The organism is Lacticaseibacillus zhaodongensis, assembly GCF_009687905.1.
GTDB classification, from domain to species: Bacteria; Bacillota; Bacilli; order Lactobacillales; family Lactobacillaceae; genus Lacticaseibacillus; species Lacticaseibacillus zhaodongensis.
Map to the genome: position 1 here is coordinate 287718 of NZ_BLBG01000002.1, position 41886 is coordinate 329603.

The following is a 41886-nucleotide window of genomic DNA, read 5'->3' on the forward strand; positions in this document are numbered from 1 at the left end:
ACCGATAGAATCCCGTCATTAGCTCCCATTACGCCCGCACGAATCAAGTTGATTTTCTCAGCAAGACTCATCGGACGGCGTTTTTGTTTCAACATCGTACTCCGCCACCTAATATTGTGAATTTTGTAGACCTCTCGCAATTAAGAAACCTATTAGAGAGTAGAATAACATTGTTTTAGATTAAAACACAACTTTTGTGGTAAGCAAAAAATGGTGCAGGGGCCGTCATGAAGGCCATTACACCACTATTTACTCGTTAGGACTAACTATCTGTTTTTATAAATTAAAACTCACATAACTGGCCTGGACAAAAGTGTCCGGACCGAGGCGATACCATTCGCTACCATCACTCACGAATACTTTTGCGGCAAGATTGACCAAGGTACCGTTAGCGATGTGGCGGGGGAGAATCGTCCCGTATGGTGCGGACCACAGACTGCAACCAGCGGCCGGGCCGACAATCCGCCCGCGATTGTTCAATAGCTTGATGTTTGTAGTTGTAAAGCGGACCTGGGCGTGCTGCAGGGCAATGGGCGCTGGCAAGTAAGGGTTGTTTTTGTGGGGTCTAGTGTTGCTGGAGGTGATCCATTGGCTGCCACCAAGATTTAACCAGACGTGCTTAGAGTCCTCTTCACGGACTAAGCCGAATACTTGCCAAATGCTCCCTTTAGGTAGGGGTGCGCGTAGTGTTTCTTTGCTCCGGACGTGGGGATGAACAGATTTGTCCTGCATAATTTCGACATACGCAGCGTCCGGCACTGTGCCGGTTTCCAGACCGGCAGGGTGGTAAGTAAAGCGTACCGTTTGCGCAGAAGTGGTGAAGACCCCTCGCTGCTCAGTTGCCCCCTGCACATCAGCTCGCCGGTCGGACAGGGCATTAACAACGTAGGCGAGGTCAACCGTCCCATAATGAATTTCAGGTGGTGCAAGTAATAATCCGTCAGTTCCACGGTGATAGACCGTGACGGGTGCGGCCATTATTTCTTGGTAGTATAGGTTAACGTCCTTGGCATTAGGAACAAAAACATCACTATAATTTTCGATGCGCGTGAAACGGCGACCGGGAAAACGACGCCAATCAATTTCAAAATGATCGCCGACCCGTCCGCTAATGATTGCAGCTGGGGCGAGTTGCTTGTCGGTGGCCTCGTCGCGGTAATAGACATGCAGCACAACTGGCTGTGCTTGTGGTGGGTTAGGGGCCACTGCACGTGTTGCTTCTACATGGGTAGTGGGTCGCGACTGCTCGGCCTGGTGGTGCTGTATCGCCGGCGGTGTGTGTGGCTGCTGACGCGGGCGGGTAGTGAATATTCTGCGAACAAAATCTAGCAGGCTCATGGCAGACCTCCCAATCGAGCGTTAAGGATTAACGACAACAAAACAGGCCGGCATGGCGCCGGCCCGCGATGGCTTACTTATTTGGGGTAAGCTCCGAAGTTCTCAGTGTGACTTCGGCAAGATGCTTCGAGCGTAACACTTGCGCGCCCTTAATCCCCTTGCCAGTGAGTTCACGCAGCGTGAAATCTATCTCGTTGTCCTTGATATTTCGGCGCTCGTTCGTGAAGAGCACTTCCTGATGGTGCGGTGACTCGGTAAAGACCACCGTTGTTTGCCCCAAGGAGTAAACTTGCACGAGCTGGGCGTTGGTGTTTGCTAACTGCTTAGAGACGAGGTGCGCGTATGAGTTGGTGACATCGATTAGCCGCATCGTGATCAGTCCTTTCAGTTCCTTATAGTCCTTATTATAAAGTAAGTAGGCGGCGGATACCACCATAATGTGAAAACGTTTCTAAAACGGCTCAGATGCTTGCGTAGTGCCATTCCCAGAGCCTAATGCGAGCAAAAGAGCAAAATAATTTCTAAATAAATAGTGTTTTTTATCCAGTTACAGTTTACACCACATTAGGAAGCACCGGATACACTTGTTAGACAAAATTCACTGTTTTAGTGAGTTTCGCGGAATGCATGATTAAAAATCAAAGTTCAGGTTTACCACCATGAGTGAATTATAACCCGGTTAGAAATCAGCAAGCCTAAGAAAACCATTCCCGAAGCTAATGACCGCAGTGTGAATGCGCATTCTGTTCCTAATCAGCAGTTTTGTCGGGCAGCATGATGCGGAGACAGGCGGCTATTACCAGCCCGTCTGAAAGGTAACTTGGCAGTTAACAAGCTGGCGCTGACCTCTTGCTGCAAAATTTGCGGTGAAATGCGTCAATAACTTTATCTGACAGGTTGCTTAGTTGCCTACGGAGAAATTGTAGTCTGAGACTTTTCTAATTAAGTGGCAAAGCACTAATTATCATAATGGCGGCGATTGTTGATCAATCGATGCATATGTGCCTATCTTTTTGCCCTACTTAAATCACTTGGCATCCATCAATAGGCCTGTGATGTTAGTTGAAAGTCTCAGTCATGGATCGATAGTTGATTCGTTTTTGCGATTCGGAGGGATGAGCTGGAGAGAGGTGCTTGGGCAACAAAAAACCGCAACAGGCAGCCCTAATGACCACCCGTTGCGGTGAAGTGTTACTATTTGTTACTTGTCAGTTTTATCGCTTGGATTTGTTGATTCCGGAGCTGAATCATTCGTAGCGGCAGTAGTTTCACCGTCACCGGTAATTACAATCTTACCATCGTTCATGCGTGCTTCCAGTTTGCTGGAGCCGGCGTGTTCAAGGTAGTAGTCCGCAACGCGGTCCTCGATCTGCTCCTGGATGACTCGGCGAAGTGGCCGTGCACCCATGGCAGGGTCGTAGCCCAGTTCCACAAGCTTATCCTTGACCGGCGCGGTAACGTGAATACTCAGGCCCTGATCCGCGATGTTGTTGTTTGTGTCCGTGAGCATCAGGTCAACAATCTTCAGCAGACTATCCTTACCCAATGACTTGAACTCAACAATGTCATCGAAGCGGTTCAGGAACTCTGGCTTGAAGTAGTTACCGAGCTGAGCTTTAATGCTGTGGGTTGTACCGTTGATGCTGGCACCAAAGCCAACGTTAGCCTCAGCATCTGTTGCCCCAGCATTACTGGTCATGATGATGATCGTGTCCTTGAAGGAAACCGTGCGCCCTTGGCTGTCGGTCAAGCGGCCGTCGTCAAGAATCTGCAGGAACATGTTCATGACGTCTGGGTGTGCCTTTTCAACTTCATCCAGCAAAATTAGGCTGTAAGGGTTGCGGCGGACTTTTTCGGTCAACTGACCGGCTTCTTCGTAGCCAACATAGCCAGGAGGGGAACCGATGAGCTTAGACACGCTGTGCTTCTCCATGTACTCCGACATGTCGAAGCGAATCATCGAATCCTCGGTGCCGAAGAGTTCCTTGGCGAGTTGCCGTGCAAGCTCAGTTTTACCGACCCCAGTTGGCCCAACGAAGAGAAAACTGCCGATTGGACGGCCAGTCTTATTGAAGCCGATCCGGTTGCGCCGAATTGAGCGTGCAACCTTATCTACGGCTTCGTCTTGACCGATAACGTGGGCTTTCAGGTCAGGCGCAAGGTTCTTCAATTGCTGTTGTTCCTGCGTCTTCAGTTCACCAACAGGAATGTTGGTCTTTTCTTGAACGATGTCTTCCATGTCCTTTTCGGTGACCTGGGGTTCGTCCTTGTCACCGAGCTTGGATTGGTCGGCCTTCATCTTGTTCAACTTGGTAACCTGATCGCGATAGAAGGCGGCTTTCTCGTAGTCTTCGCTCTTGAGGGCGCTTTGCTTTTGTGCCTCTGCGTCGTTAATTTTCTTTTCGATTTCTTTAGGATCAACCGTGTTAATGGTCAGATTCTTGCGGCTACCAGCTTCGTCCAGCAAGTCAATCGCCTTGTCAGGCAGGAAGCGGTCCTGAATGTAGCGAGCGGACAGGTTGACCGCGGCGTTGATTGCGTCGTCCGTGTAGTGGACGTGGTGGTAATCTTCGTAGCGCGACTGGATGCCCTTCAGAATCTTAACCGTTTCTTCAGTACTTGGTTCATTCACCGTCACCGGCTGCAAGCGCCGGGCCAACGCGGAATCTTTTTCAATCGTCCGGTACTCGTTGTTAGTGGTTGCCCCAACAAGTTGGAGTTCGCCACGAGCCAATGCTGGCTTAATGACGTTGCCGGCGTCCATGCCGCCTTCAGCATTACCCGCACCAACGATCTCGTGGATTTCGTCAATGAACAAAATAACCTCGGGGTGCTGCTTTACTTCATCTAGTAGCTGCTGCATGCGTTGCTCAAATTGGCCCCGCATACTTGTGCCCTGGACGAGTGAAACAACATCGAGCCGGATTACCTGCCGATCCTGTAGCTTCTGTGGAACATCGCCGTTAGCAATCTTCAGTGCGAGACCCTCAACGACCGCTGTTTTGCCGACCCCGGCTTCACCAATCAGAACAGGGTTGTTCTTCGTGCGCCGGTTCAGGATCTCGATGACCCGGGAAATCTCCTTGTCACGGCCAATCACTGGATCGATTTCACCGCGCTTAGCCTGATCGGTCATGTTAACGCCAAATTGCGCTAGCACGCCGCCACCCTTGCCCGAGGCACCACGGCCGCCACGTCCGGCTTGCGGACGCTGATGCTGGGAAGAGTTCTCGGGGTTCTGTTGACCGCCGTTACCCATGGCCCGGAAAATCTCATCTAAGCCGTTAAAGCCGAAGGGATCATTCGAGTTACTTGCGGCAGCCTGGGTGTTGTTTGACTGGTTCTTGAGCAACTGATAACAACTCTGACAGAGGTTGATTTCCTGCCTTTTACCATTAACGTTGGTATAGAGGTGAATCGTTGCTGGGTTCTGTTTGCAATTTTCACACAACACTGAATGTCACAACCTTTCTCAACTATTGTGGCGAAAACGATCTGAAGGTCAAAAAGTTCTTTGACCTTTCTTGACCATGACTAGAGTATAGCGCAATTTTTTTTGAATGCAAGCACTCTATGCCAGAGAGTGCTAAAATAATAATGCAACAGTTAGCATTGCGATGAAAACGATTGCGTGCTAAACTGAAAAACATCCTGTTAAAGGAGGCTAGGCAATGGCAACTGACTATAAGAGACTGCTGGACCAGTTGAAGAGCGGCGAGCTCAAAGAATTGCGGGTCAAACCGGATGACTTTATGGCTTTTCGTGAAGTATGGAACAACTATCCTGGTAGAACCGAAATCGTTGGCAGTGCACACCGCGGTGGGGACATTGTTTACCACTATGAGGCCCATTCGGCGTAAACGCATACTAAAATGGTCTTGTGCAGTTTTGACAAAAATGGTAACCTTTACAGGAATTGATTTTATCAAGCTTTTAAACAGCTAAAGGAGAGATTTTTCATGGAAACTCGTGAGTATAACGTAATTGCAGCTAGTGGTATCCACGCCCGTCCCGCAACACTTTTGGTACAGGCAGCAAGCAAGTTCACATCTGACGTTAACCTTGAATACAAGGGCAAGTCAGTTAACTTGAAGTCCATCATGGGCGTTATGAGCCTTGGTGTTGGCCAGGGTGCCGACGTTAAGATCACCGCTGAAGGTGACGACGAAGCAGATGCTATCGCTGCTATCGACGAAGCTATGAAGAAGGAAGGCTTGGCTGAATAATGAGCAAAGAACTCAAGGGGATTGCTGCGTCAGACGGTGTTGCGGTCGCTAAGGCATACATGCTCGTGGAGCCAGACCTGTCTTTTACAAAAAAGGCAATTGACGATACCGATACCGAAGTAAGTCGTTTTAAGAAGGCCGTTGCGGACTCAAACGATGATTTGCAGGTCGTTCGGGCCAAGGCCAAGGAATCACTTGGTGAAGAAGAGGCACAGGTTTTTGATGCCCACATGATGATCCTTGCAGACCCTGAGTTCACCGGCGCAATCGAGACCAAGATCAGTGATGAAAAGGTTAATGCTGAACAGGCATTGTCTGACGTTTCTCAGACCTTCATCGCTACATTCGAGGCTATGACCGATAACGCCTACATGCAGGAACGTGCGGGGGATGTTCGGGACGTTACGAAGCGCGTGATGAGTCACCTGCTTGGCAAGAAGCTTCCTAACCCAGCGTTGATCAACGAAGAAGTTGTCGTTGTTGCGCACGACTTGACACCTTCTGACACTGCTCAGCTCAACAAGAAGTTTGTTAAGGGCTTTGTCACCGATATTGGTGGCCGGACAGCTCACTCTGCAATCATGGCCCGGTCACTCGAAATCCCAGCTGTTGTTGGTACGGACAGTGTGACGACTTCCGTTAAGGATGGCCAGTTGATTGCTGTTGATGGTTTGACTGGTGAAGTCGTTGTTGATCCTAGTGAGGAACAGCAGGCTGACTTCAACAAGCAGGCTAAGACATTCGCGGACGAAAAGGCTGAATGGGCTAAGCTCAAGACATCACCATCCGTTACTGCTGACGGTAAGCACTTCACCGTTGCCGCTAACATCGGTACACCTAAGGACCTTGATGGGGTGTTGGACAATGGTGCCGAAGCCGTTGGTCTGTACCGGACCGAGTTCTTGTACATGGATTCTTCCGAGCTTCCTAGTGAGGACGACCAGTTTGAGGCTTACAAGAAGGTTCTCGAAACTATGAATCCAAAGCCAGTTGTTGTCCGGACCATGGACATTGGTGGTGACAAGAAGCTTCCTTACATGCCACTTCCAGAAGAAATGAACCCATTCCTTGGCTACCGTGCCATTCGGATCAGTCTGGACCGCCAGGAAATCTTCCGCACCCAGCTGCGCGCATTGCTGCGGGCATCCGAATTCGGTAAGTTGCGCATCATGTTCCCAATGATTGCTACAATTCAAGAATTCGAAGCTGCTAAGAAGGTCTTCACTGAAGAGAAGGACAAGCTTGTCGCTGACGGCGTTAAGGTTGCCGACGACATTCAGCTCGGGATCATGATTGAAATCCCAGCCGCCGCTGTTCTTGCAGACCAGTTTGCAAAGCACGTCGACTTCTTCTCAATCGGGACTAACGACTTGATTCAGTACTCAATGGCTGCTGACCGCGGGAACGACCGCGTTTCATACCTCTACCAGCCTTACAACCCATCCATCCTGCGCCTCGTCAAGCACACAATTGACTCCGCGCACAAGGAAGGCAAGTGGGTCGGCATGTGTGGTGAAGCCGCAGGGGACCCAATCATGGTGCCACTACTGCTTGGCCTCGGTCTTGATGAATACTCCATGAGTGCAACGAGCGTGCTGAAGGTACGTAGTCTCATGAAGAAGCTGTCAACTGCTGACATGCAGGTTATGGCTGAAAAGGCTGTTAACGAAAGCATCTCTAACGATGACAATAAAGCCCTCGTTGAGAAGACTGTTGGCAACAAGTAATTAACTGATTTAAGCAAAGTGAAAGCTCCCGCGATTGCGGGAGCTTTTTTTGTTGACTTTTGTGATTACAGATGTAAACTGTAACTAACGATTACAGATGTAAACAAGGAGGACGACGTGATGAGTGAGGAAAAGCAGCACATTAGTAAAGCCGAATGGGCGGTGATGCGAGTTGTGTGGACGTTGGGAAAGTGTGACGCAAAAACGGTTGCCAAAGCACTTGAGCAAACCCATGGCTGGGCTGAAGCAACGGTCAAGACATTGATCAACCGCTTACTGAAGAAAAACTATTTACGCGGTGAACGTGATGGGCGGCGTTACATCTACAGTGCGGCCGTTGCCGAACAAGCCACGATGGATACGGAACTTAGTACGTTGCTCGATTCCATGTGTGCGCACAAGCTTGGTGCTGCGGTCAATGACGCGCTTGAACGGCGTGAATTGAGCCAGACAGATATCCAGCAACTGATTGCTACTCTCAATGCAAAGTTAGCGACTGCACCAGACGCGGTGGCCTGCAACTGCGTACCAGCAGGGATGGATGATCAATGTGCCGCGGATGCGGACTGTAATTAAGCAATCTAGTGGGCGACTGCTACTGCACGGATCAGGCGAGAATGCCAAGGAGTCAACACAATGAAAATGGATCACATGACAATGGATATGGACAGTGACATGCAGGGGATGGATGGTCATGACGGCATGGCCATGATGCACCACCAGATGCCAGGAATGGACGACGACCCCGGGATGGCACATATGGGTAATCTATCCCGTAAATTCTGGATCAGTCTGATCCTGACGATTCCCATTCTGCTTCTAGAACCGATTATGGGCATCAATTTCCACTTGGGAGTCCTCAGCCTACCCCTGCGGTTTCCGGGGAGCGATTACCTGGCACTAATTATCGCTGCCATTTTGTACTTCTATGGGGGTATGCCCTTCCTGCGCGGCGGCATTGATGAATTGCGAGCGCGGCGTCCCGGGATGATGGCCCTAATTGCACTTGGAATCACAGTCGCGTTTGGCTATTCTGTTTACGCGGTACTTGCTGGCACATTTGGGAACAGCAGCCCGATGAATTTCTTCATGGAATTAGCGACGCTGATCGATGTAATGCTCCTTGGCCACTGGCTGGAAATGAACGCCGTGATGCGGGCGGGGGACGCACGTTCAGCACTGCAAGATTTGCTGCCGCACACGGCACACGTTTTGCAAGACGGTGAAGTACACGATGTTGATCAACACAGTCTACAGGTGGGGATGGTCGTCCGCGTGTTGGCTGGTGAAGCAGTTCCTGCAGATGGACGGATTGAAAATGGAACCAGCCAGATCAACGAAGCACTGCTGACGGGTGAATCAAAACCAGTTAGCAAAAAAGTCGGGAAAACGGTCATTGGTGGGACAACTAATGGTGATGGGGTGCTCGATGTGCAACTGACTGCCGTTGGGGATGACACTTTTCTCGGGCAAATTGCAACTTTGACCGCCGCTGCCCAAGGTAGCAAGAGTCACGCCGAGAACATGGCGGGAAGAGTTGCTTCATGGCTGTTCTACATCGCTCTGCTTGTTGCAATCATCGCCTTTGCAATCTGGACTCCAGTTTCTGGCGTTGGTGCAGCGATGATGATTGCGGTCACAGTTCTGGTTATTGCCTGCCCGCACGCGTTAGGACTGGCGTTACCATTAGTTTTAGCGCGGGCAACGGCTTTTGCTGCTAATGACGGTTTGCTTTTACGCAACCGGGATGCTTTTGAACGTAGTCGGCAAGCCCGCTATGTACTGCTCGACAAGACCGGTACCATCACGCAGGGGCAATTCAACCTGAATCAGGTTGTGGTCACTCCGGGAAATGATGCGGATGAGGTACTAACGGTTGCTGCAAGTCTCGAACAACAAAGTAACCACCCCCTGGCTGCGGGGATTCTACGTGCAGCCAAGCAACGGCAATTGCCACTACTGCCCCTAAAGCATGTCAATGCAATTGCTGGTGTGGGGATGCGTGGTGAAAATAATGGTCAGCAGCTTGCAATCGTTAATGCAGCTTACCTTGATCAAAAGAAAATTGCTTATAATCAGGCTGAATATGAGCGGGCTGCCCGGGCGGGAAATACCGTTTCCTTTGTGCTGCGGGACGATCAAGTTCTTGGCATGTTAGCGGTCGGTGATCAGGTCAAGACGGATGCTGCTGCTGCGATTGGCGGTTTCATTAGCTTGGGCTACACACCCGTGATGTTGACCGGTGACAATGAGTTTGCAGCCCGGGCAGTTGCCGGCAGTGTTGGCATTACGGATGTGCACGCAGCATTGATGCCTGCAGACAAAGTCAAGCTGGTCCAGCAATACCAAGAGCAGGGGGGTGTGATCATGGTCGGCGATGGGATCAACGATGCTCCAAGTCTGGCACAAGCGGACGTTGGGTTTGCGATTGGGTCAGGAACTAACGTGGCAATTGAATCCGCTGATGTAATTGTTGTGAAGAGTCAATTAACAGACGTGCTTGCCTTTCTTAAGTTGGCGCGCCGCACAAGTCGCAAAATGGTTCAAAACCTCTGGTGGGCGAGTGCCTACAACATCATTGCGATTCCACTGGCGGCGGGAGTGCTGGCACCCATTGGCATCACGCTAGCCCCTGCTGTTGGGGGATTGATCATGGCTGCATCTGCTATCATCGTTGCCCTGAATGCGCTGAGTCTGCGCGCTGAGTAATCCCAGTACAGACGGTTTGACAAAAAACGACCTCCAGCTAGGCTGGGGGTCATTTGCGTTGAACTCGTTAATCACGGTACTCGCTTGGGGCGAGAACTTTGTAGCCGGTTTCGTGGTAACCACCACTGCTTGCCGCGCGTGTGGTAAACTGACGCAGGGGTGTAAATGCTGGTGTTTCCTTCATCGTGAAGAAATCGGTGCTGTTCTCCCATGAGGAAAGCAAAAGGTACTGAATTTGGTCGTCAGCGGCTTTACCCAGGAACATGCCGCTCATGCCACTGTAAATATCCTTGGCTGCGAAAATTTTGTTCATCTGACTGGTGAACAGTTTCTCTTCATCGTGAGTGATGTAGAAGTACATGCAGTGCACGTAGTCGCCTTCACTAACCTTCCCGTGTTCACGAACTACGTTGAACTTGATTGGTGACGAATACTCACCACGTCCACTCATATCCAGGAGCATATTTGCCTGGTTCGTGGAGGATGGCTTTAATAAGTATGATGGCCGGGGACTTTTATCAATAATACCAGCCAGGAGCTCCTGACTGCCAAAAACGGTTTCGAATGATTGCGTCATGAATTAACACCTCCACTATTAGTATACCGCTTTCATCAGCGGCGGGTCGAATCAAGAAGGAGAGATTTTAGACGATGAAATTACAAATCTTAGGTTACCTTGGTGGTTATCCGGACCAGGGCATTGCGACGAGCTCTTATTTGCTTAGCAGTGGTGACTACCATTTACTCATGGACCTTGGCAGTGGGGCACTGCTCCAACTAGAAAAAGTGTTGGACCCATTACAACTGGATGCGGTTTTGCTAACGCACTACCACCACGATCATACTGCTGATGTTGGCACGTTGCAGTACTACTGGCAGTTACGGGCTGGCACCAAGAAAGAAGCGGTTTTGCCAATTTATGGACACACGAAGGACCCACTAAACTTCGGGGCGCTGACTTTTGGCAGCTTTACTAAGGGTTGTGGTTACGACGGTGCGAGTCAGTTGAACTTGGGACCGTTTAGTTTGACTTTCTTAGAAACTGAGCACCCAGTACCAGCATTCGCCGTGCGGATCGTGGAGCGCAGCAGTGGTAAGGTTGTTGTCAACACGAGTGACACGCGCTACTTTGCTGGGCTGGCCCCTTTTGCTAAGGGGGCAGACTTGCTCATGGCGGATACCAACTTTGCTAATGACAAGCCGCAGCCTCGCTGGCACCTAACTGCGGGTGAAGCCGGACAGATTGCTGCAGATGCCGGAGTGCGGAATTTATTGCTGACCCACCTGCCGCAAACCATTGATTTGGAGCTTCTACGGCGGGAAGCGTTGGCGACTGCCGGTAGCATTCCAGTGCAATTGGCCAGTGATCAGCAGGTTATTACTATTTAAATCTTTAGGCACAAGTGTTAGAATGTTGGTTCAAGAGTGCAAAAGGTTCAAGATGTACCTTTTGCGGCGACGGCCCCGCGTGGCGGCCGGCAATTACGGAAGTGAGGTAATGAGTTTGGAAATGGAGCGCATCAACGACGATACCATCCGGGTGTTCATGAACCTAGATGAATTGAACGACCGCGGTATCAAGATGCTTGACCTAGTTCAGGATCACAAGCGAGTTGAGGACTTCTTCTACTCAGTGCTTGATGAGGTGGACGCGCAGCACACCTTCATGAGCAAGGGGCCCGTCACATTTCAAGTAATGCCGAGTGGTACCGGGCTGGAGATTTACATTTCCCGCACAGACACCACTGATAACGGAAGCGATGCCGATGATTTCGACATTGCGGATGCTTTCCAACCGGACAACAGCGACAAGAAGGACGATGTTGGTGGTGGCAAGCCCGACCGGATGCAGCAGATTGCACAGGATTCGCTGCAGCCGTTTAAGGCCGAGAAAGACGAGGATGCAACTAAACTGGATGATGCTCCCGGTACCGATGGCGACTTTTTCCACGGGCATGGAGTCATTCATTTCTGTTTACACCTCCCGAACTTTGAAGCGTTGATCGGCTTGTCTAAAGACCTGTTCCTCAACGGTGGGCGTAGTGATTTATACAAGTATCAAAATGAGTATTACCTTGTACTGACTTTCGACAATGAGACCGTTGATGGCTATGAAGCTGAGGTCCAAGCCAACATTGCCCGTGAATACGGCGACCAGACTTCAGTTAACGCGGATGTGCTGAGTGAATATGGAAACCTCATTATGGGGGCTGCTGCACTTGAAACAACGCGCTTCTACTTCAAATAGTGCAAGCAATTAAAAAAACAGGCTCCGCGGTGATTACTTAACATCACTACGGAGTCTGTTTTGCTATCTACATCAATGCACGAATAACTGCTAATGTGAGGACACCAACAATTGCAATCACCAGCAGTGAGCGGGTGAGTACCGCGGCGAGCACACTGGGCACCGCTGCCAAAATGTTGGGCCAGTTCATTCCGGGCAGGTGGCCAATGTGGGGGATGAACATGTTATTAAAGACTAAGGCGCTCATGATCGCTACGGGTACGAAACTCAGAAAGTCGAGCATCCATTTTGGCATTGTGAACCGTTTGAGCAAGAAAAACGGTGTGACGCGGCATAACCAGGTCACAAAGCCGGTGCTAACGACCACGAGCATGATGTAACTAAAGCTTGGCATGATTACGGACCCCCATTCCGACTAGGCAAGCGATGATGGTTACGACCAGTGTTAAGATCCCGCTGGGAATGAAAATCATTCCCACGTAGGTGAGTACCAGTACGATCAGGATAATGCTGCCCTGCAGTGCCAGTTTAATGCTGCGGTCGCCAATCACCTGTAAGTAAAGAAGCCCAATGAACATGGCAACTAAAGCGTAGTCCAGTCCAAACTTTTCAGGGTCTTGAATCAAACTACCGAGCAGGTTTCCAGCCAATGACGCGGCTGCCCAGGCGGAATACGCGAAAATATTAGCTGCGTTCAACCATTCAAAGCTGAGGCGGTGGTCCGTGTAGTTTAATTTACTCATGGTCAGGGCGAAAGTTTCATCGGTGAGCAATGTGCCGAGAATGATGTTGCGCAGCATGCTTTCTTTTTTGTAATAGGGCGCAACGGTCATACTGGTGAGAATCATGCGGGCGGAGAGCATAAAGACTGAGAAAACAATCGAGACAAAGGGACTGCCTGCGGTAATCATACTGACGATTACGAATTGGGCGGCCCCACTATATGTAATCAATGCGGTTAACAAAGCTGCGAGGGCACTGAAGCCAGAGGAGCGGCTGACAATGCCAAACGCGAGGCCAATGCCAATATAGCCAAACACGGTTGGTAGTGTGTCCTTAAGACCCGCTCGAAAATCCAGCGTGTCATTCATTATTATCATCCCGTTTCTTATCAAATTTTTAATATCAAACCGGCAATTTGCGTGGCGAAAGCGGCACCAAACGCTAAAAAAATGGGGCTGAAGTTTAATCAGCCCTGTTGCAACCCGTGCAACTATTAAAGTGCCAGTGGTTTGTCATAGTCGACCAAGTGGGACAAAGTTTCTGCTTGTTTACGGATTTCCGCCGGTAAAGTTTGCGCAATCGTAAAGGTGGTTGTCATCTTGTGGGGATCGAAATCACTGGGTGCACTGATGATGGTGTAAAAAGTGTGGTCTTCATTCTCTGGAATTGAGGAGAGGGTATAAGCCGTCACAGCGGCTTCATCGTCCGGTAATTGGTTGAGAAAGTCGGCAAGCACTCTGTATGAGTAATACACCGTTTCAATATACGTCACTCCAGATGCGTACAGGTGGGGGATGTTGAGAAACTCAATGGTGTAACCATGATCAGTCTTAACGTTCTTCGCTACGAAGAAATAATGGCGCTCTTTTTTGCTTACTTTGCTCACGTCATCCCACCTCCTGTATGTTTATTATAACACGGTTAGAAAATACTGCCAAGGGGTATCCTCCCTCTAATTTTTATAGCCTAATTATTCTAACACTAAAGTTCAGCAGTTTCTATGTTTCACTTGGCAAATACGAGATCCACGTGCTATACTATTATTCGTTGTTATGATGCGGTCGTAGTTTAGTGGTAAAACTCCAGCTTCCCAAGCTGGTGTCGCGAGTTCGATTCTCGTCGACCGCTGCATACCCGATGATAAAGAGGAAGCGAAGCCGTCGTATTTTAGTGAGCTCACTACAGTGGGATGTGGGTATACGGCCTTCGGGGCGCGCTTTTGAGGGTGATATTTTATAGAGTGGGCGGTTACGCCAACAAGAGTGGTACCGCGGGCAAGGCTCGTCTCTTTCATTAATGTTAATGAAAGGGGCGGGCGCTTTTTTTGCACTATGGGTTCGCAATCCAACTCTGACGGCCTAAGCAGAAGTTGCTGGACTGTTCCGCTCCGGTTTTGACGTTCTACTTACAATAGAGGAGGAATCAACATGGATTTTAAGCAGCAAGTGGTCAGCGCACTGAGCAAGGTGCTCGCTGGCGAAGTTGAAGCAGACCAAATCACCAAGTTAATTGAAGTACCGAAGTCTCTTGATATGGGGGACTACGCATTTCCAACCTTCATTTTGGCGAAGTCGCGGCACATGGCGCCAGTCAAAATTGCAGCTGACCTGGCCGCACAAATCGATGCCGGTGACTTTGAAAAGGTTGTTGCGCAAGGTGCATACGTTAACTTCTTCTTGGAGAAAACAAGTTTTGCTAAGGATGTTCTGACCGCAATTGCTGAACAGGGTGAACACTATGGCGATTTGCAATTGGGTAGTGGCAATGTGCCGATTGACATGTCCAGTCCCAACATCGCTAAACCAATGTCCATGGGCCACTTGCGGTCAACTGTGATTGGAAACTCGATTGCCAAAATTCTGACGAAGGTTGGTTACTCACCAATCAAGATCAACCATCTCGGTGACTGGGGCACGCAGTTCGGTAAGTTGATCGTTGCCTACAAGAAGTGGGGTAGTGAGGCTGAAGTTAAAGCCGACCCGATCAAGCACCTGCTAGAATACTACGTTCGTTTCCATAAAGAAGCTGAAACACAGCCAGAGCTTGATGATGAAGCCCGGGCCTGGTTTAAAAAGCTCGAAGACGGTGATGAAGAGGCTCACAAGCTCTGGAGCTGGTTCCGGACAGTCAGTCTCAAGGAATTCAACCGGATTTACGACATTCTAGGGGTTCACTTTGACAGCTTCAAGGGTGAGGCCTTCTACAACGACAAGATGGACCGGGTAACCGATGCGCTTGAAGAAAAGCACTTGCTACAAGAAAGCCAGGGCGCGGAAATTGTTGACCTGTCTAAGTACAACCTGAACCCCGCATTAATTCGGAAGAGCGACGGCGCGACCCTCTACATGACGCGGGACCTTGCCGCTGCAATGTACCGGCACGACACATACAACTTCACCCAGAGCCTCTACGTTGTGGGAATGGAGCAAACTGAGCACTTCAAGCAGCTCAAGGCTGTTTTGAAGGAAATGGGCTACGACTGGGCCGATGACATTCACCACATTCCATTTGGCCTGATTACTGCTAACGGTAAGAAGCTGTCCACACGGAAGGGTAACGTCATTCTGCTGGAGAAGGTGCTCCACGAAGCCGTTGACCTCGCTAAACAGCAGATTGCTGAAAAGCACCCTGATTTAAAGAATGCGGATGCTGTCGCGCAAGATGTTGGTGTTGGCGCCGTAATTTTCCATGACCTGAAGAATGATCGCCTCGACAACTTCGATTTCAACCTTGAAGAAGTCGTGCGTTTCGAAGGTGAAACCGGTCCGTACGTGCAATACACGAATGCACGGGCAAATAGCATTTTGAGTAAGACCGACGTGCAGCCAGATGCAACGGTCGAATTGACCGGTGTTGATGCTTGGGCGGTTTTGAAGATGCTGTCCGAATTCCCGAACGTGGTTGCTCGGGCGGCACGTGATTTCGAACCGTCTGTTGTTGCTAAATACAGTTTGCGGCTTGCCAAGACATTCAATCAGTATTACGCTCACACCAAGGTCTTGGTCGATGATGCGGAACTGCCAGCACGGCTTGCGTTAGTGCAGAGCGTTTCAATGATCCTGACGACTTCATTAGGCCTGCTTGGTGTTAACGCACCTAAGGAAATGTAAGGAGGACTAGCCCCATGAAGAAAGCGGAGCGACAAAGCGCCCTTGCCGAGATTATCAGCAACTCGGTTGTGCAGACGCAGGAACAGTTGTTGCAGGAGCTCGATAAGGCTGGAATTTCGGCCACCCAAGCGACCGTTTCCCGAGACATTCGGGAAATGCGGATCGTTAAGTCGAAGGACGAAAATGGTGTAAGTCGGTACACGATTCTGCATAATGTCGGCGATGAAAAGCTGACCGACCGGTTGAATTCAACAGTTCAAGAAGTCGGGATCAGTATCACGCGGGTGATGTTCATGAACGTGATCAAGACGATGCCAAGCAACGGGAACCTGCTCGCAGCGTTGATTGACGATGCCAACTTCCCACAGGTTGTTGGCACTGTGGCCGGGCATGACACGATTGTCGTGATCAGCCCGGACGTAGAAGCGGCGGAATGGTTTTACGAACAGTACCACGATGCACTGCTGAAGAAACACCGCAGTTAATGCAAACAAACAGGTCCCCAAACCCATATGTTCGTCGGGTTTGGGGCCTGCTTTTGTATTCTCATCAAAATGCGGCCGGTGCGCTGATGTGCATTAACTTGTTAGTGAATGGGTGGGTGAATTCCATTGTGTCGGCGTGTAGATACAGCCGATTGCCCGCGATATTACCGTACAGCGGGTCACCGACGATTGGTGCGCCGATACTCGCTAGGTGGACACGAATCTGGTGAGTCCGCCCGGTCTCGAGCTGCAAGTGGACGCGTGTGTAGGTATCGCTTTGGCCAACGCAGCGGTAGTGGGTGATGGCCGCTAAACCGGTGGGGCTAACCATCCGCCGGCGCTCATCGTTAGGTGCGTGGGCAATTGGCGCCGTGATGGTACCGCTGCCGGTGATTATACCACCGCACAGGGCGGTGTACTCGCGGTGCATTCTCCTAGTGGCGAGCTGGCGGTTGATGATTGCCCCACTCATCGGGTCTTTGCAAACTAGGAGCAGGCCACTTGTCTCCATGTCCAGCCGGTGGGTGATGTAGACTGGTGCGTGCAAGTAGTTGCTGATGCGGTTCATAGCTGTATCCGTGTCGTACTCGCTGCTTGGATGGGTTTTGATTCCGGCTGGTTTGTTTACAATTAGCAGCTGGTCGTCCTCGTACACGACGGGGATGGGCTCATTGCTTGGTAAGTAGGATTGATTCGTGCCGGTGTAATGCAGCTCAATGGTCGCGTCCGCGGGAATAGTGGCGGAGATGGGGATGTAGGCGCCGTTGACGAGGATGCTGCGGTGCATCCGCAGGTAGCCTTGGTAATGCTGGGGGACCAGCCACTGCCGCAATTGTTCCCGGACTGATAGCAAGCCGGAAACGTGCGTTATTTTCTGTTCAAAATCAGCCAAAAGTCTCACTCCATTTCCGCTAAAAATCTGTAAAGTAATATGGTGTTAGTAATGATTACATGGTAGCTATGCTACAATGCGAAGAGAAGTTCCTTTAGCAGTCAGTATATGCTAAATCACTGTGCGCGCCAAAAAATTCATGAAGGGAGTACGCCTGGTGGATAATAATAGCAACAAGTCGTGGCTAGCAAACGCCTGGCATGCCTTCTGGCAGTGGTGTGGACGCTTCATGCGGCGGTTCCAAATCGTTCGGTGGTTGATTCTGCTGTTTTTGCTCGTCGTTTTGGGTTTTAGCAGTTACTTTACTTATAAAGCTAAAACCGCGGATGTGCAAAATATCAAGAGCTCCTTACAGACCAAAACGATGATTTTGGATCGTAATAACAAGGAAGCTGGGACTCTGTACTCACAGAAGGGAACCTATGTTGACTTAGACCAGATTGCAACCAGTGTGCAGAATGCGGTCATTAGTACTGAGGATCGTAGTTTCTACACTAATCCGGGATTTGATATTAAAGGGATTGCCCGGTCAGTCATTGGTTTGGTGATCCACCACGGCCAGATTACCGGTGGGGGCAGTACCTTAACGCAGCAATTGGCCAAGAACACCCTGCTCACGCAGAAGCAGAGTTTTCTGCGAAAGGCACAGGAAATTTTCCTGGCAGTACAAATTAATAAGGAATACTCCAAAAAGGATATTCTGGCCATGTACCTGAACAATGCCTACTTCGGTAACGGGGTTTGGGGGGTACAGGACGCTGCTAGACGCTACTTTGGGTGTGACGCTAGCCAGTTGACGGATTCCGAAGGGGCGACGCTGGCCGCAATGCTGCGCAGCCCTAGCTTCTACAACCCAATTGACCACATGGATAACGCCATTTCGCGGCGCAACTTGGTATTGCAGTTAGAAGTTGAAGCGGGCCATATGACGCAGGCAGAAGCAACCGCGGCCAAGGCTACTAGCCTGACTCTGCGTAACACCTACACCGCTGACAACGCCGATAAATATCCGTCTTACTTCGATGCGGTTATCGATGAGGCGGTCAAGGATGGGGTGCCCGAAAATGATGTGCTGAACAAGGGCTACCGAATTTACACCACCCTCGACCAGACGTATCAGCAGCGAATGGATAACACTTTTACCCAGAGTTGGCTGTTCCCAGCCAACGCGAGTGATGGTACGCAGGCGCAGGCGGCATCAATTGCGGTTGATCCGAAAACAGGCGGCGTGCTGGCCGTCGTTGGTAATCGGGGTAAACACGTCTACCGCGGATTGAATTATGCGACGCAGCTGTCCGGCCGGTCACCTGGTTCCACGCTCAAACCACTGATGGTATACACACCGGCATTGGAAAATGGTTACCACTATGATTCGGAGCTTTCGGACCAGAAGCAGAGTTTTGGCAAGAACAAGTACAGTCCCACCAACCCGACCGGCGTTTATCAGGATCAGGTCCCGATGTACACTGCGTTGGCTGATAGTTTGAATGTGCCCGCAGTGTGGTTGCTGAACAAGATCGGCGTGCAAAAAGGGGTTAATAGCCTGGCACGGTTCGGCATCGACTTGAAGAAGTCAGATCAGAACCTGTCGGCGGCATTAGGCGGGGTTTCGACTAGTATCACCCCCTTGATGCTGGCTCGTGCTTATTCAAGCTTTGCTAATGGTGGGCAGTTACCGCAAACCCACTTCATCCGCAAAATTGTGGATGCGACGGGAACGGTAGTGTATCAGGATAACGCAAGCAGTAAATCGGTCATGACCAAGAGTGTGGCCAATGAAATGACGAGTATGATGATCGGTACTTTTAAGCATGGCACGGCCATTGCGGGCAATCCGACGGGCTTCACTGTAGCTGGTAAAACGGGGAGCTCAGAAGTCCCTAAGGCCTGGGGTTATGGTACCAAGGACCAGTGGCTCGTAGGGTACACACCAGACATAGTGGTTGCAACCTGGACCGGCTTCGAATACACTGATAAGCAGCATTTCTTACCCGGCACGAGTGAAGATGGTGTCGCCAAAATTTTTAAGAGCGAGATGGAGAACATCTTGCCAGCAACGCCACAAACTGCTTTTGGAACTAAAGATGCTCAAGAAATGGCGACCGAGCAGGGCACTGCCGGGACGGACAGCACAAACGCTAGTGATGTCTGGAGCAACATTCAGGATGGTTTCAATTCTGCACGTGATACACTTAACTCGTGGGTTGGTGGCATTAAGAACATCTTTAAGTAGGCCCAGTCGGTCAACGGTTCTAGTCAGTCCGTTACTGTTGCAATAATAGGAGGAGCACATCATGATCAATATTTACGACAACGCAAACACAATGGCAGAGGCACTGCAACAGACCCAGCAGTACCAGGATCTGAAACAGGCTTTCGACATGCTCAAGCTTGATGCGGTTGGTTACGGATTGTTCAAGCAGTTCCAGGAAAAACAGTTGGAGTTGCAACAGCAGCAGTCTCAGGGTCAGGACATTGACCCAGACTCTCTGAAGAAGTTGCAAGAACTTGGCGACAAAATCAAGGACATCGACGCAATCAAGACGCTTATTACTAAGGAGCAGGCGATGGCCCAACTCATGGACGAATTGAACGCAATCGTGAACAAACCAATCAGTGACTTGTACCGTCAGAACGATAAGTAAGCAATCAACATAGTTATTACTGGACAGGTGCCCTCAGGGGGCGCCTGTTTTTTAATAATGGATAAGCGAACTTGTATGGTCAAATACGCGCCCTGACTAGCTATTACAGCAAAATATCGGTATGATAAACGCAAAGACAACAATGGGGGTTAATACTTTGGCAAAACGTTTATTTGAGTACCGTAATGGTGACGAAATTAAACTACCGCTTCTAATCAAATCGGCCGACGTGCGCGTGGCTAAGAATGGTAATAAATTCATTGCACTGGTGCTACAGGATACGTCCGGCCACATGCCCGCGAAGCTTTGGGACGCATCCGATGCGGCGATTGCGCAGTTTACCGCCGGCGTTGTCGTGCAGGTGACTGGTAAACGCGAACTGTACCACGACAACCCGCAAATCAAGCTGTACGGAATGCGGCTAGCAACTCAGGAAGAGGGGGCAGATCCGAAGCGTTTCCTCGAACGGGCTCCAGAAAAAGCGGACCAGATGGAAGAGGAAATCAACACCTTCATCTTCGATATTCTGAACCCCAACTGGAACCGGATCGTGCGCCGGTTAGTTAGTGATCATCACGATGAATTCTTTACCTATCCGGCTGCTAAGAGCAACCACCATGCGAATGGCGGGGGCTTGGCGTTCCACACCCTTTCAATTCTGCGGCTCGCCAAACACATTGGCGAGCAGTATCCCGGCATTAACGTATCTTTGCTGTACGCCGGCGCAATTCTGCATGATTTGGGCAAAACCATTGAACTTAGTGGTCCTGTTTCCACTGAGTACACCGTTACCGGCAACCTGATCGGGCACATTGTCCTAATTGATGAGGAAATTATTCGGGTCTGCCTAGAACTTAAAATTGATGCTAAGCAAGAAGACGTGGTTATGCTGCGGCACATGATTCTTGCTCATCACGGCCTGCTCGAATACGGTTCCCCCGTTCGGCCCCAGTTGGTCGAAGCGGAAATTCTCCATGATCTCGACGAACTGGATGCTTCCATCAACATGATGACTAACGCCGTTGCGCACGTGCAGGGCGGAGAGTTCTCTGAGCGCCTCTTCGGGATGGATAACCGTCGTTTCTACAAACCCGCCTCAATTCAGCATTATTCAAGCAAACAGCCTGACCAAAAGTAATCCTGCCTAAATTAAGAATACTAAAAGAGAATTCCGCGATACGGGGTTCTCTTTTAGTATTCAGCGAGCAGTTAATTTACTTTTAAAAATAATCTTATTGTCTTCATAAATATCACGATGTGCTGTGCAAAAAACACAACGCTAATTTTTGATTATTGCACAATACCTATTTTTGCTGATGGTATATTAAGTCATGGAACGAGAATAGTAAATATGCTCGTTACACTCCCTCAAAAAAATCCCCCCAATATTTTCCACCGCTTCGGCGGTGGTTTTTTTATACACTGATGCCCTAAAATGTTGGACATGCTCCGAATTACGGCGCAGGGACTAGTTTTAGCACCGTGTTACCACGGCCTTTAAAATAACGTTAAAAATAGCAAAAAAAGTTGACCACCCAGGTATTTAATGGGCGGTCAACTTTAATGGTTACTTGGATTAGTTACCAGTGGTTGTTGCGGCACTGGAACTGGAAGAACTTGGGTTGAGGTAGGTGGAAAGAACGTTCTTGAGGTCGCTGTCCTTGATCTGGACATTTGCCTTCTTGAGCACCTTACCAGTGATGCTGTTCATGACGGTGCTGTCAGATTCCCACGTGGTGTAGATCTGCTTGGTCAGCGCCTTCTTGGTAGCAGGATCAGAGATCTTGCCCTTACCAGGGTTATCGATCATGCGAATAACGTGGTACCCGTATTGAGTCTTAACTGGCGTGGTGGTGTAGTCGCCAGACTTACTGAGCTTGAAGGCAGCCTTCTTGAAGGTAGCGTCAAGTTGCGTGTCGGTGTTGTCGAATGCTGGCAGCTGACCCTTGGAATTCTTAGTACCTGTGTCCGTGGAATTAGCCTTGGCGAGCTTGCCAAATTCAGCGGTTGTCTGCTGATTCTTAGGCAACTTAGCAAATTCATCAATAATCTTCTGCGCCTGGGCCTTGGTCTTCACGAGAATGTGCTGTACCTTGACCTTTGGCTGGTAGGACTTGTACTGCTTCTTAAGGTCGGACTGGGAAACCTTCTTCAGGTCCTTCAGTGCAACCTCGGAAAGAAGGGAAGTGCGGATTTGGTCTTTGAAGCTAGATTCGGTGTAACCATTCTGAGCAAGCGTTGAAGCAAATGAAGAGCCATACTGAGCCTTCATCGCATTGAACTGCTTGGTGACCTTAGATTTAGAAACCTTTTTGCCATACTGCTGGTCAAGCGCCTTGGCAACAATCATGCTGCTAAGAACTTGCTGGCCGGCTGAACTCTTCTTCATCTGGTCGTAATATTCGTCTTTGGTAATCTTGGCGCCCTTCATGCTGGCAACGGTTGAGTTAGAGCAACCTGCAAGCAAAACGGCAACCGCTAAACCGGTGAAGCCGACGATCCATTTCTTCATTTTGACACATCCTAATCTTTTTGTTTGTTCGCATAAGCGAATTCGAGTTCTAATATAACACATCGAACGCCGCTGTGCCTTGATTCACATAAGTTTCATAATAACGTCAACTATTGTTCTGGTTGCTTTGCATCGTTTACAGCATCATTAATATGTTCCATTGAGTCACGCATTTTGGCAAGATGAGGGGCAGTTTTGAATTCGTAGTCCCGAATCGACTGCTGAATCGCGACAGTAGTTGGCTGGAGCGTGCTGGTGTTCAATTCCTGCAACTTGTGTGCAGCGGCTTGGACCGCGGCAGTTGCGTGTTGAAAGTGGTCAAGATCCGCTTTTGTTCCGTTAACCCAATCACTAACTTCAGCCCGGTTGTCTGGGCCACTGCGCTTATTTGTAAGTAAGCCAAAGACTGTGCCCACGATGCCGCCCAGCAATAATCCCTTTGCAAAACCCGCCATGACTAATCCTCCAAATTTTTCCGGATCTTAGCGGCAATTGCAACTAATTGTTCGTGCGTGTACTGGTCGCCGTGGTCACCGAAGTGGATGCTGAAGTCATCATCGCTGCTGTAGCGGGGGATGAAGTGGATGTGGGAGTGGAAGACGCTCTGGTACGCGACTTCACCGTTGTTGTTGATGATATTCATGCCGGTGATTCTTGAATCACTGGCCTTGATTGCCCGGGCAATCTTCGGGACGCGACTGAACACTGCCGCTGCCAGCTTGTCATCGTATTCGAAAATATCTTTGACGTGTTTCTTCGGTACGAGCAGGGTGTGCCCTGGCGTTGCCTGGCTAAGATCCAAAAACGCCTTGACCTCATCATCTTCATAAACGGTGACACTTGGGATGTCACCAGCGACTATTTTGCAGAAAACACAATCATTCATATGAGAACCCCTTTTCTTTATGCGAATTCGGTCTTACTGATATGGTATCATTTACAGCAGTAGCAGTATATGGATAGATTGTGAGGGACACCAATGAGTTTAGAAATTAATCAGCTTGTGGGCGGATACGGCCAAATACCGGTCCTCCACGAGCTCAGTTTCGCGGTCAAAGACGGGCAGGTAGTTGGTCTGATTGGCCTGAACGGAGCCGGTAAGTCAACGACAATCAAGCACGTCATCGGGCTTTTGCGTCCGCAGAGTGGCACCATCAAGATTAATGGCAAAACGCTCGCTGAGAATGAAGATGCATACCGCAGTGCGATTGCCTACGTCCCCGAAACGCCCGTCTTGTATCCAGACCTAACGTTGCGGGAACATCTGGAACTCAGCATTATGGCTTACGGGCTGGATAGCGATGACGCTTGGCAGCGGCTTACACCGATGCTGAAGAAGTTCCGCTTGGACAACAAGCTGGATTGGTTCCCCGACAATTTTTCCAAGGGGATGCAACAGAAGGTGATGATTGCCTCGGCGTTCATGACCGATGCGAGTCTGTATATCATTGATGAACCATTCACCGGTTTGGATCCGGTGGCGGTGCACGACCTGCTCGCACTGGTTGCGGCCAAAAAGGCGGCAGGTGCTTCCGTGCTCATGTCCACCCACGTGCTGGCTAATGCCCAGACGAATGCAGACAGCTTTGTTTTACTCGGAGATGGCCGCCTGCGGGCTAATGGCACCCTTGATGAACTGCGCGACCAAATGCAGATGCCAGACGCATCGCTTGATGATATTTACATGGCGATGACGAAGGAGGCTTAATGATGCGAGAATTATGGCGTAGCCGCTTGGTCAGCCATGAAAAGGATCAGTCCCGCTACCTAAGCCGCGTGTTCAACGACCACTTTGTCATTGTGCTCCTGGTTCTCTTTGGAGCCTTGCTCTATGCCTACAGTCAATTTGTCAAAGGGGTCGGCAACCACGCGCTTTGGACTGCCCCATTGCTCGCGGCGGTACTTAGTTTGAGTTTGCCTTTAGGCCGTCTGGCGACCTTGCTGCAACGGGCGGACACCATCTTTTTGCTCCCCCGGACTGGACAGTTAGGTGGATATTTACAAAGAGCAGTACGCTATAGTGCAGTGTTGCCTTTTGTTTTGCAAATCATGCTCACTTTAGCGGCCTGGCCGTTGATGCATGGGGGTGCCTTTGTGCCTTTGTGGTGGGTCGGTGTGCAGGCAGTTACGCAACTGTTGTTTAAGGGCGCGGACTTGGCGCTGCAGTTTGGCAGTCTGTATTTTGCACCGCAGTTGCGGCGCATTTGGCGGCCGCTGCTTGTGCTCTGTGCATTCATTGCTAGCACAATTGGCTTTCTCCTTAACCCACTAGTTGCCCTGCTAGTTGCCCTGCTAGTGCTCGCACTTGCATTACGAATGCAGCGGCAAGCACGGCAACAACGCCAATTAGATCTGCTAACGACTGTTGAACTTGAAGCCAGCCGGATGGGGAGCATTTACCGCTTTTACAACATGTTTACTGATGTGCCAGGCCTTGGTGGCGGTGTGCGCCGGCGTAAATACTTGGACCCGCTGCTCAGTGGCATCAAGCAGGGGCCAGGTAACAGTTGGCTGTTCCTGCTCAGCAGGGGCTTTGTCCGTAGCCAGGAGTATTTAGGCTTGGCAGTGCGGCTCACGGTGATTGCGGCAGTGCTGATGTGGATCTGCAGTACGTGGTACCTGAGCGCTGCGGTGGGGGTGATTTTTGTCTACCTGCTCGCCGTGCAACTGGTCCCGCTCGCTGGACGCTATCGTGATGTTGTGTTCACGCACATGTACCCCCTGCCGGATACACAGCGCGTGCACGCCTGGACCCAGCTGGTGCGGGTGGTGCTGATGGTCAGTGCCCTCGTGATTGGTGTGAGTGCGTTTAGCCACCTTCCAAGCGTCACGACCGCTATAGCCATGTTGGCGCTGATTTTTATTGCCGGCGTCATCCCGTCTGCGTTTCTGACGCGGCGGGTTCAAAATGCAAACAAATAACTGCTCATAAATGAGCTGAAGGGAACCGACATGCGATTACGTAATAAATCTTGGGCTAAGCCGCTCATTGAAGCACATCCAGATATGATCAGCATTACCCCCGTGGGGATGCAAGGAAAGTGGCAGGAAAAATTTGCCAAGGAACAGCCACTGATGCTAGAAGTTGGTTCCGGTAAGGGCCGCTTTATTACCGAAATGGCGAAGGCTAATCCTGACAAGAACTTCATCGGCCTGGAACTACAGGAGGTCGCCGTTGCGTACATTTTGCGCAAACAGGTGGAATTACAGTTACCTAACCTCCACCTGATACTTGGCGACGGGGCGGATTTAAGTGAATACTTTGCTCCCACTGAGGTTGCCGGCTTGTACTTAAACTTTTCCGACCCGTGGCCAAAAACTAAGCACGAAAAAAGGCGCCTGACTTACCGGACGTTCCTGCAACAATACGTTGCAATCTTGGCACCGAACGCCGTGGTTCAGTTCAAGACCGATAATCAGGGCCTGTTTGAATACTCACTTGTGAGCATGAATAATTTTGGGATGCACTTCGACCTCGTTAGTCTGGATTTACACAAGGACACGCGGGTCGAGAACAACGTGGAAACTGAATATGAACAGAAATTCAGTTCCAAAGGCGGTCGGATTTACGAACTAGTTGCCCGTTTTCCAAATACTGATCAGTCAAAATAGATGTACCCGTCGTCAGTAGCAACGCGGAATGACTGCACACTGCGGCCACGCGGGGACTTGGTGATCACACCACCGTGGTAGACTCGCCGTCCGTGCTCTGCTCGGGGCTGGTTGTAAATCCAGCCACCGGCGACGGGACGGTGGAGCTGCTGCTTAGCGCGTTCAAGGTACTCAGCGGAGCGCTTAGCTTCAACACGTTGCCGGCGGGCGAGAGCAGCTGCGGCTAATGCAGCAGCGGCGGCAGTTGCGAGCATAACGAAAGCTTTGTCGGTTTTATTCAAGATAATCACTCCTTCAATATGCCCAGTATACCCGAGTTGCTTGGCATTGACGGTCAAAAACTGTAGAATATTTGCTTGGATTAAGAAGAGATGACCAGCGGAATCTAATCACTGGCAATAACAGGGGGAAAAATAGAATGCTTATCAGCAGTTACAACCCAGATAGTTTAGGGGACACCCTACTATTAATTTTGGGTGAAGATGAAAGCAGCCAGACCAGTAAGCAGGTCGGGGATGTGGTCGCAATTACGGCTGCTTCCGGTGCAACAATTGGTTACAACTTCTTCAATGTTTCCAAGATTATCGGAGAGATCACCGGCCGCGGTCAGGTCCAGCTTAGCGAAAAGCAAATTGATGCGTTGAATACCGCCATCGCCGCTGCCGGTTTCACCCAGGAACTAGTTGCGGACACCAAGCCGAAGTTTGTGGTTGGGGTTGTTGGTGAACTCAAAGCACACCCAGACTCTGATCATCTGCACGTCGCTCAAGTTGATTTGGGTGGTTATACCAAGCAAATCGTCTGCGGGGCACCGAATGTTGCGCAGGGCCAGCACGTGGTTGCAGCCTTGCCCGGAGCAATGATGCCAGACGGCAAAATCATCTGGCCGGGCGCCCTTCGCGGTGTGTCCAGTTACGGAATGCTCTGTGCAGCGCGTGAACTCGCACTGCCAAACGCACCTCAAAAGCGGGGAATCTTGATTCTGCCTGATGAGCTCGCTGCGGGGACGGCATTCACCACAGAAATGGGTGTTAGCGCCTTGGCAACACAGGCACAGGACTAATAAGAGTGGGGACCAGGGGGTGAAACCGCTAGTCCCCATTTTACTTGCCGTTTTTTTGTCTGTGGGTGACAAGAATTCACCGCTGAATCACTGACTTTGCAGAGGTCTAGACAAAGATGTGATATGATTAAAGGTAAACATCGGCAGGAGGTATTGGACATGGATCATTACGATGGACCAGCTTTCCGGCGTGATGGGGAGCCCGAAAAGGAGCAGTCACAAACGGCTGCTTATCAGCTGCCTCCACAGAAACACGCGGAGAAGGCGGGCGCCACGCACACCAAGGCGGTGCCAGCAACAAAAGAGCCCGTTTATCATTCTGTTGACCCAATGGCGCAATTTGTGACCCCGCCGAGCACGGTTAATCGGCGGGTTAAGCCTAAGGTTGACTATGCTGCAATCATTGCCGATTTTGCACGGGATGATGAGGACGTTGTGCTCTTCACGACCGCTGCTGATGGCGATGTTGTTGACTTAGACCAGCTGCAGTCCGCTACAGCGGCCCCGGTGCCCGCACCGACAAAGAACGCCGCGCAGCCTGTTGCCCCGGCTACGGAAGTTAACACGACCGCTGATGAAGCGCCCGCTCCGTCAACAACACCGACCGCTGCTGCCACACCGTCAAGCAACGCTTCTGTGTCAGAAACTTCTGAGGCGGTCGCAGAAGAGGAATGGTGGCCGGTCGAGATCGTGCGGCCAAAGCCACCGCTGCCGCAAGATGGGTCGCCGGTTCAGCACCAGATGACTTTGAGCGCGCTCACGCCGCGCGTTGCACCTGCGCCGACGTGGCTGGCGATCCACGTCGCAATCACCAACTACTTTCGGGTTCACCCGGAGCAACTAGCTAAGCATTAACTAATCAAATATCGTGCGGAATGCACTGAAAACGGAAAGAAGATTAATGGCATGACTGAAGAAACTGACTACTTTATTGGGATTAAAGGTTCAGGGATGAGTGCACTCGCACTGATTCTTCACGATTTGGGACACAAGGTTCTGGGCAGTGACATCACCCAGTTCACCTTCACGCAAACAGGCTTGGAAAAGGCGGGTATCGAATGCCTACCGTTCTCCGCTGATAACCTGAAGCCAGGCTACACGGTCATTGCCGGTAACAGTTTCACCGATGAGCACCCTGAAATTGCCCGTGCGCACGAAATGGGCTTAAAGGTTCTGCGTTACCACGAATACTTAGGTCAACTTTTGAACAACTACACCAGTATTGGTGTTGCCGGCGCCCATGGTAAGACCAGCACCACCGGTTTACTCGCCCACACTCTTAGCGGAATTGCTAAGACCAGTTACCTGATTGGTGATGGGACGGGTGTCGGTCAGCCTGATTCCAAGTTCTTCGTGTTTGAAGCCGACGAATACCGCCGGCACTTCCTTGCTTACCACCCAGATTACCTCATCATGACCAACATTGATTTTGACCACCCTGACTACTACACCGGCATTGAAGACGTATATGATGCCTTTGAGACCGAGGGTAAGCAGGTCAAAAAGGCCATCTTTGCTTGGGGTGATGACGAGTGGCTGCGCAAGCTGGACGTCAAGGTTCCGGTTTACTATTACGGTGAAAAGGATACTGACGACTTTATTGCTCGTAACATTAACCGCAACACCAAGGGCTCTGAGTTCGATGCTTACTTCCACGACGAGTTGATCGGTCACTTCAGTGTGCCACTGTTTGGTGACCACAGCGTGCTCAACGCCCTGGCCGTTGTTGCTGTTGCGTACACGGAACACCTCGCACCAGAGTTTATTGCCCGCGAGCTGGCAACTTTTGATGGTGTTAAGCGGCGCTTCTCCCAGAAGAAGGTTGCCGACATGACGATTGTTGACGACTACGCACACCACCCAAGCGAAATCAGCGCAACCCTGGACGCCGCCCGGCAGAAGTTCCCCGACAAGCAGGTCATTGCGGTCTTCCAGCCCCACACCTTCAGCCGGACGATTGCCTACATGGACGAATTTGCGGCGACCCTCGACAAGGCTGATGAAGTCTTCCTGACCGACATCTTCAGCTCCGCCCGTGAACGCAGCGGCAGCGTCTCTTCTGAAGATTTGGGTGCCAAGATTCACCATGGCGGCCGGGTCATCAAGCTTGATGACATGAGCCCACTGCTGGAATTCCACGATGCCGTTGTTGTCTTCATGGGTGCTGGTGACATTCAGAAGTACGAACGGGCATACGAAGACCTGCTCAACAGCCAGAAGTAGGACGTGGGAAATCAGACTTTAGTCCGGTAGACGATTCCAGCAAATGCTCGTATACTGGCTTATTAAACAAAGTAGTACGAAAGGAATGGTTACATGCAAGAACGTCGCTCTGTCAGTCAATCTGGCATTAGTCAATTCTTCGGCCGGGTTTACGGCAACATGGGAGTTGGCTTGCTTATTACCGCAGCCATAACGTACTTGCTGGGGTACGTTTTCCACGATCAATACGTTAATTTTATTAGCAGTAATCCTGTGTTTTACTGGGTAATGCTACTGTTGCCATTCGTGTTCATCATCTTTGGCTCGGGGGCGCGGGCATACGCAAATCCGGGTCGGGCGCGGTTAATGTTTTTCGGCTTAGCAGCGTCTGAAGGCACGACGATGGCGGTAATTATGGCCCAGTTTTCTGGAACGAGCGTGGTGGCCGCACTGGTCGTCACCGGGGTCATTTTCGGAACCATGTCCCTGGTTGGGATTTATGGTAACAAGGATCTCAGCCGTGCCGGCAGTATCGCAACAACGGCATTGGTTGGTGCCCTAGTGATGACGGTTCTCAACTTTCTGATTCACTCTAGTGGGCTCGCAATGCTTATCAACTACGCGATTCTCGCAATCTTCATCGTGCTGGTTGCGTACGACAACCAAACTTTGAAACGGTTTTACGCGCAGGCGGAGGCACAAGGGGACACGGCAATCAGTGCGCTGGCGATTCAGGGTGCGCTGATGCTTTACCTAGACTTCCTGAACCTTTTCATCACCATCCTGCAGATTTTCGGTGTGGGTAATGACAACAACTAACACGACTAAATTTCAAAAGTCACTTGCGGGTCTCAACTTAAGTTGGGGCCCGTTTTATGTTTCTAACTGTTTTGAACTGTTATCGGTCGTGGCTTCCGGCCCAGTGCTGTAACGAAAAACAGCTATCTGGTACAATGGATACAGCAGTATTTCGGAAAAGCAAAAGGAAAGAGGTAGCCCAGTGGCACAAACTATCCTGCTCATTGATGGTAATTCCATTTCATTTCGTGCGTTCTACGCGACCTACACTTCACTTGATCGCTTCACTAATCATGATGGGGTGCACACCAACGCTATTTTTGGCTTCAACAACATGCTGGACATCCTGCTCAAGCGGATTCAGCCGGACAAGGTGCTCGTGGCTTTTGACGCCGGCAAGACGACCTTCCGGACCAAAAAATACGATGAATACAAAGGTGGCCGGCAAAAAACTCCAGACGAGTTGCTTGAGCAGTTGCCCTTAATCAAGAAGATGCTGGATGGCTACAACATTGAGCATTACGAACTGGCCGATTGGGAAGCCGACGACATTATTGGCACGATGGCGAAGCAGGGTGCAGACAGCGGCGCTGACGTCATTGTGGTCACCGGGGATCGGGACTTGACCCAGCTCGCAACGGACAAAATCACCGTGGCCCTCACCGTCAAGGGGGTTCAGGACGTTGAAGAATTCACGCCAGAACACGTTGAAGAGAAATATGGCGTCACCCCGGCCCAGATTGTCGACAAAAAGGGCCTGATGGGTGATACTTCTGATAATTATCCTGGTGTCACCGGTATCGGTCCCAAGACCGCTATCAAGCTCTTGAAGCAGTTCGGCACGATGGAGAATCTTTACGCCAACATTGACGAGTTGAAGAAAAGCAAAATGAAGGACAACTTGGTCAACGACAAGGACAACGCCTTCATGAGTAAGGATCTCGCCCGGATTCGGCAGGATGCGCCAATCACGATTGGGCTTTATGATATTGATTATCAAGAACCTGACACGGATAAGTTGCGCGACTTCTTCAGTGATATGGACATGAAGACGGCCCTCACACGTTTGGGTGGGGCCGAACCGGAAAAGCAAGAAAAGATAAATTACACCTTACTAACGGCAGATAACCTAGGCTTGACCCAGAAATTGCGCGCCCCACTGGCTTTTGAGCTCGAAATGCTTGAGGACAACTACCACCTTGCTCCGATTCAAGGCTTCGTGCTTGCTGACAAAAACACGACGCTGATCAGCCAGGACCTCAGCTTGCTCGATGACCTTGAATTGCACATGTTCCTTGAGGACAAAAACAACAAGCTGACCGTCTTTGATGCTAAGCGCAACATCGTGGCCGCGCACCGGTTAGGCCTGAACATTAATCCGGACTGTGACGTTTTGCTGGCGTCCTACCTACTTGATCCCGACGACAACAGCACCGACCTGGGTACCGCGGCCCGCCGGCATGGCTATACCGCGTTGCCGAGTGATGCTGACGTTTACGGTAAGGGCGCTAAACTGCACATGCCTGACAAGGACGTATTTTGCGAGCACCTCGCGCGGAAAGCCCGGGCGCTGCTGACTTTGCGGCCGCAGTTGCTGACTGATCTGGAAGAACAGGGTGAAACCGCACTCTTTACCGATTTGGAGCAACCCTTGTCGCGGGTTCTGGCTGAAATGGAAATTGCCGGGATCACTCTCGATCAGGACACCCTCGACGAGATGGGCAAGCAGTTCACCGGCACCATGAGCGTGCTCGAACAGGATATTTTCCGGGAAGCCGGCCACGAATTCAATCTGAACTCCCCCAAGCAACTTGGAGTTGTCTTATTTGAGGACCTTGGTCTGCCGATCATCAAGAAGACGAAGACTGGCTACTCCACCAGTGTTGACGTGTTGGAGCAGTTGCGGAGCAGTCACCCCATTATTGGCAAAATTTTGCAGTGGCGCACTATTTCCAAACTGCAGTCGACGTACGTCAAGGGTCTCACCAAGGCCGTGCACGATGATCACAAAATCCACACGCGTTACCTGCAGACGCTAACACAGACGGGGCGGCTCAGTTCAGTCGATCCCAACATGCAGAACATTCCCGCGCGTGATTTTGGCAAGCAGATTCGCAAAGCGTTCGTGCCGAGCCATCCGGACTGGATCATCTTCAGCTCTGACTATTCGCAAATCGAACTTCGGGTGCTGGCCCACATTTCTGGCGACAAGAATATGCAGGAGGCCTTTAAAGAGGGCCGCGATATTCACGCCAATACCGCCATTAAAATCTTTGGCTTAAAAGACGCTAGTGAAGTCACACCAGACATGCGGCGGCAGGCCAAGGCCACCAACTTCGGGATCGTTTACGGCATCAGTGATTTTGGCCTGGCTCAGAATATCGGAATCACCCGCAAACAGGCCAAAGACTTTATCGCCGGTTACTTTGCGCAGTACCCGCAAGTTCACGACTACATGGACAAAGAGGTTGCGATTGCGCGGGAACAGGGCTATGTTGAAACTCTATTCCACCGCCGCCGTTACTTACACGACATCCACAGTCGGAACTTTAACTTGCGCAGTTTTGCCGAGCGGACCGCGATGAACACCCCGATTCAGGGCAGCGCGGCCGATATCATCAAGATTGCGATGGTGCGGATGCAGAAAGCCTTGGCAGAAAAGCACATGCAGGCGACGATGCTGTTGCAGGTGCACGACGAACTGATTTTTGAAGCCCCGGAATCTGAAGCAGAGGAGCTGAGTAAGCTGGTCCCACAAATCATGGATTCGGCCGTTAAGCTCGACGTGCCCCTCAAGGTGGAGAGTCATTACGGCAAGACGTGGTATGATGCCAAGTAGCAGAATGTTTTAGTAAATGGAGGGTGTAGGATGCCAGAATTACCTGAAGTGGAAACGGTTCGGCGCACATTGAGCGAGCTGATTGTTGGCCGCAAGATCGTCGCGGTCGGCACTGATTGGGAGAAAATTCTAAATGGTGGGCTCGCTGAGTTTCGTGAGCAGCTGGTTGGCCATAGTTTCATCGCGGTCGACCGGCGCGGTAAGTACTTGTTGTTGCGGCTGGATGGCGATTTGACCATCGTCTCGCACCTGCGCATGGAGGGTAAGTATGCCCTGATGACCGACAAGGACGAGCCGCACGCCCGCTTCACGCACGTCTGGTTCACCTTCAGTGACGGGACGGAACTGCGGTATTTTGATTCGCGCAAGTTCGGCCGCATGACAATTGTGAAAACGGGTACCGAGATGACGGCGCTGAGTGGACTGGTCACAATTGGCCCCGAACCGGTTGCCAATGACTTCACCGTTGCCGATTTTGCCGCGAAGCTGGCTCGACACCGGAAGGCTATCAAGACGGTGATTCTTGACCAATCGACAGTTGCTGGTGTCGGTAATATATACGCCGATGAGACCCTTTGGATGAGCAAAATTCACCCGGAACAGCCGGCCAACACGCTGACGGACGCTCAAATTCAGGAGCTCCACGATAACATTATTAAGGAACTCGCGGACGCGATTCGCCTGGGCGGAACCACGGTGCACTCATTCGTGGATGCTGAAGGCAAGAGCGGTGGCTTTCAGAATAAGCTGAACGTATATGGGCGGACTGGGGAGCCGTGCATGCGCTGCGGCACTGCAATTGTTAAAATTAAAGTTGGCGGGCGCGGGACCCACTTTTGCCCGCACTGCCAGGTCAATCCGGAAGCTGCAGCTACGTCAGAAGCCAATAGAGTAAGCGAGGATTAAGATGACTTATAAACTAGGAATTACCGGTGGCATCGCGAGTGGGAAGTCGAGTGCAGCTGCGGAGTTTGCAGCAGCAGGCTATCCAGTGATCGATGCGGACATGATTGCCAAAGAGTTGCTGCAGCCAGATAGTGCACTACTCAAAAAGGTGCAGTCTACTTTTGGCCCGATGACCGTGCAGGGAAACGGGGCGCTCAACCGCGGTGCCCTGGCGGCAATCGTCTTTGCAGATGACGCCAAGCGGCAGCAACTGAATGCAATCATGCAGCCGGCGATCCGGCGGGAATTCGAACAGCAACTCGCCGCGGCGGTCGCCAAGCAGCCCGACATTGTTGTGGGGGATGTGCCCCTGCTTTTTGAACAAAATTATGCGGACCTCTTTGATGGTGTCGTTGCGATGGATATTGACGATGAACGCCAACGGGAACGGCTGATGACGCGGGATGGGCTGACGCGGGTTCAGGCTGACAAACGGATTGCTTCGCAGCTGCCAACTGCTGAAAAGCTCGCCCGGGCGGATTTTGCCATTGACACGCGCGGCCCGGAAGCCTTGCGCGACGTCCAGGTGCAGCAACTAATTGCCCACATTCGCCAGCTATAGCCGTTTGTACTTAATCTCTGCTATAATTCAGGTAGCATAATCCGGAATTAATTAGGAGGTATATCGTGCACTGTCCACATTGTCATCACAATAGTTCGCGGGTCGTTGATTCACGGCCCACAGATGGCGGTGAGGCTATCCGGCGCCGGCGTGAATGCGAGAACTGCGGTTATCGTTTCACGACCTTTGAACGCGTCGAACAGACTCCACTGCTCGTTATTAAGAAGAACGGCACCAGAGAAGAATTTAACCGGGAAAAAATCCTGCGCGGACTCATTCGTGCAGCTGAAAAACGCCCAGTAACAATGGAGCAAATGCAGCAGATCGTCGAGAAAGTCGAAAACAAGCTGCGCACGATTGGCGAAAATGAGGTTTCCAGTCAGAGCATTGGTGAGTACGTTATGAAGTTACTCGCCGACGTTGATGACGTTGCATACATTCGCTTTGCCAGCGTTTACCGGCAGTTCAAGGATATGTCCGTTTTCATGAGTGAACTGCAGGACATGATGAAACGCGAACACAAAGAATAACTGCAAGGGCGGCCCGGTGAATGCGGGGCCGTTTTTTGCACACAGAGCGGAGTGAGGCGTTCAGGAGCTGAGCATTTACGTACTTTGCGCCAGATGCTGGTTTTTAGCATTTGGCGCAAAGTGTGTAAAGCGCAAGCTCCTGCTTCACGCAGCTCGACTATGAAAATACAGAGCGAAGTCACCCGGGTTGCTCCTGAGCATCAAGGTGACTTAGGTATTGACGAGTGTTCTTCTCGTCAAGGCCTAAGTCATTTTGAGCGGAGCCATTTCTGCTTGTGCAGCTTGCTGCCCTTAGCAGAATGGACAACGGAGTAGGAGCAGGGTGACGCAGCTCGACTCGGCACCGTAGCGCTTCTAGCAACGTTTTCCAAGATTCCGGTGCCGAGTCGAGCTACGCGGGACCGAAGCTTGCGCTTTGCACACTCCGGGAGTAATGCCAAAAGCCGGCATTTCTTCCGGAGTACGCAAATGCTCAGCTTCAAACCGTCCCGCTTCGCTCTGTATCCTGAAAGGAGGTCCTACCTTGCAACATCCAGCAGAATTCACTCCGCAGAGCGATTATCTCGCAACGCGGGCACAATTAATTGGCAGTTTGGACCAACAGACGCTGGTCTATTTGTATCAGCCGCTGATTGGTCCGGTTGCCGCAGCTTTGTACCAGACGCTGTGGACCCAAGTTCGCGTCCACCCCATGTTCACTCAGGATCGGCGCCCACACAGTAGTCTGCTTGAGACCTTGGGAGTTGAGATTGATACCCTATACACCGCCCGGGTGCGTCTTGAAGCGGTGGGGCTGATGAAGACCTATACGCAAGTTGATACGGAGCGGCATTTTGTTTACGAAATGTACGCGCCTTTGCGACCAGCCGATTTTCTGAAGGATGATCTGCTCAGCATTGCCCTTTACGACACGGTCGGTCCGGACCGCTACCAGGAGTTAGCTTCTAGCTTCACGATTACCCCGGTCCGGCGTAGTGACATGACCGACATTTCGCGGAAGTTCCTAGATGTGTTCCAAATTGCTGGCGATTTGACTAACCCGGCGCCGACTGTGGAAGCGGCGCGCGATACCAGCGCCGAGCAGCCCAGCCCGCAGGTGCGAGTCGACGCCAATCAGGTCGACTGGGAACTGCTCGGAAAGCTACTTGCCAAGAGCGGTATCGGCAGTAGTGAGTTACACGATCGGCAGAGCGCCATCACTGCCATTGCTGGCTTTTACGGTTTGTCGACTAGTGCGCTTGCGCGGATTATTGCGCGCGCAATTGATGGCCTGACCGGTAAAATCAACGTCGCCCGCATGCGGAGCGCGGCTGAACAAGAATACAGCAAGGGTGAATCGCGAATCGCCCGCAATCGGCGGGACGATGGTGGTGCGGCGACTGCAGCGGTAGCACCAGCCGCAAGCAGCGATGATGAGCAGGTCAAATATACTGCGGTTGAACTGCAGTTGCTGAAGAACGCCAAGAGCATGTCAATTCGAGAGTTCCTAACCGTGACGAAGAAGCGGAAGGACCCGCAGCTGTATGCGGCTCCGAACGAGTTGTTTGCTTTGCGCAAGCTCAGTGAGCGGAACGTGTTTGACGTCGCTACAATCAACGTCTTAGTAGATTACGTTTTGCAGGATTCCAGCAGTATCAATGCGTCTTACCTTGATGCGGTCGCTAATGCGTGGATCGAGGCTAAGGTCGATAGTCCGGAGCGAGCAATCGCGCAGGTACGGGCGTACAAGGCCGGTAAGACCAAGCCGCAGCAGAAGCGCAGTCAGGGCAAGCGCAAGCAGTATGGCCGTCCGCAGCGTAAGGAGACGGTCCCGAACTGGGCCAAGAAAGATTACGTGGCGCCGAAACCAGTTGTGAGCGCAAAAGTGCGGGCTGAACTGAACGCGAAGCTCAAGCAGCTAGATAGCGGCAAGAAGAAGGAGGACTAAGCGTGGATAATCTGTCGAAGTATTTGCAGGAGCGCATGAACGCTAGCAGTCAGGGTGCTGAGTACCGGCGCATGCAGGCTGCTGTGCAAAATGATGCTGACGTTCAGGCATTTATTAAGGCGCACAGCGCTGAACTTGCTGATTCTGCCGTTGAACGCGGCACCGCGAAATTGTATGAATATGTCCAGCAGCGGGATAAAATTGCGCGCGGTGAACAGCCTTTTGCCCCTGGCTACGAGCCCGTTTTGGTTGTCAGCGCCCACCTGATCGATATTGAATACCGGCCGACTGCAGCCAAGATTGCTGCGGATGGGGTTGTTGAGCGCCAGTCGCTGGTTACCGCGATCAACATGCCCAAAGACATTCGCCACGCTGACCTAGCCACATATGAGCAGACGGATGAGCGCATTGATGCCATCGTTGCCGCGACCGACTTCACGGTCGCCATCAAGGAGCACCCACACGCCTTCACAAAGGGCCTGTATCTGTCCGGACCGTTCGGGGTTGGTAAAACCTACCTACTCGGGGCGGTGGCAAAGAAAATTGCCGAGTTTGGCGTGGCCACAACCTTGCTCCACGTTCCCACTTTTGCGGTCACGATGAAGGCGGCCATTGGTGACAACAGTGTCCTGCCGCGCATCGAGCAGGTTGAGAAGGCCCAAGTCCTCGTTCTGGATGATATTGGGGCGGAAGCACTGAGCCCGTGGTTCCGCGATGAGGTGCTCGGCGTAATTCTGCAATACCGCATGCAGGAACAGTTGCCGACGCTATTCAGTTCCAATAAGAGTATGACCGAACTGGAAGGCTTTTTTGCTGGAAATGAGCGCGGCGACGCGGAAAACGTGAAGGCGGCGCGAATCATGGAGCGGGTGCGCTACCTTGCGCGGGAGGTTTTTGTCGGTGGTATAAACCGGCGGCAGACCGAATAATTTGGAAATATGTTTGCGTCTCGCGACCATGTGTGGTTTAATAATGGCATCGAAGACGGAACAAAAGGTTCTCACCCAGCAGAGAGCGTGGTCATTGGCTGTAAACCGCGCAGTACTGAACCGCACCACTTCCCGAGATTGCCAGCAATGGCCCTGAGCTCTGGTTACGAGTGTTCGAGAGGACAGGTGTGTCGTGCACCTGCCAATCTGGGTGGAACCGCGAGTTAATCGTCCCTGATATCAAGTAATTGATAGCAGGGGCGTTTTTTTGTTCCGCACGTTTCGATTAATAAAGTTAACAAGCCTCGTCATGATTGTGATGAGAGTAAGAAAGGAAGACTTATATGTCATTATCACTTACATTCCCCGATTCAAGCGTCAAGGAATTCGCTGATGGCGCTACTGCCCTTGATGTTGCCAAGAGCATCAGCATTTCACTAGCCAAGAAGGCGGTCGCTGCCAAGCTCGATGGTCAGCTGATCGACTTGAGCTCCGTGATCAAAGAAGACGGTAAAATCGAAATCGTCATGAAGGACAGTGCTGATGGTTTACGTGTTCTGCGCAACACCGCAGCTTTCGTGCTCGCTGACGCTTTGAACGCCTTGTACCCAGGCCTGCGTTTTGGTCAGGGCGCTTCAACTGAAGACGGCTTCTACTACGACACCGACAAGGATGACGGCCAGATTGCCGTTACCGACCTGAAGGCAATCAAGTCCAAGATGGAAGCAATCATCAAGGATGGCGGCGCAATTGAACTGGCAAGCATTTCTGCCGCTGAAGGTGCCAAGCGTTACGGCGACGACAAGTTCAAGGGTGAACTTGCTAAGCGCGCAGGCGACCCAATTCAGGGCCACAAGCTCGGTGACTTCTTCGATTTTGAAGAGGGTGCACTTCTGCCTAACCTGAAGGACCTCAAGCACTTCAACCTGCTCAGTGTTGCCGGCGCATACTGGGAAGGCATGTCTTCCAACCCAATGCTCCAGCGGATTTACGGGACTGCTTACTACAAGGCTGCTGACCTTGAAGATGACGCAAAACGCCGTCAGGAAGCTAAGGAACGTGACCACCGGGTTATCGGCCGCGATCTTGACTTGTTCTTCGTTGACCCAGAAGTTGGGGCCGGGATGCCTTACTGGATGCCAAACGGGGCTACGATTCGGCGTGTTGTTGAGCGGTACATCGTTGACCGTGAAGTTGCTGACGGTTACCAGCACGTTTACACCCCAGTTGCAGCCAACCTGAACCTGTACAAGACTTCTGGCCACTGGGACCACTACCGTGAGGACATGTTCCCCCCAATGGACATGGGTGAGGGTGAAGAGCTTGAACTGCGGCCAATGAACTGCCCAAGCCACATCCAGATTTACAAGCACCACATCCGTTCATACCGTGACTTGCCACTGCGGATTGCTGAACTCGGTCTGATGCACCGTTACGAGAAGTCCGGTGCGCTTTCTGGTTTGCAGCGGGTTCGCGCCATGACCCTGAACGACGGCCACACTTTTGTAGCCCTCGACCAAGTGCAGGACGAATTCCAGAAGATTCTCAAGCTCATCATGTCCGTTTACGCTGACTTTGACATTACGGACTACAGTTTCCGTTTGTCGTACCGTGATCCAAAGAACACCCAGAAGTACTACGCCAACGATGAGATGTGGAATCAGAGCCAGAGCATGTTGAAGGCTGCGATGGACAACTTGGGCCTTGACTACTACGAAGCTGAAGGTGAAGCCGCATTCTACGGTCCTAAGCTTGACATCCAGACCAAGACCGCGCTTGGTAACGACGAAACCATGTCCACCATCCAGCTGGACTTCATGCTGCCAGAGCGGTTTGGCCTGACTTATGTCGGTGCCGATGGTCAAGAACACCAGCCAGTTATGATTCACCGTGGGATTGTCGGGACGATGGAACGCTTCATTGCATACCTCATCGAACAGTACAAGGGTGCATTCCCAACCTGGCTTGCACCAGTGCAGGTTGAAATGATTCCAGTTAAGAACGAGCTGCACCTGGAATACGTCAACCGCCTTAAGGACCAGATGCAGAAGCTAGGCATCCGGGTTGAAGTTGACGACCGGAACGAAAAGATGGGTTACAAGATTCGTGAAGCCCAGACTCAGAAGATTCCGTACACGGTTGTTGTTGGTGACGATGAAGTCAACTCCGCAACGGTATCAGTTCGCCGTTATGGTGAAGATAAAGCTTGGTCCCAGTCCGCAAAGATGTTTGTCAACGCGGTTCAGGCGGACATCGCTAACTACTCCCGGAAGGATGCTCGCCAGAAAAACTAATCTGGGCGCATTCTAGGTGGGGTCTCCCAACTGCTGCGCAAAGTAGCCGCTGGATGATTCACAAAATTTAAAATACCATTAGCTTTTTCTTGATAGAAAAGGCCCTGACCTACAGATACTATTTTTCAAGTATCTGTAGGCTTTTTATTTGTTGCGATACTTTTACAATCTATTTTCTTGCTTTGCTTGTATTTAGTCTATGATGCTGTAACATTATCAGTGTAAAAGGATTACTTGAGTGCTGGGGGGCACGGTGAGAGTAATTCGGTTATTGTCAGGTTACACATTTTTAGGGAGTGTAATGACATGAAAACTAAATACTTTAGCATTGCCGCCGCTGTTGTGCTGCTCACCGGGGGAGGAATTCTCGGCGGTGCTAGTGCGCAGAAAGTCGGGACGCGCACTGCCCTTGCGGAAGATGTGCGCATCAGTCAGCGGGTCAGCACCCAGCCGAGTGGCGGGCGCCGCCTGCGGGTTGCACCGGGCGTTGTTCAGAGTGAGGCGCCCAGCCAGTCAGTGAGCAAGCCAGAAGTCACCATTAAAAGCCGGCAGCAGCTGGCGCTAAGGCCAACTGCCGTGAAGATCCAAGCCCGCAGTACCATTGCGTTCCTGGGCACGGTCACACCGATCATTACCGGTAGCAGGGCGGTGACAACAGCACCTAGTGGTAACCGGGCGCAAACCTGGGGCGGACAGACACATTTGTCAGTTACGGACGGGCAGTCGACACACATGATCGGACACAACACCACGAATTTTGGTCTTATCACCAAGATGAAGGTTGGCACACCGATCACTGTAAGGGATTCCGCTGGTCACACGCGGGTTTACCACGTGACCTGGCACAAAAACGTTACCGATCGTGGTGACATCGCGGGCACCAAGACGAGTGTTTACAAGGACATTGTGGACGCGCGACAAGGCGAGCAAATCGTTTTACAGACCTGTATCAATGACAGTATCAACCGCGTCGTCTGGGCACGTTAAGTAGCAGTACAGTTGTTAGTTTAGGTAGGATTCAGCCTGACAATAATTACACATCGCGACTGGGGAGTCGCGGTGGGCACCATAAGCATTGCGTTTTCAAAGTTTTGGGGGACCTGCTGGAGAGCAGGTCATTTTTTTGGACCAGAGGAAGGACAATTTTCCAAAATATAGGCGGTGTTCGTGCTGTACCAAATGAGTAATCTGTTTTGATAAAATCATGTGTGAGTTGTTTTTATCAGCTATGAATTGACGGGCATGATTCGAAGCAGGTCGTATCTGAAATCACTTAAACATAGCTGGTAACGCATGGCTAAAACATAATAAGCACTGAAAGTGAAGCTAATTTGTCCTGATTGGTAACGCTTGTAGTTGTCGCAGTGGTTCTTGGCTTACTAATATCATTTTTAAACAATGGTGTTACATTTGACTCGCCGTAGACAACTCACTATGAAGTGAGTGATATTTTACATTCGGGTAATACCTATTTGCGCAGGATTTAATAAAACCCCGCGTTTTAGAATCAAGTTAGCCACCATCGCCTCAAATTTGAGACGATAAAAAACACCAAGACAAAAGTCCTGTT

At 51.1% G+C, this 41886-nt stretch carries 40 protein-coding genes and 1 tRNA gene (1 of these 41 cut by a window edge); 28 read left to right on the plus strand and 13 right to left on the minus strand.

Annotated features, from left to right (window positions below):
• The 4 genes from GN107_RS03880 to GN107_RS03895 form a co-directional block, all read right to left on the minus strand.
• A protein-coding gene (locus GN107_RS03880) for a VIT1/CCC1 transporter family protein (RefSeq protein ID WP_155286527.1) crosses the window boundary here: on the minus strand, nt 1-95 show its 5' portion. Its footprint begins 598 nt before the window's first position; the window shows 95 of its 693 coding nt (coding positions 1-95); it begins with the start codon at nt 93-95; its stop codon lies beyond the left edge, outside the window.
• A gap of 181 nt (nt 96-276) precedes the next feature.
• Nucleotides 277-1338 (minus strand): MucBP domain-containing protein, encoded by a 1062-nt coding sequence (locus GN107_RS03885; protein ID WP_155286528.1) that lies wholly within the window; start codon nt 1336-1338, stop codon nt 277-279.
• 73 nt (nt 1339-1411) lie between these two features.
• On the minus strand, nt 1412-1708 hold the full coding sequence (locus tag GN107_RS03890; RefSeq protein ID WP_155286529.1) for a DUF1827 family protein: 297 nt from the start codon (nt 1706-1708) through the stop codon (nt 1412-1414).
• Between the two features lie 831 nt (nt 1709-2539).
• A complete protein-coding gene (locus GN107_RS03895) occupies nt 2540-4792 on the minus strand; it encodes an ATP-dependent Clp protease ATP-binding subunit (protein WP_196246238.1) in 2253 nt (750 codons plus the stop codon).
• Between the two features lie 217 nt (nt 4793-5009).
• Here GN107_RS03895 and ykzS point away from each other — a divergent pair, with 217 nt between their 5' ends.
• From ykzS to GN107_RS03920, 5 genes are all read left to right on the plus strand, one after another.
• Complete coding sequence (gene ykzS / locus GN107_RS03900; protein WP_155286530.1) at nt 5010-5198, plus strand: protein YkzS; 189 nt, start codon at nt 5010-5012, stop codon at nt 5196-5198.
• 99 nt (nt 5199-5297) lie between these two features.
• Nucleotides 5298-5564 (plus strand): phosphocarrier protein HPr, encoded by a 267-nt coding sequence (locus tag GN107_RS03905; RefSeq protein ID WP_155286531.1) that lies wholly within the window; start codon nt 5298-5300, stop codon nt 5562-5564.
• The gene (gene ptsP, locus GN107_RS03910; protein WP_155286532.1) at nt 5564-7291 is read left to right on the plus strand and encodes a phosphoenolpyruvate--protein phosphotransferase; all 1728 of its coding nucleotides are present in this window, start codon (nt 5564-5566) and stop codon (nt 7289-7291) included. Before GN107_RS03905 ends, ptsP begins: the two co-directional genes overlap by 1 nt.
• 120 nt (nt 7292-7411) lie before the next feature.
• Nucleotides 7412-7867 carry a CopY/TcrY family copper transport repressor gene (locus tag GN107_RS03915; RefSeq protein WP_155286533.1) on the plus strand — a complete coding sequence of 152 codons (456 nt, stop codon included), beginning with the start codon at nt 7412-7414 and terminating at the stop codon, nt 7865-7867.
• Between the two features lie 60 nt (nt 7868-7927).
• A complete protein-coding gene (locus tag GN107_RS03920) occupies nt 7928-10000 on the plus strand; it encodes a copper-translocating P-type ATPase (RefSeq protein ID WP_155286534.1) in 2073 nt (690 codons plus the stop codon).
• Nucleotides 10001-10067: 67 nt separating this feature from the next.
• On the opposite strand, the gene GN107_RS03925 is transcribed toward GN107_RS03920, so the two are convergent.
• Nucleotides 10068-10577: a hypothetical protein gene (locus GN107_RS03925; RefSeq protein ID WP_155286535.1), complete on the minus strand. Its 510-nt coding sequence runs from the start codon at nt 10575-10577 to the stop codon at nt 10068-10070.
• Between the two features lie 74 nt (nt 10578-10651).
• Between GN107_RS03925 and GN107_RS03930 the strand changes: the two genes are divergently transcribed.
• Nucleotides 10652-11389: an MBL fold metallo-hydrolase gene (locus GN107_RS03930; RefSeq protein ID WP_155286536.1), complete on the plus strand. Its 738-nt coding sequence runs from the start codon at nt 10652-10654 to the stop codon at nt 11387-11389.
• A 109-nt stretch (nt 11390-11498) separates the two neighbouring features.
• Entirely contained in the window at nt 11499-12248 is a 750-nt protein-coding gene (locus GN107_RS03935) for an adaptor protein MecA (RefSeq protein WP_196246239.1), read from the plus strand.
• A 67-nt stretch (nt 12249-12315) separates the two neighbouring features.
• Here the strand turns inward: GN107_RS03935 and GN107_RS03940 are convergent, their stop codons facing one another.
• The 3 genes from GN107_RS03940 to GN107_RS03950 all read right to left on the minus strand — a co-directional run bounded on the left by GN107_RS03940 (nt 12316) and on the right by GN107_RS03950 (nt 13857).
• Entirely contained in the window at nt 12316-12642 is a 327-nt protein-coding gene (locus GN107_RS03940; protein WP_155286538.1) for an AzlD domain-containing protein, read from the minus strand.
• On the minus strand, nt 12629-13339 hold the full coding sequence (locus tag GN107_RS03945; protein ID WP_155286539.1) for an AzlC family ABC transporter permease: 711 nt from the start codon (nt 13337-13339) through the stop codon (nt 12629-12631). Before GN107_RS03945 ends, GN107_RS03940 begins: the two co-directional genes overlap by 14 nt.
• A gap of 125 nt (nt 13340-13464) precedes the next feature.
• Entirely contained in the window at nt 13465-13857 is a 393-nt protein-coding gene (locus GN107_RS03950) for a hypothetical protein (RefSeq protein ID WP_155286540.1), read from the minus strand.
• 171 nt (nt 13858-14028) lie between these two features.
• On the opposite strand from GN107_RS03950, the gene GN107_RS03955 reads away from it, so the two are divergent.
• The 3 genes from GN107_RS03955 to GN107_RS03965 all read left to right on the plus strand — a co-directional run bounded on the left by GN107_RS03955 (nt 14029) and on the right by GN107_RS03965 (nt 16566).
• Nucleotides 14029-14099 (plus strand) — tRNA-Gly (locus GN107_RS03955).
• Between the two features lie 299 nt (nt 14100-14398).
• Complete coding sequence (gene argS / locus GN107_RS03960; protein WP_155286541.1) at nt 14399-16081, plus strand: arginine--tRNA ligase; 1683 nt, start codon at nt 14399-14401, stop codon at nt 16079-16081.
• A gap of 14 nt (nt 16082-16095) precedes the next feature.
• The gene (locus GN107_RS03965) at nt 16096-16566 is read left to right on the plus strand and encodes an arginine repressor (RefSeq protein ID WP_155286542.1); all 471 of its coding nucleotides are present in this window, start codon (nt 16096-16098) and stop codon (nt 16564-16566) included.
• 64 nt (nt 16567-16630) lie between these two features.
• Here GN107_RS03965 and GN107_RS03970 read toward each other — a convergent pair whose 3' ends face one another.
• The gene (locus GN107_RS03970) at nt 16631-17458 is read right to left on the minus strand and encodes an RluA family pseudouridine synthase (RefSeq protein ID WP_230678548.1); all 828 of its coding nucleotides are present in this window, start codon (nt 17456-17458) and stop codon (nt 16631-16633) included.
• 229 nt (nt 17459-17687) lie between these two features.
• Here GN107_RS03970 and GN107_RS03975 point away from each other — a divergent pair, with 229 nt between their 5' ends.
• The 3 genes from GN107_RS03975 (at nt 17688) to GN107_RS03985 (ending at nt 21241) form a co-directional block, all read left to right on the plus strand.
• The gene (locus GN107_RS03975) at nt 17688-19691 is read left to right on the plus strand and encodes a PBP1A family penicillin-binding protein (RefSeq protein ID WP_155286584.1); all 2004 of its coding nucleotides are present in this window, start codon (nt 17688-17690) and stop codon (nt 19689-19691) included.
• A 61-nt stretch (nt 19692-19752) separates the two neighbouring features.
• The gene (locus GN107_RS03980; protein ID WP_155286543.1) at nt 19753-20103 is read left to right on the plus strand and encodes a YlbF family regulator; all 351 of its coding nucleotides are present in this window, start codon (nt 19753-19755) and stop codon (nt 20101-20103) included.
• Between the two features lie 157 nt (nt 20104-20260).
• Nucleotides 20261-21241: a 3'-5' exoribonuclease YhaM family protein gene (locus GN107_RS03985; RefSeq protein WP_155286544.1), complete on the plus strand. Its 981-nt coding sequence runs from the start codon at nt 20261-20263 to the stop codon at nt 21239-21241.
• Between the two features lie 438 nt (nt 21242-21679).
• Here GN107_RS03985 and GN107_RS03990 read toward each other — a convergent pair whose 3' ends face one another.
• From GN107_RS03990 to GN107_RS04000, 3 genes are all read right to left on the minus strand, one after another.
• The gene (locus GN107_RS03990) at nt 21680-22615 is read right to left on the minus strand and encodes a peptidylprolyl isomerase (RefSeq protein ID WP_155286545.1); all 936 of its coding nucleotides are present in this window, start codon (nt 22613-22615) and stop codon (nt 21680-21682) included.
• Between the two features lie 110 nt (nt 22616-22725).
• The gene (locus tag GN107_RS03995) at nt 22726-23070 is read right to left on the minus strand and encodes a YtxH domain-containing protein (RefSeq protein WP_155286546.1); all 345 of its coding nucleotides are present in this window, start codon (nt 23068-23070) and stop codon (nt 22726-22728) included.
• Between the two features lie 2 nt (nt 23071-23072).
• Nucleotides 23073-23501, minus strand: coding sequence for an HIT family protein (locus GN107_RS04000; RefSeq protein ID WP_155286547.1), 429 nt, complete (start codon nt 23499-23501; stop codon nt 23073-23075).
• A gap of 93 nt (nt 23502-23594) precedes the next feature.
• Here GN107_RS04000 and GN107_RS04005 point away from each other — a divergent pair, with 93 nt between their 5' ends.
• From GN107_RS04005 to trmB, 3 genes are read left to right on the plus strand one after another with little or no spacing between them, the layout of a single operon-like run.
• Nucleotides 23595-24323, plus strand: a complete 729-nt coding sequence (locus tag GN107_RS04005; protein ID WP_155286548.1) for an ABC transporter ATP-binding protein — start codon at nt 23595-23597, stop codon at nt 24321-24323.
• Nucleotides 24323-25537, plus strand: coding sequence for an ABC transporter permease (locus tag GN107_RS04010; RefSeq protein ID WP_155286549.1), 1215 nt, complete (start codon nt 24323-24325; stop codon nt 25535-25537). Before GN107_RS04005 ends, GN107_RS04010 begins: the two co-directional genes overlap by 1 nt.
• Nucleotides 25538-25567: 30 nt before the next feature.
• Entirely contained in the window at nt 25568-26227 is a 660-nt protein-coding gene (gene trmB, locus GN107_RS04015; protein WP_155286550.1) for a tRNA (guanosine(46)-N7)-methyltransferase TrmB, read from the plus strand.
• On the opposite strand, the gene GN107_RS04020 is transcribed toward trmB, so the two are convergent.
• Nucleotides 26215-26508: a hypothetical protein gene (locus tag GN107_RS04020; RefSeq protein WP_155286551.1), complete on the minus strand. Its 294-nt coding sequence runs from the start codon at nt 26506-26508 to the stop codon at nt 26215-26217. The two genes, trmB and GN107_RS04020, sit on opposite strands and share 13 nt — an antisense overlap.
• A gap of 137 nt (nt 26509-26645) precedes the next feature.
• On the opposite strand from GN107_RS04020, the gene ytpR reads away from it, so the two are divergent.
• The 12 genes from ytpR to GN107_RS04080 all read left to right on the plus strand — a co-directional run bounded on the left by ytpR (nt 26646) and on the right by GN107_RS04080 (nt 41303).
• Complete coding sequence (gene ytpR, locus GN107_RS04025; RefSeq protein ID WP_155286552.1) at nt 26646-27290, plus strand: YtpR family tRNA-binding protein; 645 nt, start codon at nt 26646-26648, stop codon at nt 27288-27290.
• A gap of 159 nt (nt 27291-27449) precedes the next feature.
• Nucleotides 27450-28145 (plus strand): hypothetical protein, encoded by a 696-nt coding sequence (locus tag GN107_RS04030; protein WP_155286553.1) that lies wholly within the window; start codon nt 27450-27452, stop codon nt 28143-28145.
• A gap of 51 nt (nt 28146-28196) precedes the next feature.
• Nucleotides 28197-29513 (plus strand): UDP-N-acetylmuramate--L-alanine ligase, encoded by a 1317-nt coding sequence (murC, locus tag GN107_RS04035; protein WP_155286554.1) that lies wholly within the window; start codon nt 28197-28199, stop codon nt 29511-29513.
• A gap of 93 nt (nt 29514-29606) precedes the next feature.
• Entirely contained in the window at nt 29607-30311 is a 705-nt protein-coding gene (locus GN107_RS04040; protein WP_155286555.1) for a Bax inhibitor-1/YccA family protein, read from the plus strand.
• Nucleotides 30312-30492: 181 nt separating this feature from the next.
• Nucleotides 30493-33129 carry a DNA polymerase I gene (gene polA / locus GN107_RS04045; protein ID WP_155286556.1) on the plus strand — a complete coding sequence of 879 codons (2637 nt, stop codon included), beginning with the start codon at nt 30493-30495 and terminating at the stop codon, nt 33127-33129.
• 30 nt (nt 33130-33159) lie between these two features.
• Nucleotides 33160-34035, plus strand: a complete 876-nt coding sequence (mutM, locus tag GN107_RS04050; protein WP_155286557.1) for a DNA-formamidopyrimidine glycosylase — start codon at nt 33160-33162, stop codon at nt 34033-34035.
• Nucleotide 34036: 1 nt separating this feature from the next.
• Nucleotides 34037-34636 carry a dephospho-CoA kinase gene (gene coaE / locus GN107_RS04055; RefSeq protein ID WP_155286558.1) on the plus strand — a complete coding sequence of 200 codons (600 nt, stop codon included), beginning with the start codon at nt 34037-34039 and terminating at the stop codon, nt 34634-34636.
• A 65-nt stretch (nt 34637-34701) separates the two neighbouring features.
• The gene (gene nrdR / locus GN107_RS04060) at nt 34702-35166 is read left to right on the plus strand and encodes a transcriptional regulator NrdR (protein ID WP_155286559.1); all 465 of its coding nucleotides are present in this window, start codon (nt 34702-34704) and stop codon (nt 35164-35166) included.
• A 523-nt stretch (nt 35167-35689) separates the two neighbouring features.
• Entirely contained in the window at nt 35690-37093 is a 1404-nt protein-coding gene (locus tag GN107_RS04065) for a replication initiation and membrane attachment family protein (RefSeq protein ID WP_196246240.1), read from the plus strand.
• 2 nt (nt 37094-37095) lie between these two features.
• Nucleotides 37096-38022, plus strand: coding sequence for a primosomal protein DnaI (gene dnaI, locus GN107_RS04070; protein WP_155286561.1), 927 nt, complete (start codon nt 37096-37098; stop codon nt 38020-38022).
• A gap of 344 nt (nt 38023-38366) precedes the next feature.
• A complete protein-coding gene (gene thrS / locus GN107_RS04075) occupies nt 38367-40316 on the plus strand; it encodes a threonine--tRNA ligase (protein WP_155286562.1) in 1950 nt (649 codons plus the stop codon).
• Between the two features lie 306 nt (nt 40317-40622).
• Complete coding sequence (locus GN107_RS04080; protein WP_155286563.1) at nt 40623-41303, plus strand: sortase domain-containing protein; 681 nt, start codon at nt 40623-40625, stop codon at nt 41301-41303.
• Nucleotides 41304-41886 lie beyond the last annotated feature (583 nt).

Coding starts and splice junctions, on each gene's coding strand:
- GN107_RS03885 (WP_155286528.1), bottom strand. CDS start 1,338: ATGAGCCTGCTAGATTTTGTTCGCAGAATATTCACTACCCGCCCGCGT.
- GN107_RS03890 (WP_155286529.1), bottom strand. CDS start 1,708: ATGCGGCTAATCGATGTCACCAACTCATACGCGCACCTCGTCTCTAAG.
- ykzS (WP_155286530.1), top strand. CDS start 5,010: ATGGCAACTGACTATAAGAGACTGCTGGACCAGTTGAAGAGCGGCGAG.
- GN107_RS03905 (WP_155286531.1), top strand. CDS start 5,298: ATGGAAACTCGTGAGTATAACGTAATTGCAGCTAGTGGTATCCACGCC.
- ptsP (WP_155286532.1), top strand. CDS start 5,564: ATGAGCAAAGAACTCAAGGGGATTGCTGCGTCAGACGGTGTTGCGGTC.
- GN107_RS03915 (WP_155286533.1), top strand. CDS start 7,412: ATGAGTGAGGAAAAGCAGCACATTAGTAAAGCCGAATGGGCGGTGATG.
- GN107_RS03920 (WP_155286534.1), top strand. CDS start 7,928: ATGAAAATGGATCACATGACAATGGATATGGACAGTGACATGCAGGGG.
- GN107_RS03925 (WP_155286535.1), bottom strand. CDS start 10,577: ATGACGCAATCATTCGAAACCGTTTTTGGCAGTCAGGAGCTCCTGGCT.
- GN107_RS03930 (WP_155286536.1), top strand. CDS start 10,652: ATGAAATTACAAATCTTAGGTTACCTTGGTGGTTATCCGGACCAGGGC.
- GN107_RS03935 (WP_196246239.1), top strand. CDS start 11,499: ATGAGTTTGGAAATGGAGCGCATCAACGACGATACCATCCGGGTGTTC.
- GN107_RS03940 (WP_155286538.1), bottom strand. CDS start 12,642: ATGCCAAGCTTTAGTTACATCATGCTCGTGGTCGTTAGCACCGGCTTT.
- GN107_RS03945 (WP_155286539.1), bottom strand. CDS start 13,339: ATGAATGACACGCTGGATTTTCGAGCGGGTCTTAAGGACACACTACCA.
- argS (WP_155286541.1), top strand. CDS start 14,399: ATGGATTTTAAGCAGCAAGTGGTCAGCGCACTGAGCAAGGTGCTCGCT.
- GN107_RS03965 (WP_155286542.1), top strand. CDS start 16,096: ATGAAGAAAGCGGAGCGACAAAGCGCCCTTGCCGAGATTATCAGCAAC.
- GN107_RS03975 (WP_155286584.1), top strand. CDS start 17,688: ATGCGGCGGTTCCAAATCGTTCGGTGGTTGATTCTGCTGTTTTTGCTC.
- GN107_RS03980 (WP_155286543.1), top strand. CDS start 19,753: ATGATCAATATTTACGACAACGCAAACACAATGGCAGAGGCACTGCAA.
- GN107_RS03990 (WP_155286545.1), bottom strand. CDS start 22,615: ATGAAGAAATGGATCGTCGGCTTCACCGGTTTAGCGGTTGCCGTTTTG.
- GN107_RS03995 (WP_155286546.1), bottom strand. CDS start 23,070: ATGGCGGGTTTTGCAAAGGGATTATTGCTGGGCGGCATCGTGGGCACA.
- GN107_RS04000 (WP_155286547.1), bottom strand. CDS start 23,501: ATGAATGATTGTGTTTTCTGCAAAATAGTCGCTGGTGACATCCCAAGT.
- GN107_RS04005 (WP_155286548.1), top strand. CDS start 23,595: ATGAGTTTAGAAATTAATCAGCTTGTGGGCGGATACGGCCAAATACCG.
- GN107_RS04010 (WP_155286549.1), top strand. CDS start 24,323: ATGATGCGAGAATTATGGCGTAGCCGCTTGGTCAGCCATGAAAAGGAT.
- trmB (WP_155286550.1), top strand. CDS start 25,568: ATGCGATTACGTAATAAATCTTGGGCTAAGCCGCTCATTGAAGCACAT.
- ytpR (WP_155286552.1), top strand. CDS start 26,646: ATGCTTATCAGCAGTTACAACCCAGATAGTTTAGGGGACACCCTACTA.
- GN107_RS04030 (WP_155286553.1), top strand. CDS start 27,450: ATGGATCATTACGATGGACCAGCTTTCCGGCGTGATGGGGAGCCCGAA.
- murC (WP_155286554.1), top strand. CDS start 28,197: ATGACTGAAGAAACTGACTACTTTATTGGGATTAAAGGTTCAGGGATG.
- GN107_RS04040 (WP_155286555.1), top strand. CDS start 29,607: ATGCAAGAACGTCGCTCTGTCAGTCAATCTGGCATTAGTCAATTCTTC.
- mutM (WP_155286557.1), top strand. CDS start 33,160: ATGCCAGAATTACCTGAAGTGGAAACGGTTCGGCGCACATTGAGCGAG.
- coaE (WP_155286558.1), top strand. CDS start 34,037: ATGACTTATAAACTAGGAATTACCGGTGGCATCGCGAGTGGGAAGTCG.
- thrS (WP_155286562.1), top strand. CDS start 38,367: ATGTCATTATCACTTACATTCCCCGATTCAAGCGTCAAGGAATTCGCT.
- GN107_RS04080 (WP_155286563.1), top strand. CDS start 40,623: ATGAAAACTAAATACTTTAGCATTGCCGCCGCTGTTGTGCTGCTCACC.